This is a genomic window from Halorhabdus sp. SVX81, assembly GCF_029207715.1.
GTDB lineage: Archaea > Halobacteriota > Halobacteria > Halobacteriales > Haloarculaceae > Halorhabdus.
Map to the genome: position 1 here is coordinate 2529908 of NZ_CP104322.1, position 57671 is coordinate 2587578.

Consider the following 57671-nt stretch of genomic DNA (forward strand, 5'->3'; position numbering starts at 1 on the left):
AATCCCGGACGATCGCGTAGACGGGATCGAACTCGTGGGTTCCCCGGCGGGCAGTGACGGTGTACTCGACGGTCGTCGCCTCGCCGGGGCGAAGCGCCGTCCCGCGTCGGGGCGATCCCTCGGTCACTGAGAGACCCTCCGGGACGCCGTCGACGACCCGGAGGTCGGGTAGCGTCCGGTCGCCGTCGTTGCGAACCGTCGTCGTCACCGTGACCTCGTCCCCGGGATCGGGATGGCGGGGGTCGAGCGTCCGCTCGACGGTCAGCGTGGCGTCCGGTGGCGTCACGAACCGGGCGAACACCAGGACGCCGATCGGGACTGCCCCGGCGAGTACGACCCCGGAATCCTGGACGAACAGGCCGAGGCCGACCAACGCGACGCCAAGCGGGACCAGCGGTCGAAACCGCGCGGCGGTGACGACGTCGTACAGCTGACGGCCGCCGACCGTCCCCACCGCGAGATCGGCAGTCGAGTGTCGCTCCTCGGTGTCCCGGTTCTCTTCGAGGGCGAGACGTCCCTTGCCTTTCCCTTCGATGAGCTCGGACTCGCCTTCGAGCGTGGCGACTGTCCGCCTCACGAGGCGCTGGAAGTCCGAAGGGTCCTCGCGCAGGACGCCACGAACGCGCCCGGAAAGCCCCTCGGCGATCTCCGCGTCAGCGTTTCGCAAGAACGCCGAGGTCGGCCCGTCCCGTGGCCAGTCGCCGGCGTCGATCGCGGCCATCGCAGCCTCCGGGGTCGTCCCCCGTTGGCGAGCGAGGATTCTGGCCGCGAGTTCCCGAAGCCGATCGTGGATGTTGGCGCGATCCGGGAGATAGCCGGTTCCACTGCCGTCGAACTGCGCGAGCGTCCGGTCGAATGCGTTCCCCGGTGTCGGCGGTGTGGGCGTTCGCTCGACCGCCGGGGGTTCGACGTCGCTTGCCGTCCGCCAGTCGCGGTAGACCAGCAGCGCCATCACACCGGCGAGTACCCCGCCGCCCGCATACAACACTCCTGTCAGACCCGAGACACCACCCGCGGTAGTGGTCATGATCGCCACGCCCCCGCCGGCCAGCGACGTGAGCCCGATCACGACCGCGAACCTGCGCAGTCCATCGTTCACGAACCCTCACCTCCTTCAGCCGCCGCCTGCTCGGGACCGTGCGTGGCCTCGATACGTTCGAGCGCGGCGACGGCACGCTCTCGGCGCTCGTCGGTCAACGGCGCGTCACCGTACCGAACCTCCTCGAACGTCTCGGTGAGGACGCCGACGTCGTCGGGATCCATCCCCGCCTCGATCGCCGCCGTTTCGAACTGTCTCGGGGTCGACTCCTGGGAATCGCCGACACCCAGCAGCGTGACCATCGTCCCCCAGGCCCGATAGATCGCGTTGTCGGCCGCCCGCGGCGTTTCGGCGGCCTCGACGCGGTCGGCGGTGTCGCCGGCGACCTGTGCGAGGCTGGACAGTTCGGCGTCGACAGCGCCCGTCTCGCCACCCGCCTCGGCGGACAGGACCGACCTGAGCGCGTCGGACCGCCAGGCGAGGAAGGCGAGGACGGCCACGACACCCCCGACGATGATGATCGTCGTTGCCCCCCCGGCCGGAAGGACCAGCGGCGTCCCGGACCCCTCCCCGAACCCCGTCGTTCCCTGGGGGGTCGAGGGTGTTTGCGGCGTTAGCGACCTGTCCGGCGTCGGCGGCCCGCCGGTCGATAGATTGTTGAGCAACATGACAAGCAGCCAGAATCCGGCGGCGAACGCCGCTGTCCCGGCCGCAATGCCGACGAGCAGCTTGAAGCTTTCCCAGGGCTCGCTGGCGAACTGCACGAGCGTCGCCAGCAGTCCGATCAGGACCATCGCGGTCAGGACCGGGCGCAACAGCGTTTCGACCGCCTCGGGTTGGGTATCCCCGCCGTCCAGCGGGGGCTGTTCGAGCCCCACCCGGTCGCCGCCCTGCTCGGCGGTGAACAGCGGTCCGACCGCCACGGCGGCGAGGATCACGGCGAGGATAGCCAGCAGGGCGATCGCTCCCTGGGTGCGGTTCTCAGCCATCCTCCTTACGCACTCGCGTCCGCCTGGACTGTCGGGACCGGCGTGTCCTCGACGATCTCCCGGACGAGCTCGCGCTTTTCGATCTCCTGGACGGTGGCCTCGGGCGTGAGCACCAGCCGGTGTGCCAGGACCGGCTCGGCCATCCGGGTGACGTCGTCCGGAACGACGTAGTCCCGCCCCTCGATCACGGCGTAGGCCCGGCTGGCCTCCAGCAGGCGCTGGGTCCCACGCGGGGAGACACCGGTTCGAATGTGGTGGTGCGAGCGGGTCTCCCGCGTGAGGTCGAGCATGAACTCCCGGAGGTCCCCCTCGACGCTGACCGTCTCGGGGACGTCTCGGAGGGATTGGACTGTCCCGGATTCGAGTAATTTCTCGACCGACGGCGTCGCCGCGTCGCGGGCAAGTCGCCGATCCAGGATCGTCCGCTCGCCGCCGCGATCGGGATACCCGAGCTGGGTCTTGATCAGGAAGCGGTCCTTCTGTGCCTCGGGGAGTTCGAACGTGCCGCTCTCCTCGATCGGGTTCTGGGTCGCGATCACGAAGAAGGGGGCGGGCAGCGGGTGGGTGTCGCCCTCGATGGTGACCTGGCCCTCCTCCATGGCTTCCAGCAGCGCCGACTGGGTCTTCGGCGGCGCGCGGTTGAGTTCGTCCGCCAGCACGACGTTCGCAAAGAGTGGCCCCTGGCGGAACTCGAACTCCCGGTCGCGCTGGTTGAACACCTGGCTCCCCATGACGTCCGCCGGCAGGAGGTCCGGCGTGAGCTGGACGCGCGAGAACGACAGCCCCAGCACCGTCGCCGTCGAGCGCGCCGTCAGCGTCTTTCCCGTCCCCGGTACGTCCTCGATCAGCACGTGTCCCCCGGCGAGCAACCCGACGAGGAGGTCCTCGAAGAACGTCCGGTCGGCGACGACCGCCTCGTTCAACAGGTCGATTACCTCCCGACACTGCGTTGCCGCCGCGTCGATATCCATGTCGTGTGGTGACGGCTCGTCCACGTTTATAATTGTATAGGATTTTCTGCCGGAGAAAGGGGTGATGGGGCTGGATTGGGAGTGGCGTCGGGACTGTTCGGTTCTCGCGGTTCGATCATTGGACCGTGCAGTGTGTCAGAGAAGGGTTCGCACACACTCTATTCAAGATTTGACAAGACTCGCGTGCAAGATATAGGGCGCTTATCGGCTACCTCCAATCACCAAACAGATTGTATGCCCGAGAGATTCCGTTTCCAAGTTTGCTATGTGTCTGATTACTCTCAACGTCCCAACCCCGGTCTTCGAGTCGCTCAACAATCCCCTCACGATGCATTTCGCCCACCAGAATCAGTGCTTTGTCGTAATTATTCTCTGTTGTATATTCAACGATATTCTCGACCATAGCCTGATTTCTTTCGCTAGAGTTAGTAGGGTTAACTATCGAGAATATATGGACTAGCCCGGGAAGTGTGGGAAAGAATAGGAGATATAAATGCCACTCCCGATAGGGGAACCACGAAAAACACTTGTAAAATAGATTACCAACCACCTCGGGCTGAGTTAGGATAGCAATTGAACCGAATGCTGCGAAAAGTAACAAAGTCCATCGAAGCCAATCACTAGTAAACCCCCAGATCTCCCTATGTTTTGCGTCAATACGCTTATTTGAATCAATCTCAACTTCATCAACAGGGTCCTGTTGTGCTATCTTGAGCCCATCAAACACTTTGTGAAGGAATACACTTGCTGTTGTGAGGAATATCGCGCCAATGGCATAATATCCGAAGCCAAATTTGGAGTTTTGTAGGTTGTACACTGGCACCCTTCCTTCGACGAGAAGAGTATCCCAGTCCTCCAGATTCCTCTCGAGGAGAGCATTAACATCATCATTCGAAAGGTGGATCTCACCCTGAACGATGGCTGTTTTTTCTGAGTCAGTGGGTTCACACATCTGATGTTAACGTCATATTCCCATAGTGAATAACAAGATTTTCGCTACTGAACCCTGCCTCTGTATCTTGCATGACCTTCTGAAATCATACTCAGTCCAGACTGTTTCCCCACCCGTTTGCATTGCAAAATCCGTTGTGAGTGGTCCTATAACACGTTGAAGAAGGTTAGATCACGGCGCAACCGCGCCGACGTTCCCGTTCGATCCCCCAAAGGGAATGTCGATCTCGAGACCGTCGTACGCCAGTGTCGGTTGCTTCGCCTGCCCCGATCCGCCGCCGTCGAACTCAATGACGCCAATGTCCTCGAGTTCAGAGAGGTTTCGATGGACCTGTTTGTAGTCGCGCTCCACCAGCTCGGCGGCTTCGCTGATACTCGCCGGCTCGTGTTCGGAGATCGCTTCAAGCAGTTCCAGGTTCTTCGGACTCAGGAGCCGACTGAGTTCAGCGTACGAGCCGAAGTTCAGCACTGGCTGGGCGTCGTCGAGATTCTCACCCGCTTGGGCAGCTTTGATGCGGCTGCGCGTGCGCTGATCGAGGCGGTCGCGGTCGCCGACGGTGACTTTGAGCGTGGGCATGGTGTCTCTCCTGGAGGCGTCCTACGCCGACCAATCCCACGAGACGGGGGTTTGCTCTTCGACTTCCTGTTTGAAGCGGTCGTAGAGCGTCAGCATTCCCGGAAACTCGATGGTTTCGACGCCGTCCCGGGTATGCCGCTCGTGGCCTTTCGTCCGTTCGTGTGCGTTGTCGTAGCGGAGGATGGTGTCGCCGCCGACTTCCCCGAGGTGGAGGCTGTAGTCCCAGCCACTCGGGTACTTCTCAACCTCCGTTTGACGGATGGTCACGTCGACGACGTAGCCGCTTTCGACATCCTGCCAGTCTTCGACGGTCGTGTAGGACGCCATCCGTTACCCTATGTTATGTGGTCCATAGAAATAAGCCTATGGACTCGATAACATACGGATGTGGGCCTCTGTATTCACGGAGTACACAGTCCGACGCCCGTTTCCGTCCTGGTCGACCAGCTCGTAGCGCTCACGACTCTCGAAGATGTCCACGGTCTCGCCGATACTGAAGCCCGGAAACCAGAAACCCGGAAACCCGGAAACCACCCCCGGTCGCTTATCACGCTCGCCGCGAAATCGTCGCCTGATGATCGAGGACGCCCGCGTGCTCCGCGAGGAGTTCGTCCCGAACGACGTCGTCCACCGCGACGGCGAGGTCGACGCGCTCTCGGCCGTCCTCGAACCCGTCGTCGAGGGCGACCCGCCCGAGTCCGCGCTGCTCACCGGCCCCTCGGGGGCCGGCAAGACCACCATCGCGAAGTTCGTCGTCGGCCGCCTCCGGGAGACCGCCCTCGACGTCGAGTCGATCCACGTCAACTGCTGGCAATCGTACACCCGATTCAAAGCCCTCTATCGGATTCTCGAAGGGCTCGGCCGGACGATCGACGTCCACCGCCAGTCGACGCCCCACGACGAACTCCTCGACCGTCTGGAAGCCTACGACGGCCCGCCGGTGATCGTCACGCTCGACGAGGTCGACCAGCTCGAGGACGGCCATCTTATCTACGATCTCTATCGCCTCCCCACGTTCGCGGTCGTCCTGATCACCAACGACGAGGAAGAGCTGCTGGCCGGCCTCGACGAGCGCGTCCGGTCGCGGCTTCACACCGCCGAGACGATCCATTTCGATCGCTACGACATCGACGAGCTGACCGACATCATGGCCGACCGCGTCGACCACGGGCTTTCCGCTGATGCCGTCGACTTCGACCAGCTTCGCTGGATCGCCGACGCCGCCGCCGGCGACGCCCGGGTCGGGTTGAGCATCCTCCGGAGTGCCGCACGGCGGGCTGACCGCGACGGGGCCGACGCTGTCCGTGACGAACACGTCGAGGCCGCGATCCCCGAAGCCCGCCGGGAAGTCCGGTCGCGGGCCCTCGACGCACTCCACAAGGAGCAACGGAAAGTATTCGAAATCCTCCAGGAGAGCGACGGGCTCCCGCCGCGGGAGGTCTACGATCGGTACGTCGCGGCGGTCGAGGATCCCCGGACGAAACGGACGGTCCGGTCGTGGCTCCAGAAACTCGAACAGTACAACCTGGTCGAGGCCGACGGGAGTGGCCCGACCCGGACGTATCGCGTCATCGCCGAGGAGTAGCTGTGCGTTCGTCCACCTTCGGGGAGCGATGGAACCCATGGCCGAGTGGTGACGACCCGACAGTCAGGGTCGAACCCACGTCACGGAACTGATAGTCGGATGAAAACTTATGCAGGCATCGAACGAACTCCCGGATCATGCGCCGGCGTACCTTCCTCGGGACGGTCGTCGCCGCCGGGCTGGCCGGGTGTACGGCCCCCGCGAGCGACGAGACGCCTGGGGCAACGACGACCGTCGCGGGGCCGACGGTGGCGACCCCGCCCGAGCCAGACCCGGAGCGCGATCCGCTCCAGGCGGAGGGCTCGCAGATCGTGACGGCCGCGGCCACCGACCGCGTCTACGCGCTGGGCGCGGGCGGTGGGGGCGGTGACGAGGAGTGGTTGTGGGACAGCTTCCAGTTCGTCTCGGAACCGGACGCCGACGGCCCCGCGCTCGTCGAGGGGACACTCACCAATAATGGCGACTTCGAGCACGTAATCGCCTTCGAGAAGCTCTCGCCGTTCGGTGGGAACGGCTGGTTCCGGCCGGACGGCTATCTGGACGTGTCGATCCCGGGCAGGGACCGAAACCTCGTGCAACTGCTGGAACCGACCGCAGCACACGACTTCGTCGACGGGGAACCGTCGTTCCACCGCGACGGGGAAGGCGTCTGGCGGGTCCGGGAGCGCACCGATCGTGACACGCCGGACTACCTGCGACTCGCCCCGGGCCAGACCATCTACGGGCAGTGGGCGCTCGTCGCCGACACCGTCGAGTTCGACGGCCGAGTGCCCGTCCCCGGGCGATACAGTACCGCCGACACCTCCGAAGTCCACCTGTCGATCGGCATCTGGGACCGGACCGCGCCCGGGCCGAGCGAGGAATCCATCCACGCGGGCCGGGACGTCCCGCCGCCGCCTCCCACCCGCGAAGACGTGACTAAGAGGGTCTGGTATCACGAGGCCGGTCCCGAGACGCCGGTTTTCCTCCACCCGGAGACGGAGGCGGGAACCCTCCCGCTACGGGTTGACTTCACGCTCGTCAATCACACCGTCGAGCAGGCGTTCGGGCTCAACCCGTACAACTGGGGACTGTACAAATTGCACGATGACACGTGGTATCATATCGCACTCCAGAACATTCCGCTGCCAGGGGGATCGCTCCAGCCCGGGAGCATCGCTCGGAAAACACATACACTGTTCAACGGGCGGCGGCTCGGCGGTCCGCCCGGATTCGACGACACGGACGACAGCTACCGGCGGACGGTTCCGTACCTCGGGCCGGGGCTGTACGCCTACGCGCGTGACCTCATGTTCGAGGACACGTACCGCTGCTACGCGGCGCTACTCGAACTCGACGGCGACCCAGTCGCGGTGACGCCGGCCGCGGATCTGTCCATCGAACGCGGCGGTGACACCATCGAGGCGGTCCATCCCGAGGTCGACACCAGCCGGCGGAACCACCGGCTCACCGTCGAGCGCGCCCCAGAGGCCGAGACCGACGAGCGAGTCCTCCCGGAACAGATCATGACCGTCGATTACGCGACGGGGCTCCGGAACGCCATCGGCCTGCTCGAGCCCGGCGTCGGGACCGTGCGCCTCGAAACCCCGACGTACGAGGTCAGTATAGCGGGAGACATCGCGGATCGCTCGCCCGTGATCCTCGAATCGCCCGACGGGCCGGTCACGATCCGGGTCGGGATCGAGGACCTCTGGGAGTGAGTGCCATGTGACGCTTCCGGAAACCAATATGGCGACCCGGCATCCGGAACCGACCCGGAAACGACGCCGATAGCGGTGCAGTCCCCCGGTTTCACCCTGTTTTCGGCCGATCCGGAAACCATGAAACGACACACCAGCCGGTTTGACGGTCCCGGCGGATCGTTGTCGTATGGAACACGACGCGATCACCGGACGGATGGGAGCGGACAGCCGGCGAGGCGGATCGTCGATCGGGGACCCGCGATGGCCGGTTTCGAGTAGCGAGGACCTCCCGGGCCAGCGTGCACGGCAGCGATCCAGTGGCGAGATCGACGACGCGGCGACCGCCGTGGACGTTGACGACGGCCTCGCCCTCCCGGAACTGCCGAGGCTCGAAGACGACCTCTATCTGCTGGAACCCGACGCGGGAACCGCGCGATCGCGACGCGACGCCGTCGTCGGCCCGCTTCACGCGCTCGCACTCGATACCGCGCTCTCGGCGGGCGGCGACGTTGTCTGGGTCGACGCGGGGGGCCACGCCACGACGCACGCCTTCGCCCGCGTCGCCCCGGCCGAGCGTGCGCTCGATCGCGTCCACGTCGCCCGCGCGTTCACGACCCACCAGCACTACACCCTGGTCGAGCAACTCGGCCGGTGGCTGGCCGACGACAGCGATGGCGATTCGCCCTTCGGCGCGCCGGCGACGGACCGCCCCGCAATTGTCGTCGCCCCGGCACTCGACGCGCTCTACCGCAAGGGAGAACTCCGGGACGGTGACGCTCGACGCCTCCTCACGCGCTCGCTGGCGACCCTCGCCGCGATCGCCCGCGAACACCACATCCCGGTCATCCTGACGCGGTCCAGGGCCGACAGCGACACCGACCCGATCGAGGCGGCTGCCACGACGATCGCCCTCGAAGAAACCCAGTTCGGCCCCCGATTCGAGTGCGACGACCTCGACTTCGAGACGCTGGTCTACCGCGTTGAGGAGGGGGTCCACCAGACGACGATCACCTACTGGGCGGAGATCCTCCGGGCTCGGCACCCGGCCGTCGCGTCCGGCGGCTCCGTCGGGGCGAGTGGATCCGGATCGACCGCATCGACGCCAACCATCGGGCCGGCGGAAATCAGGTGACAACGATGGGACGGACCAACCCCACGTTCCGGGATGTGCTCCGGTCGGTCGAGGGCCGCTGGGCCCCCTTCCGGCGGGCGCTGCGCTACGAGGACCAGCAGCGCTTCGATCGCCTCCTCGGGCACGCCCGAACGCACGCCGACGCGGCGGGCAATTTGAACCACCATTCCCCGATCGTGCCGGTCCTGCTCGCGATCTCGCTCGCCCAGGAACGGCGGATCGACGACCTCGGAGCGCGACTCGACGAACTCGAAGGGGAGATCGGCGAGCAGGCGGATCGCGTCGACGACCTCGAAGCCCAAATCGACGATTTCGGGCACCAATACGACGAAATCTCGGCGGAGAATGAGACATCTCCACACGAAAGAACAGGGTGAGGTTTCGGGCGATGGTCTTCACGATCGACTTCCTCGGCGACGGCGACCCGCTCGTGTGGTCCCTCGACGGCACCGTCGATCAACCGGCGTGGTCGGCGTCGCGCGCGGCCGCGTATCGCCCGACGGTGTACGCGGTCGCGGCGCGTGGGATGACCGAACGCGACCCCGACCCCGAGGCCTGCATCGCCGATTTGGCCGATCTCCGGACGGATCTCGGGATGCATCCGGCTGTCGTAGACCTTGGCTTCGAGTGGAAGTCGCCAGGGTTTCGCTTTGCCGATCAGCCCGTCCTCCGGATCGATGTCGACCGGGTCGATACAGTCCGGGCGGTCGCCCGCTTCGTCGAGGATCGCGGCCCACCCGGTCGGGTTCCCTTCCGGGCGTTCGACGTGGACTTCTCGCCGGAGTTCCGGTACTGTCTGGAAACCGGGATCGACCCGACGCCTGGGCGGCCCCCGCGCGTGCTTCGGCTGGACCTGCCCCGGACGGCGGCGGCTGCGGGCGATCTCACCGAATTGGCGATCGGCGCGCGGACGACGGCCCCGACGGCCCCGACGGTCACTGCCGAGCCCACGTCGGCGGCGACGCAGCCGGCCGGCGACACCGTCGAGGAGACGCTTTCGACGCTCCGGCGGCGGCTGGCGGTCGAGGATCCGGACGTGCTCTGGGTCGAACGGAGCGATATCCTCCCGCTGCTCGACGAGGCGGCCACCGAGCACGGCGTCGACCTCGGCCTCCAGCGCGTCCCGAGCCGTGAATCGCGGGACGAAATCCCGGCCGTCCAGCAACTCGCGGGGGCGTCGACCTTCGAGTCCTACGGGCGACGGATGCACTCCCCGGCGCGGTACAACGTCCCCGGCCGGGTCGTGATCGACCGTTCGAACACGTTCTTCCTCGGCGAGACGAACCTCGCGGGGGCACTCGACCTCGTTGCCCGGTCGGGCAAGCCGCTGCAGGAACTGTCCTGGGCGTCGATAGGCAATGTGCTCACGGCGATCCAGATCCGGGCCGTCCGAAAGCGGGATGTCCTCGTCCAGTGGCGGGCCTGGCGACCGGAGCGGTTCAAGACCGCCCGGACGCTCCACGACGCCGATCGGGGCGGAACCACGCTCTCACCGATCGTCGGCGTTCACGACACCGTCCACGAACTCGACTTCGCGTCGATGTACCCCAACATCATCTGCGAACACAATCTCTCGCCCGAGACGGTCCGGTGTGGGTGTCACGATGGCGACGATGTGCCCGAGTTGGGCTATTCCGTCTGTGATTGCGAGGGCTATCTCCCCGACGTCCTCGAGCCGATCATCGACGACCGTGCCGCGATGAAACGCCGGCTGGCCGAGGACGACCTCTCGGCCGCCGAGCGACGCGCACTCTCCGGGCAAGTGGACGCCCTGAAGTGGATCCTCGTCTCGTGTTTCGGGTATCAGGGGTTCAGCAACGCCAAGTTCGGCCGGATCGAGGTCCACGAGGCGATCAACGCCCACGCACGCGACGTCCTCCTCTCGGCCAAAGAACGCCTGGAAGCCGGCGGCTGGTCGGTCCTGCACGGCATCGTCGACTCGATCTGGGTGACGCCCCGCGAGGGGGCGACCCAGGAGCCACTCGACCCTATCGCTGCGGAAATCACCGACGATGTCGGGATCGCCCTGGAGCACGAGGGGGCCTTCGACTGGGTGGCGTTCTGCCCCCGACGCGACGGCGAGGGCGGGGCGCTGACGAAGTACTTCGGCAGTCGGCGCGATCCGGACGGGGACGACCCCTTCAAGGTTCGCGGGCTCGCCTGCCGGCAGCGCTCGACCCCGGCGTGGGTCGCGGGGCTTCAGCGGTCGCTCATCGAGACGTTCGACGGGACGCGCGATCCGAGCGCGGTGATCGACACGCTCGCGGCCCACCTCGCAACTCTTGCGGCCGGCGATGTCCCGACGACGGACCTGCTCGTCCGGAATCGCGCTTCGAAGGATGTCGACGCCTACACGCACCGGACCCGCACCGTCGCCGTGCTGGAGCGCGGTGAGGCAATGGGGCTGGACTACGCGCCGGGTCAAGACGTGGTCTACGTCGTCCGCGACGACGACAGAGATGGGATGGACCGAGTGCGGCTGGCGTCGGAGATCGACGACGAGAGCGACTACGACGCAGGCTACTACCGCGAGGCGGCGATCAGGGCCGCGGTCGGCGTCCTCGGCCCGCTGGACTGGACGGACGCGGACGTCCGGGACGCACTCGCCGGCGAGCGGGACGCGACGCTGTCGGCGTTTGATACGGTCGATTGCGGTCGTGGTGCCGATTCGTCTCGCTATTAGGGATCCGACGGCAGATCCTCACACCTCGACCGTCTCGCCGTTCGAGGGTGCCGTCGCGTCGTAGCCGTCGGCCGAGAGTTCCGCGGCGAACTGCTCGCATCTGTCGCCGTGATTGACGAGGAGTTGCGTCTCGCGGTAGGCATCGAGGAACGCGTCGAGGCCCGCACGATCGGCGTGCGCGGAGAAGTCATAGGACTCGACCTGCGCGGCGACGGGCATCCGCTGGCCGTCGATTTCGGCGCTGCCCGTCTCCAGCAGGTCCCGGCCCGGCGTCCCCTCGACCTGATACCCCGTGAGCGCGATCTTGTTGACCGGCCGATCGCGGATCTCGGGAATGTACGACATCGCCGGGCCGCCCGAGAGCATCCCGCTGGTGGTGACGATCGCCGTGTTCTGTGCCGCGATGCGCTTGCGCTGGCCGTCGCGGCCGTCGACGAACCGGGCGTGTGATTTCGCCCGCTGGAGAGCGTCGGAATCCCGGACGAAGTCGGGATGGTGACGGAGCATCTTCGTCACCTGCTTTCCCATCCCGTCGACGTAGCAGGGGATGTCGTGGGCTTCACAGATCATGAGCAGCTCCTGGGTCCGACCGATGGCGAAGGCGGGGATCACGACGGTGCCGCCCTCCCACAGCGCCGTCTTGACGCTCTCGGCGAAGCGCTCCTCGAGGGTCGCCCGATCCTCGTGGGAGACGTCCGAATAGGTGCTCTCGGTGAGCACCACGTCCGCGTCCGGGCGGGCCGTGGTTCCTGCGACCAGCCGTTGGTTGTCAGTGTGAAAGTCGCCGGTGTACAGCAGTCGCGTCTCGCCGTCGTCGACGAGGACGTGGGCGCTGCCGGGGATGTGGCCGGCGTTGAAGAAGGTGACCTCGTGGCCGGCCGCCTCGAAGGATTCGCGATAGCCGTGGGTCTCGCTGACCTGCGTGACGCGCCTGACGTCGACTTCCGTGAACGGGCAGTCGTAGGTGCCGCCGTGGAGCTTCAGGGTGTCCCGGGCGAGCGTCAGCGCGAGTTCCCGGGTCGGCGGCGTCCAGTGGATCGGCGGGCGTCGGCTCCCCGAGAGCAGCGACGGGATCGAGCCGACGTGATCGAGGTGGCCGTGGGAGGCGACGACGGCCTCGGGCTCGACGGTGCCGACCGGAAACTGCGGCGGGGTCTCGGTCTTCATCCCGTAATCCAGCAGCAGCGACTCGTTGACGAGGATCGCACTCCGGCCCACCTCGCCAGCGCCGCCCAGAAACCGGAGCTTCATTCGCGTCGTCGTTGTGCGTCGCCGGGTTTGGGTCCGTCGCTTCAGGTTGCATCCGCCGGCCCGCGCCGCGGCCCGGTGGCTTCGCTACGCTCGCCGTCCGGCTAGGCGTCGTCGGCTCGAGAGACCGTTGGCGGGTCGAGGACGAGCGCGCCGGCGGCGGCGAACAGGGCGAGGCCGCCGCCGAGCAGGAACGTCTGGTTCCACCCCAGGGTGACGACGGCCGCGCCGGTGACGGTCCCGCCGAAGACGCCGCCCCAGATCTTCGCGGAGTACAGCAGCGCGTAGTTGGCACTCGAGTGTTTCTCGCCGTAGAAGTCCGCGACGGCGCTGGGAAACAGCGTGTACTGCGGGCTCGAGAAGAAGACGCTGAAGACGACCGCGCCGACGAACGCCGCGCCGATCCCGCTCCGGCCGAAGCCGACCACCGCGAACAGCCCGATCCCGGCCAGGGCGAACGTGCCCGTCATCGTCGCCGTCCGGCCGACGCGGTCGCTGATCCCGCCGACGGTTAGTCGGCCCACTGCGCTGGCGACCGGGAGCAGCGTCGCGGCCGCGGTGGCGATCGTCGCGGCGAGGCCGAGCGTCCCCGCGTAGGAGACGACCTTCTCGATCAGCATGAGTTCGGCGCTGGCGACGGCGACGAACATCGCGTACATGAGCCAGAACTGCCGGGTCCGGAGCATCTCCCGCCAGGAGAACTGCCGGCCGGTGTGGTTCACGTCCGATCCTTCGTCCCCCGAGCGCCACGCCGCGGGGGGATCCCGGAGGACCAGCGCGCCGACGAAGACGACGGCGAAGATGAGCACGCCGACGTGCTGGAGGACGTCGACGTAGGCCGTGACCGGGCTCCCGGGCCCCGCGTTCGCCCGGACGTACGGGACGAGGGCGGCGCTCCCGCCGGCGAAGGCCATCGTGCCGACGCCAGCCGTGAGGCCCCGGCGGTCCGGGAACCACTTCAGCGCGGTGTTGACTGCGACGGTGTAGACGATGCCGACGCCGAAAGCACCTAGCGAATAGGCGAGATAGATCCCCCAGACCGTCTCCGCGACCGACAGCGCGAGGTAGCCGCCGCCGGCGAGGACGGCCGCGAGGATGCCGAGCGCTCGCGGGCCGTGGCGGTCGCGCCACCAGCCGACGGGGAACTGGCTGCCGGCCTGGATCACGACGTACAGCGTAAAGACCGTCGAGAGGGCGGCGCTGTCGATCCCCAGGTTGGTCGCGACGGGCTCTCTGAGACTGCTCCAGACGTACTGGTAGGGCCCGACGACGGCCATCATGGCCGCGGCCGCGAGTACCAGCCACCACCGCGAGAACCCGAGCGCTTCCCGGGCGCGGGCGGCGTGATCGACCCCTTCGCTCATTGCCGTCCCCCTCGATCGATTCCCGCCATGGCTTCGGACGTTCGGAGGCATGCGCCCCGATCCGATTATACCTGTCGTCACGCCAGTCGGCGACGGGGCGCCTGGTCGAGGCAGCGATCGCCCTCGCCTACTCTGTCAGCCCGTCACGACAACAATACACCGCGAAAAACGGGCGCTCGAGTGGTCCTCTCCGATGTCGCTGTATCAGTTCCCGCCGCGTTCGCTGCGAGCGTCGATCTGATCGCCTTCGAGGGCTTCGAGCAACTCGGAGTACCGGTCCCGGATCGTGACTTCGCTGACGTCGGCCGTCTCGGCGACTTCCTGCTGGGTGATGCGGTCGCCGGTCAGCAGTCCGGCGGCGTAGATCGCGCCGGCAGCAAGGCCGGTCGGGTTCTTCCCGCTGTGTTCGCCCGTCTTTTTGAGTTCCGAGAGTAGTTCCCGTGCCTGTCGTTCGAGTTCATCGCCCAGTTCGAGGTCGGACGTGAACCGTGGCAGGTACTCCGCCGGATCGGCCGGGGCGATCCCGAGTTCGAGTTGGCGGGCAAGATACCGATAGGCGCGGGAATACTTCTGGCGGCGGACGCGACTGATGGGCTCGAACTCGTCGAGACTCCGGGGCGTCCCGGCCTGGCGGGCGGCGGCATACAGCGACGCCGTCGCCATCCCCTCGATCGACCGACCGGGCAGGAGATTCTCGTCCAAGGCCCGGCGATAGATCACGCTCGCGGTTTCCCGAACGTTCTCCGGGAGGCCAAGCGCACTGGCCATCCGGTCGATTTCGCCAAGCGCTTGCTTGAGATTGCGATCCCGGGAGTCCGTCGCACGAAAGCGCTCGTCCCAGACCCGAAGCCGACTCATCTTCTCGCGCTGGGACGACGAGAGCGTGCGGCCGCTTGCGTCCTTGTCCGCCCAGCCGATGCTCGTCGAGAGCCCCTCGTCGTGGAGGAGCTTCGTCGTCGGCGACCCGACCCGGCTCCGTTCGTCCTTCTCGGCGGGGGTAAACGCCCGCCACTCCGGCCCATGATCGATCGCGTCACTCTCGACGACGACACCACACTGCTCGCAGACACGCTCGCCACGCCCGTCGTCGGTTGTGACTGTCCCGCCACACTCCGGACAGGTCTCGACCCGGCCGGACTGCTTGCTTTCGGCGTTCCGCTCGGTTGCGCGGTGCTCGGATACCGTTCGTACCGAATTGGTTCCTGACATGATGGTACTGCCGCCTGCCTCGTGTGCCCGTACGTAGTCGACGGGTGCATTTAGATGTTACGTCTATTTTTTACTCCAGTAGAAACAACGTGGATACTCCCATCGTACTATTCGATACGTTATCCCGGCTTCTCGGCCAGGTTGGCGGGTATATCGCGTTTCAGCCGGTCGTCCGGGTCGTCACGTATGTTACGATTACCGTAGAAACGTCCAAAGGATTATTCAGACGGAGGACCAATCGTTTCCAACCGACGGGGCGTTCACACCACAATGACAGGGGAACTATCTGATTCGACTGCGGAGGATCGATCCGTCGTCGAGGAGGTCGTCGAGTTGCTCGAAACGCTTGATTTTACCGAGTATGAGGCACGCTGTTTCGTCGGGCTGGAGCGTCTCTGCCAGGGGACGGCAAAGGAGGTCAGCGAGGTCGCCGACGTCCCGCGCGCTCGTGTCTATGACTGTATGGACGGGCTCAAAGAGCGGGGGCTGGTCGATGTTCAGCAGGGGACCCCCCGGGAGTTCCGGGCCGTCGATCCCGACGAGGCGGTATCGATGCTCGACCGCCGTCTGTCGACGGTACTCGATCGGATCGGCACGCTGCTCCCCCGACTCCAGTCGCCGGCGGCCGACGAGGAGGACGGCGACGTCTGGGTCATGGAGGGCGACGCGGAGGTCAGCGAGCGCATGGAAGGCCTGCTCGACGACGCGACCGACGAGGTCTTGCTCGCCATCGCGGTCGAGGAGTTGCTGACCGACGAGTTGCTCACGGCGCTGCGGGCGGCCAGCGATCGCGGTGTCGACATCGTGATCGGTTCACCCGCCGAGCCCGTTCGCGAGCGGCTTCGCACGGCCCTGCCCGACGCCCGCGTGCTGGAAACCTGGACGTGGTGGGACTCCCACCCGATCCAGCCCGGTGCCGTCAGCGCGATCCTCATGGTCGACGGCGCTCAGTTGCTCGTCAGTGCCGACATCCAGACGTCGCTGCCCGGCGTCCGCAAACACCGCGCAGTCTGGACCGACGGCGATACCGCCCCGCTCGTTGGCATGATGCGCCCACTGCTCGCCGACGCGATCCAGCGCGGCGGAGAACGAGCGGAAGCGACGTCGTGACGGCTTCGGACACCGCCCCCGGTCGGGCCGTCAGTACTGTGTAGCGGGCTCGCAACTCAAAATTGACACCATCGGTCCTGTCTCGAACTTTGCCAGGCGCACGGGATAGATACCGACTGTATCTGTCCTAAACGTAGCTATACCAATCCAGATTCAGATGTTTGGCGTTGTAGATGATTTTCGTGTCGTCTTCGACCGGCGTGCCTCCACAGGTCAGTCGAACGTTGCCCTCTTTTTTCTCCTGCTCTGTGATGATTTCTTGATCGGGCATTTCGATTTCCCCATCGAGTACCCGTGCCCCACAGACCGCACATTTCCCCTCTCGGCAGTAAAACGGCCAGTGGTATCCCTCGTCTTCGGCCGCATCGAGAATGAACTCGCCCTCCTCGACCTCCAGGACGCCGTAATCCTCGTCGTCGAGGTCGGCAGCGGCAGCCTTCTCGAAAATGTTCTCGTCCTCGATGTCCCAGCCGTTCTCGTCGACCACGTCGAAATTGAGGTATTCTACTTTAGGCATCTTCTAGCAATTCAATATCATGGAGTATAGTACTTTATCAATCGATTTATCCCCTCTTCGGGCGGTAATCACCAATATCCTACTCTTCTTCGGAAGCGGCTGATAGAAGCCGAATCGAGCGAGCCAACGGCAGGGAGAGACGCTTTCGGGGGTTTCGGAAGTACTACGACCGGCTTCGGCGTGAGGGCGGAGTGTACGTGTTTGTGGCGTATCGGCCCCACGAGATAGCCGATTCGAATACACGTGCGGTAACTTATCATAAATCGGCAATACTTTTTCTTTAGACTGTATACTGAAATGTGAGGAGGTGAATGCAACAATGCCCAGTTCAAGTGGTCAGGAAGACAAAATGGAACTCGATTTTCTAATGGATAGATACAGTCAGCTTGTCGAGGAACAATTGACAACAAACGAGATAATACACACAACCTTCTATATTAGTATTGTCGTTTTCGGGGCCTTGGTTGGAGTACTCCCACAAAGCTCTACATTTTTGACTAGGGGTATCCTTTCAATCTTTGCCTCAGGGGTCTTTTTGGCCATGTTTCTTTGGACAAGGACATACTTAAATAGCCGAAAGGAAATATCCAATCATCTAGAAGATATAATAAATGAGTTTGAAAACGTGAATTTTGATTTCGAAACGGTTGATTCTCCGGATCAGTTTTTCTCGGCTCCAGCAGACTACCGCGAGGATTCTTGGGAGCAAAACTGGACAAAAGAACGACTGCTTCTGTTGTATTATCTCGGTCTTTCCATCGCCTCACTATCTATCCCGATTCTTGAACTCATTTATTTAAATATATCCACACTCATCGCTATTATTCAATGATACTGGTAGTGCCGTAGTCCATTTCAAGATTAGATGTATCTCTAAATTTGTACGACCTGCAGGGGGTCCGCTCTGGCTCGATTTTCGCAACTGCAGGCGGTGTGTTTTAGGGAAGTAGCCTTAATGACTCCTCAAGAACCGATCTCCCGGAGTGTTGTTCTCGCGACGGTGATCGCCTTGGTCTCCCCGGCGCAGCGATCGGCACATGGGCGTCCTGTGATTGGTTCCGGACTGCTCTCTCGGCATCTGCGTTGATCGAAGTCTGTGCAGAACGACTCACCGGGCATCCCTCCGGTTACGGCAGTCGACCGACGTGATGGGTCCGACGGTGATTTTTGTTGACCGCCGATTTCGCACCCCCGTTCCCAAAAATGCGTTCTTGCCGATATTGGCAGATTGAGTGCCCCTTACTCTGGATTTGGGCGGCCACAGAACGCCTAATAGTTGACTGGGCCCGCTCGGATTGTGAACCACGCCCTGACGTGCTCGCTTCGCTGTGCGCGTCAGGTCTCATTCAAATCCTTGCTTTTCCAGTAGCGGGCGCTCGCGAGTTTGCTCACGCCACGCACATGGGTCCGCTCGGATTTGAACCGGAGGAAGACATTCCTGCTCGGACCTCCGGTCCTGCGCGGGCTGTGACTTCCAGGGCTCAAATCCTCGGTGGTGATACAGCGGCCGCTCACTGTCGTTCGCGGCACGCTGTATGGGCCCGCTCGGATTTGAACCAAGGACGAAGCGGTTATGAGCCGCTCTCTCTAACCAGACTGAGATACGGGCCCTCATCCCCGCTTTTTCCGTCCGCGAACTAAACTGTACCGTCTCCGAATACCGCGACCCGTCCCTTCCATCTATCCGCCGTCGCCCAACCGCCACACGCCTCGACACCGCCCGTCACCCGCCGCCGCGATGTCGAACCCCAGCGACTCGTAAAACGGCCGCACATCGGTATCGAACTCGGCGACGAGTCGTTCCCGCTCCTGCATCGCTCGCTCGGCGAGCGCGGTCCCGATCCCCTGATCCCGACGTCGCCGGCGCACGGCCACGTTCACGATTTCCTCGCCGTCGAGTACCACCGCACCGACGACTGGCGAACCGTCCCGATCCTCGTCCGGTACAGCAACGAAGACATCCCCACGCTCGATGGCTGTCTGTACCTGGTCGTGGTCAGTCGCTAGGTCGGCCCCGTCGAGGACGTTCAAGACACCGACGAGATCGCCATCCTGGGCGGTGCGAATCGCCATCAGCCACCCTTGATCAGCCGGACGACGCGGACGTGTTCGGCCTCGACTGGCTGGTCCTCCGGGACCGGCCGTCCGTCGACGAGCACCGACACCTCGTGTGGACTCACGTCGAAGTCCGCGAGCAACTCGCCGTAGGTCGTCCCCGGCTCGATGTCGAACTCGCGCGTGGCCTCGTCGACCAGCTCCACCGTGACCTCCATATCCGTTCGTTCGCGTGCGTGACCATGAGCGCTTCGGGGTTCGTTACTGTCTCTGAGCCGGACGGCCCGTTCACACGTAGCGAGCCTCCGCTTCGTTCGGTCTCGCATCACGCGACCTCGCAGCCACGGTTCGCTCAGCTCTCCGTTCGCATTTGTCGAGGTTTCACTCACGACGGTCGGTCGACCTCGCATGCTTTATCCCACCCGGGACCCATCCATCGTCTATGAGCGAGGCCGAGTCAACCCGGGCGGGTCGGCAGGAAGTCTGGATCGAGAAGTACCGCCCACAAACCCTCGAAGACATCGCGGGCCACGAGGCCATCGTCGAGCGACTGGGCAGCTACGTCTCACGCAACGATCTCAGCCACATGCTGTTCGCCGGGCCGGCCGGCGTCGGCAAGACGACCGCTGCGACCGCCATCGCACGGGAACTCTACGGCGAGGACTGGGAGGAGAACTTCCTCGAACTCAACGCGAGCGACGAACGCGGGATCGACGTCGTCCGCGACCGGGTCAAGAGCTTCGCGCGTACTTCTTTTGGCGGCTATGACTACCGAATTATATTCCTCGATGAGGCCGACGCACTGTGCGTGCCGCCTGGAACTGAGGTTGTTACGGGATATCCGTCAAAACCGGAGGTAAAAAATATCGAAGACGTGGCGGAAGACGGAGAGCCGATTCCATCCGTCGATTTCGAGACCAACGAGATCCAATCCGACAAGGGACACCGTGTCGATTCGGGCATCGCAGATTTCTTTGAACTCGAACTTGCGGACGGACGGACCGTCCAGGCGAGCCTCTCGCATCCGTTTTTCGTGGTCGATGAAGGTGGGAAACTCGTCGAGAAAGAGCTACAGGAACTGGAGCCGGGTGACGAGATCGCGGACTTCAAAGACGACATCGGCGTTTCGCGGTGTGAATCCTGTAGCGACTGGACCGCGGGACGGTTCTGTTCGGTTTCCTGCAAGGACGAGGGACACAGCCGCGAGATGCAAGGGACCAACAATCCGATGTACGGAACGGAGTGGTCCGACGAGCGGCGCGAGAAAATCGTTGAGAAGCTCTCCGACGGGAGACTTGAAGGTGAAGACAACCCGAACTACGGGGGCGATTTCCACGGTGTCTCCGTCTGGGAAATGGACGAAGAAAGCATCGAACGCTTCTGTGACAATCTTAGCGAGAAACGATCCGGGACTTCGTGGGACGAGTGGGTCGTTGACGCCGACCCCGAAGCGGTGAAAGAAAGGATCGGTCGGTCGAGCGCGCAGTGGTGGGCGAATCTGGACGAGGACAGGAAAGACGAAATCGTCCAAAAAGCGACCGAGGCGTGTGAGTACCCGGTCTGTGACATCACCGGCGATAACAACCCGATGCGTGACCCCGAGGTCGCACAGAAGGTTTCGGAAGCGTTGCAGGGGCACGAACCAACCGGCGGGAACATCAGACACAGCGACGAACTCGGCCATCTCGTCCGATCCGACTGGGAGTACGAGGTCGCGAAGGCGTTGCAGGATGCAGGCGTCGAATACGAGTACGAACCGGAGTTTGAACTCTCCGAATCAGTGTTCCATCCCGATTTCCTTATCGGCGATACCGTCGTGGAGGTCAAAGGCTCCGCCAAGTTGTGGGGCCAGACCGAGAAGGTGAAGGAATTCCTGGAAACGTACGGTGAGGAGTACACGTTTGTCGTCGTCGGGGACGGCGAACTTCCGCATCACGAACACTACGAGAGAGACGAGTTCGAACCTGCTCTCGTGACCGACGGTGGACTGGAAGCCGTGGAAACGATCACGGTTCGAAATATCGAATACAGCCATCGTGGGAAGGCGTACAACATCAGCATGGAGGGGACGCCGAACTTCATGCTCGCCAATGGGATTTTGACCCACAATACTAGCGACGCCCAGTCAGCGCTTCGCCGGACGATGGAGCAGTTCTCGAACAACGTCCGCTTTATCCTCTCGTGTAACTACTCCAGTCAGATCATCGATCCGATCCAGTCTCGATGTGCCGTCTTCCGCTTTTCGCCGCTCGCCGACGAGGCCGTCGAGGCCCAGATCCGCCAGATCGCCCAAGAGGAAGTCATCGACGTTACCGAGGACGGGATCGAGGCGCTGGTCTACGTCGCCGGCGGCGACATGCGAAAAGCGATCAACGGGCTCCAGGCTGCGTCGATGTCCGGCGATACAGTCAACGAGGAAGCGGTCTTCGAGATTACGTCGACAGCCCGGCCCGAAGACATCCGCGAGATGGTCGACCTCGCGCTCGACGGCGACTTCACTGCTGCCCGGTCGCGTCTCGACACCCTGTTGACCGAGGAAGGGATCGCCGGCGGCGACATCATCGACCAGCTGCACCGCACCGTCTGGGAGTTCGACCTCTCGGATGCGGCGGCCGTCCGCGTCCTCGATCGTGTCGGTGAAGCCGACTATCGGATCACCGAGGGCGCGAGCGAACGAATCCAGCTTGAGGCCTTGCTCGCGTCACTCGCGCTCGACGGCCGTGACTGACAGAAATATAAAAAATTGGTGCGGAAAAATTGCGGTGAGACGCGGCGACAGGCGGCGGTTTCATCCGGTATTCTTCCATCCGATAGTTTTTTCATAACAGAAACTGACATGTACAGTCGATGTCCGCCTTCGACATCAGGTCCCCCTCCGTCTCCGACGACGGTCTCGGTATTGTCCTCCATCCCGGGCCGTACAAACGGCTCGTGTACCACGTGCTGGGCTTTCCGCTCGGCATCCTTTCGTTTCTCGGCGTCGTGATCGGTGTCTCGCTCGGACTCACTCTCTCGATTCTGTTCGTCGGCATCGCAATCCTCGCCGGGACGGTCGTCCTCTTGCGTGTCTTCGCGATAGTCGAGGCACGCCTGGCCGCGACATTCCTCGACGAGACGATCCAGTCCCCTCGGCAGCTGGATACCTCCCCGTCGGAGCCCATTTCCCACGTTCGGAATGCGTGTACCGATGAGCAGACCTGGCGCGCGTGTGCCTTTGCGCTGGTTCGGCTGCCAGTCGGCGTGATCCAGTTCACCGTCGCCGTGACGCTCACAGCCCTTTCGCTCGCGCTGGTGACCGCACCGTTGCACTACGATGGTGTTCAACTCTTCCAGTTCGGGCCCTGGTGGCACCTGGGATCGCTCTCGGAGGCACTGCTTGCCGTTCCAGTCGGCGTGTTGCTCTGGGCGTTCTCGTTGCACGTCTTCGATCTGCTCGGCACGGCCATGGAGCGGTTCACACGCACCTTGTTGACGCCTGTCGAGTAGCCAGACCGACGCTTGCGTGTGTCTCAGACGTCTTCGATCACCGCGTCCCCGAAACCGCCAGGTACGAAACAATGACGCGGCTGGAGCGTCCGTTTTCGGCCCACGGACACCGTTAGCTGCCCGAACAGCCCCTTCGGAACTGATTTAGGGCCGGACGGGCCACAATACAGGCAACGAATGAGTGATCTCGAGGAGGAATACCGGCTCGAATACTTCGAGGAGCACGGGTTCCATCGCAAGGAGTGTGTGGAGTGTGGGGATCACTTCTGGACGCTCGACGACGCGCGGGAGACCTGTGGCGAACCTCCCTGTGACGAGTATAGCTTCATCGACGATCCAGGATTCGACGAGGCATTCGAACTCGGCGAGATGCGCGAGCAATTTCTCTCCTTTTTCGAGGAGCACGACCACGAGCGCATCGATCCCTATCCCGTCGCGGCCAACCGCTGGCGGGAGGACGTCCTCCTGACCCAGGCGTCGATCTACGACTTCCAGCCACACGTCACCAGCGGCGCGTCACCGCCGCCGGCGAACCCCCTCGCCGTGAGCCAGCCCTGCATCCGGATGCAGGACATCGACAACGTCGGCGTCACCGGCCGACACACCATGGCCTTCGAGATGATGGGCCATCACGCGTTCAACGCCGACGAGGGCACTGACTACGCCTACGAGGGCGAGGTCTACTGGAAGGACGAATGCGTCGAGTACTGTATGGATCTGCTCGCCGAGGTCGGTGCCGACCGCGAGGCTGTGACGCTGATCGAGGACCCCTGGGTCGGCGGCGGCAACGCCGGACCCGCCTTCGAGGTGATCTACGAGGGCGCGGAACTCGCGACGCTCGTGTTCATGCAGTTCGAGCGCGACCCGGACGGCGATTTCGAGATGAAGGACGGCAACACCTACAGCCGGATGGATCGCCGGGTCATCGACACCGGCTACGGGCTCGAACGCTGGACCTGGATGTCACAGGGCACGCCGACGGTCTACGAGGCCGTCTACCCCGACATGATCGACTTTCTCACGGACAACGCGGGGATCGAACACACCGCCGAGGAGGAGGAGATCGTCCACAAAGCGGCGAAGCTCTCCGGTCGGATGGACATCGACGAGGCCGAGGACGTCGAGGCCGCCCGCGACGACATCGCCGCGGAGATCGGCGTCGCGACCGACCGCCTCCGCGAACTCGTCGAACCCCTCGAATCCATCTACGCGATCGCCGACCACAGCCGGACGCTCGCGTACATGCTCGGCGACGGGATCGTCCCGAGCAACGTCGGGACGGGCTATCTCGCGCGGATGGTCCTCCGGCGCACCAAACGCCTGGTCGACGAGGTCGGCGTCGACGCGCCGATGGACGAACTCGTCGACATGCAGGCCGAGCGGTTGGACTACGACAACCGCGATACGATCCGTGACATCGTCCGCACGGAAGTCGAGAAGTACCGCGAGACGCTCGACCGTGGCCACCGACGCGTCGAACAGCTGGCCGAGGAGTACGCCGACTCCGGCGAGCCGATCCCGGCCGCGGAACTCGTCGAACTCTACGACAGTCACGGCATCCAGGCCGAGACGGTCGAGGAGATCGCCGCCGATCGTGGTGTCGATGTCGACGCCCCGGAGGACTTCTACTCGCTGGTCGCCGAGCGCCACGAGGACGCCGAGGGCCCCGGGTCGACCGAGGAGACCGACCGGGACGATCGACTGCTCGAGCTCCCGGACACCGAGAAGCTCTACTACGACGACCAGACCCGGACCGAGTTCGAAGCCGTCGTCCTCGACGTCATCGAGCGCGCCGAGGGCTACGATGTGGTGCTCGATCAGACGATGTTCTACCCGGAAGGTGGGGGCCAACCGCCGGATCACGGTACGCTCTCGACGGACGACGGGACGGTCGACGTGACCGATGTCCAGATCCGTGATGGCGTTGTCCTCCACCGAACTGACGCCGATCCGGGCACGGGCGAGTTCGTCCGCGGACAGATCGACGGCCGGCGGCGACGCCGACTCATGGCCCACCACACAGCGACCCATATCGTCGTCCACGCTGCCCGGCAGGTTCTCGGCGACCACATCCGCCAGGCCGGTGCACAGAAAGGGACCGACTCGGCACGCATCGACGTCCGTCACTACGAACCGGTCTCCCGCGAGGAGGTCAAGGAGATCGAGCGGGTCGCCAACGATATCGTCACCGACAACGCCGCAGTCACCCAGGAGTGGCCTGACCGCCACGAGGCCGAAGCCGAGTACGGCTTTGACCTCTACCAGGGCGGGATCCCGGCCGGCGAACAGATCCGGCTCATCCACGTCGAAGACGATGTCCAGGCCTGTGGCGGAACTCACGTTTCCCGGACCGGCGAAGTCGGGGCGATCAAGATCCACTCGACCGAGCGCATCCAGGACGGCGTCGTCAGGCTGACGTACGCCGCCGGCGAGGCTGCCATCGAGGCAACCCAGGAGACCGAGGACGCCCTCTACGCGGCGGCCGAGGCGTTCGATGTCGATCCGTGGGACGTCCCGGAGACGGCCGAACGCTTCTTTACCGAGTGGAAAGCGCGCGGTAAGGAGATCGAGCAGTTACAGGCGGAACTCGCCGAAGTACGCGCGTCGGGTGATAGCGGGGGCGAGGAAGTCGACGTTGGCGGAACGACGGCGGTGATCCAGCGGGTCGATGGCGGGATGGACGAACTGCGGGCAACGGCCAATGCGATCGCCGAATCGGGGTCGGTCGCGGTCGTCGGTTCGGGTGTGGACGGCGCACAGTTCGTCGTGGCTGCCCCCGAGGGTACCGGCGTCAACGCCGGCGCGGTCGTGAGCGAACTCGCCGACCGCGTCGGTGGAGGCGGCGGCGGTCCGCCGGACTTCGCACAGGGTGGCGGCCCCGACGCCGAGGCGCTCGACGACGCACTCGAGGCGGCCCCGGCCGTGCTACGACAGGTTATAAACTAACTCCATCGACAGACGGCTTCCGCGCGGCGTCCATCACCTCGCGTTCCGATTGCTGACTCCGTGTGGCCGGTGTAGCGCGGGGGTTTATTCACGCTGAGTAAATTGTCTCCCCCCTTTACAAGTACCGGCCAACAATGACCGAGTGGGTCGGCACGCCGGCCCAATCCCCCCACAATGTCAGAGGCACCATGACTCCATCCCCCGGAGTTGCAGTTCACAGACGGTGCTTTCACCCCCCGATTTTCACCCCTTTTTGATTCAGTCAAAAGCGCCGCCACTACGTGCGTATCGCGATCGTGAAACTAGATGTACTTATCTGAACCCGACCAACTGAAAGTCACCGTATTCGCTGTCACGGGCAATGAGGAGGACGTGACCACTCGCGATGACAGGATCCGACGCGATCGCTGGAAGCGAATGTCGGGCGATCTCCTGCCCGGATTCGAGGTCGTATAGCCCGAGGCTCGGACCGATCTCCGAATCGTCCTGCGCCACGTAGACGACGTCGTCCGCGATCACGGGCGTTGCCGTCCGGGACGTTTCGACTGACCACAGCTGCTCACCGGTTGCTGCCACCCGCGCGACAATCTGGAACCCGTCAGGACCCAGTTGCTCGCCCACCAGGAGGGTCTCGTCGCCGACACTCATCGTTTGTGGCCAGTAGGGTCGGGTCGTTTCGTCGCCGGTTCGCTCCCACAGGACACTCCCATCAGTTGGATCGTACGCGCCAATGGCACCGCTTTGATCACCGGATCGTGTCCAGCCGACGAAGATGCGGTCCGAACCGACCACGAGGGATTCTGCTCTCGTCGGACCCGATCGTTGCCAAATGAACTCGTCCGCTTGCAGGTCGTACGAGTGGATTTCACTCCCGCCGAAGTAGAGTCGGCCGTGTCCGGCGGCAGCCACGCTGACGAAGTCGTCAAAGGTCGGTGTCGTCTTCGAGCAGACATTGCCCTCCTTACCGAGTGCCGTCAGGACTGCATCGTTCGGGGATCCGTCGGCTTCAACGCTATAGCGAATCCCGTAGAGACGATTATCGGACGGAATGGGTCTGCTCGCTTCGCTTTTGGACTTATCTAGTCCCGATAGCGTCGTGTTCCACTGTTTGGTCCCATCGGTCGGGTCGAATCCTGAAAGACTCCCGTTTCCGTCGTCAAGAAGCAGTCGGCCCCCTGTGAGATATGCCGAATCGAAGGGTCCCTGGTCAGGGGACAATGCTACCTGCCATCCCGGTTCCCCCGTGAAAAGATCGTACGTGACGAGCATCCGAGTCGAAGAGTCACTGCCATCTTCTCTCGTCCAGACGACCAGAATCCGGTTCCCGGCGACGACTGGCCCAGGACCGGCGTGACTGGCGTCTCGCTCCGGGAGCGGTTGCCGCCACCGTTCCGTGAGTGGTCGATCCGGGGCGGCAGCGTCGATCGCTCGGTTGGTGTTGCCGATGTCGTGGTTCGCCATCGGCCAGTCAGTCGGCGCTGGATCGAACGAGACCGGATGACACGGATCTGGCTCGGTAGCCAACGTACTACAGCCGGCGAGCCCGACTACAGCCCCCGTGGCGGCAGTCAGAAACGCCCGACGAGACGACGAAAAATCGCGCATACTGACCGTAGAAACCTCACGACGATATGTTTTTTGATAACGAATAGTTTCGTATATTTGAGGTCGCGGTTCGCCCGTCACTTCCGCCACGGAATCTATCTGACTGCAGTTTAGTACGTGGATTCGAGATATCCGAGAATCTCTTTTACCAGTCCCGGCTCGAAGGTCCAGTACCCGCGGTATTCGTTCGGCCCGACCTCTTCGGCGACGAGGGCAGCCATGCGATCCTCGTCGCCGTCGCCATCGTGGACGACGAACCACGAGTCCCGGAGCTCCGGGGTGTCGCCGGCGTGGACGGTCAACTCGTCGGCGAATGCCGGTGGGTCCCAGTCGTCGACGCCGTAGACGTGGGTCTCAACGGCCGACGTAGCGAGCGTTTCGTATGCCGCCGCAGTCCCACGTTCGTCGCGCAACCGTGAGAGCCGCTGGAACGACGAGTGGAGGACGCCGCCGTCCGTTTCGAGCGCCAGCGATTCGATGTGCCTGGAGATATGGATCAGCAGAAATTTCTGTTTGTCCGCGACGGTGAAGGTCACGTCCGAGAGGTGCGCGACGACCTCCGGCGTCTCGACGTCTTCGAGGGGGACGGTTCCGGTCACGTAGAGATCCGAGTTGACCAGCAACAGCGTCTCGCTGATCTCGCCCAGCTGTGAGATCGCCAGCGAGCCGGATTGTTGGTCCCGCAGGAGGACGACGTCGCCCGGTGCCTCGGGGTCCTGGCTTTCGGTAATCGAGACGCTATCGTCCTCGAACATCCCTTCGAGCATTCGATAGAGCGGATCGACTGACTCGCGATTGAGGACTGTCACCGTCTTCTCCCGGTCCTCGACGGCGTCGATAAACGAAGAGATCCCCATTGGCACCCGGTTGGGTAGCCGGGGATATAGCTTCGGTGGTCGCCGCAACGATTCGGCTGCGATCGGTAGCCATTTCTCCGACCGCAAGCACTGCTGGAACATGCCGACAGTCGATACCGATGGCGTGAGCCTCCGATACGACACTACTGGCTCCGGCCCGGCCGTCGTCTTCGTCAACGACGTCGGCTTTGGCGCGTGGCTCTGGAGCTACCAGCACACCGCCGTCGCCGGCCCCTACGAGGCAACCGTCTGGGATCTTCGGGGAACCGGCGACGCCGACGCGCCCGAGGGCCCGTACACGCTCCCGTCGCTCGTCGCCGATCTCGCGGCAGTCGTCACCGCCGTCGATTCGCGGCGTGTCCACCTCGTCGGTGCCGGATTGGGAGGCGTCATCGCTCTCGAATACGCCCGCCACCACGACCGGGTGGCGAGCCTCACGATCCTCGGGACGGCTCCAGGGGACGCTGTTGACGAGGACGCGCTGTCGGCCATGGCCGCCCCGACGGACGATCCTGACGCGCTGGAGAAGTCGCTCGAAACGGCGTTCGCTCCCGGCGTCCCGGAGGCCCACCCGGACGTCATCGCCCGGATCGCCGAGTGGCGAGCGGCAGACGACGCCGAACCGGCCCGGTGGCGCGACCAGCAGGCGGCGTGGCTCGGGGCGTCTCTCGATGATCTCTACGAGATCACGACGCCGACGCTCGTGATGAGCGGCACTGCGGACGCTGTGGTCGATCCCGACGCGACGGCGGCGCTCGCCGATCGTCTCCCGCGCGGCGAGCATCGTCGCGTCGAAGGTGGCCACCTCTTTTTCGTCAGCGAGAGTGCGACCGTCTCCGACGAACTACTCGCGTGGCTCGACGAACACGCGGAGCGGGAACGATAGCGAGTGCTACCGGTGGGTTGGCAGGCAATCAGGTGAGACTTCGAACCCTGCCGGCGATGGGGCCGCCCCCGTCACTCGATCCCTTCGACATCGAGATCGTCCTGGACGGTTTCGAGCCACTCACCGTCGGCCAACTCCGCCATCTGCTCGCGAAAGTGTTCCTCACAGACCCCCACTGTGATGTCCCCCTTTTCAACCGCCACGTCCGCTTCCCGTTCGCAGTAGTGACACTGCATATCCCGAACCTATGAATCCAGAGACATTCAAGCCACCGTTATCGTCTGACGAACGGCTGACGGTCGGCGCTGTCCCGGTGAGCAGCGGACCCCGATCACGTCCCGGACACCACTGCGTCCAGGGCCGTGCAGACGCGTTCGTAGCCCGCCCGTCCAAGCCCCGCCGCCCCGAGTGTTTCCCCGTGGGCGTCGCTTCCGCCCGTCGCGAGGAGGTCGTGAGTGGCGATCGCGTCGTCGACCGGCGTTCGATCGACCGCCCTCTCGTAAGGATACTCCCGTTCGATCGCATCGAGACTCCCAGCGTGCGCCAGCGCGGCGTCCGGATCGTCGTACCGGAGCGGGTGGGCAAGGCCGATTAGCGCCGCTGCTTCCTCGAGCAGCGCCCGCCCGCGCTCGACGGTGGGGAGGTCGCGGGCGACGTAACAGGGTTGGTCCGTGCCGATGAGCTGATCGAAGGCGTCCTGGACGGTGTAGTGGTCGTGACTGTCGGCGACTGCCTGCGCGATGTGCGGCCGGCCGACACCCGGGTGCACGTCGAGATCCAGGTTGACGCCGAGGCGATCCTCGACGCAGTCGATGATCTTCCGGGCGCGCTCGATACGGTCGCGCTGCAGGCGCTCGGTTTCCGCACGAAGCGCCGGCGTCGGATCGATGCCGTATCCGAGGAGATCGAGTCGCTGATCGCCGGTCGTCACCCGGAGTTCGATCCCGGCGATCACCGTTACGCCGTCGCGTTCGACGACCGGCGCGTCGACGGGTGGAAGGCGGTCGTGATCCGTCACGGCGACTGCCCTGAGGTCGGCTTCTCGGGCGGCTTCGGGCACTTTCTCGGGTGGAAGTGTCCCATCGGATCGCGTCGTGTGGACGTGGAGGTCAGCGACGATCATCGCTGGTGGGTGGCCCCCTTGTCGCTCGCTCGGAACACGTCCTGCCGTCTGGCATATTGAAACGTTGGTCCCCGTCGCACCTATCGTTTGGGTTTGCGCGGGTAGTGGTCGAGATTCATTCCGTCCGGCAATGTGCCGAGAACCGGCCACTACTCCGAGCGCAAATCGCGGACGTTCATGTACTCCCTGAGGGGATCGACATCGAAGTCCGAATCGGCGACGACCAGCTCGGCTCCCGTCGAGCGTGCCGTCGCAGCGATCATCATATCCCGGGGAGACAGTTGTACCCCGTCTGCCATCATCTCCTGTTGCAATCGCACCGCCTCTATCGCGACAGTCTCGGAGAACTCTATGGCCTGCACGCGGCCGAAGTCCTGGCGTCGCTGGTAGATATCGGTCGGGCCGGGCGCGTGGACCTCGCCGACGAGGACTTCGAAGACGCAGATACTCGAGGTGAGAAGCGTATCTTGATCGTCAACGAACGCGACTACGTCGTCGACATCGCCCAAGTAGTCGATGATGACGGACGTATCGAGAAAACTCATCGGTGAGGCTCGAAACTCTTCCGGGACTGTTTGAGAACTTCTCGAGCGGCGTCTACCTGGTCTTCGTCCCAGACGCCAGGATTCATCGTATCGCTTTCGCGGGCGAGTCGCGAGAGCAACTCATCGTACGTTTCGTCTTCCTGCTTGAGCCGGTTGAGGAGTTCTTTTGTGTTGTCGGACACGCGGATTGTGCTTCCCATATGTATAATTCAATTATACAGGGTTGTAGGTGTTTCGCCGATCACTCAACCGGCAGAAAAACGATGGCTCAGGTGCCCTGGTCGAACTAACTCTCGAAGCCGTCGCCGACATCGGCCGGCCAGGTCGGGCTCTCCGACGCCGAGAAAGACGCGATCGACTTCTCGGAGGGAAACGCTTCGGTCCCCACGCCTAGACGGTGGAGAGCAATATTTTTGAAGAGGAGCTGACGACTGGGATCAGTTGAGCGTACGCGCGAGCGAAGCGAGACGCGACCGGGGGGAGCGTCTCGGAAACGCGAACGGTGGAACCGTGAGCGAAGCGAGCGCGTTTCACTGCGAGCGAGCCGTCGGCTCGCGAGCAGGACGTTTTTCGCCCACGTTTTTACAAGGAGTGGTGCGCCGCAGGCGCACCCGACGCCGTAAAAAGGTGGTATGGGACCGCTCGGATGTTGAACCAGAGGAAGACATGCTCACTCGCTTCGCTCGTTGCGCGTGACTTCCAGGGTTCAAATCCTCGCTATTGCATGCTTCGCTCGTCACGTCCGTTCCTCGCAGAAGCATGGGACCGCTCGGATTTGAACCGAGGTCAACGGCACCCAAGGCCGCAAGGATACCAAGCTACCCCACGGTCCCGTACCCACAATTACGACGACGCGAGGTAAAGCGTTTCGTTCGTAATATTGCTAGAGTCGAGACCACCGGAGACAGCGTGAAAGCCTCACCCACACCAGCTGCCCGACCAGGAGACACGGGAGGGACTGAAATGGGCGAGCCTCCCGACTCGAACGGTCCGGGGCTTTCACGCGGTTTCTACCGACAGTCTCCCCGTTCAATCCCTCTTTCGATCTCACTGGCCAGAAAGCACATACGACGTCACGTAGAAGTACAGATATGGTAACAGGTATCGAAGTCGCGGCGCTGGTGGTCGTCCTCGGCGTCGTCTTTGGCGCGTACTGGATCGTCAAGGCAATCAAGCCGTTCGTCTGGAACGCGGTGATCGGCCTCGTCGTTTTCCTCGTCGCCGAGATGGCACTCGGACTGGAAGTGGCGATATCGCCGCTGGTGCTGTTGATCGTCGCCATCGGGGGCTTGCCCGGCGCAATCGTTGTGATCCTGCTGTCGGTGCTGGAGGTCGCGTTCGTCCCCGCCGTGATCATCGCGGCATTCTGACCCTGTCAGTACTGGAGTGATCGACCACAGGCGACTCTTCGCGACGATCTCCCTCTCCGCGAGCAGTGCTCAATAGGCGTCCATAGCCATCGGGAGCGATCCGATGAGAGACGAAGCCATCTATAGAGAAACGACTTTATATCGTATTAAATAGTCTATGGAGAGTTCTAAAGCCGTTTCACGGAAAGGCTTTTGTCCCTGACGGAGCGGAAAACAGATGGATATGTCACGACGACCTGAATCGTCGGGAACGGCGGGAGGACGCCAAGTCGCCGCGTTGGTTGTGATGGCGATGGCACTGATGGCCGTTGGCGCGGCCGTGGGTCCGGGCGGTGTCACAGCGGCAGCCGCCCCGACTACCGAGCCGGCCGACCTCAACGAGTCGGTCGATCCCGGCGACGGGACCAACCTGACGATCATCCAGTACAACGACGTCCAGACGGCGATGGCCGATAGCGAGGCGATGGGGACGCTCGTCGGCGCGATCAACGACCGCAAGGCCGCACTCGACAATCCGACGCTCGTGGTCGGCGGCGGCGACGAGATCAGCCCGAGTTCACTCTCGGCGGTCTCGCAGTGGCGCGTCCCGGTCGACGTCTTGAACGTCCTGAACCCGGCCGCGGAGGTCGTCGGCAACCACGACCTCGACTACGGGTTCGAACCGGTCTCGAACGTCAGCGACACCTCCCAGTTCCCGTGGCTCGTCGCCAACATCCGCGCCGCGGACGGCGGGAACGTTCCCGGCACGCAGAACTACACGACCGTCACACGCGACGGCGTGAAAATCGGCATCCTCGGCCTCGTCGACGACGCCGTCAAGCCGAAGACGGCCGTCGACTTCGAGGAAGAAGGCTACGAAGTCACTGACTTCTCGAACGCCGGCAGCCAGGTCGCCGAGACCTTGGAGAAAGAGGAGAACGTCGACGTCGTCGTGGCGCTCACCCACACCGGCATTCCCGAGTCACGCGAACTCGCCAACGAGACGGACAACATCGACGTGATCGTCTCCGGTGACGACGAGGTCACCTACGGGCCGGAAGTCACGTCAGGATCGGTCATCGTGGAGGCGGGCGGTGAGGCCGGCCACCTCGGCGAGGTCAACCTCTCCGTCAGCGAGAACGGCGTCGGCTTCACTGACGGCCGTCTCCACGACCTCGGTGAGGGCAACTGGACGGTCAACGAGTCGGCCCGGAGTGTCGTCGAAGCGGGCTTCGCCGAGCAACTCTCGCGGGTCGCCGGCGAGACCACCCAAGCACTGGATTCGACGAGCGCGAACTACGCCGACGATACGGGCTGGGGGCGGATCATCGGCGACGCGTTCCTCGAACAGACCGGCGGCGACGTCGCGGTGACCAACGCGGGTGGCATTCGCGGGAACTTCGTGATCGAGGACGGGAACATCACTTACGACGATGTCTACACCTCCCTGCCGTTCGGCAACACGCTCGTGACCAAGGAGATGACGGGCCGACAGCTCCTCGACCTTCTGGACAGCCAGGTCACGCCCCCGAGTGATGACTACGGCAGCCAGCCCCAGCTACAGGTCGGCGGCGTGACCTACGAGTTCATTGACCGGCCTGGCGCATCCTCGGCGATCGGCGATGTCTACGTCGACGGCGACCCGATCGCGATGGACGACACTTACGACGTCACGGTCAACTCCTACATGGCCGGCTGGGACGACCTCGCCGACCTGCCGACGGTCGACGAGGATTACACCCTCTATGGCACCGCGGTCGTGCACTACATCGAGGAACGCGGGACGATCACGCCGCCCGAGGAGGACCGGATCCGGCGGGTCACCCGATCCCTCGAGGCCCCCTCGATCGCGGCCGAGGGCGAAATGACGACCCTCACCTACGACGTCCCTGACGCGGTCGAGTCGATCAACGCGTCGACGTTCACGGTCATGAACGAGGACTCCGAGACGGTCGCCGTCGCGGACGCGACGCTGGCCGACGGCCAGCTTACCGTCACGGTCGAGACGGCTGCCTTAGAGAGCCTCTCGGCGTCGAGTGACGCCGTTACAGTCTACGGCCACTACGCCGACAGCGAGGTCGACGCGGTCCGCAACGGCCACGACGATTCGGTGCTCAGCGCCGACGCGACGCTCGCGGTTGAGGCCGGCCCCGCACTCGGCCCTGACGTCTCCGAAGACCACGACGGCGACGGCCTGGCCGAGGACGTCGACGGCGACGGGACGGTCGACGTCACCGACGTCCGGACGCTGTTGAACAACCGTAACAGCCCGGCCGTCCAGAGCAACGTCGACACCTTCGACTTCGACGACGACGGGGCGGTCGACGCCGGCGACGTCCTCGCGCTGTTCCGGTCGATCTACTGAGGCTCGAAGACAGGACCCACTACCACATTCGGTGCTGCAGGCAGTTTGAGTCGCCCCGTCGATCCGGCATCCGGTACCTCGACGTGGCGTTCTTCGGTCTCTTTGCTATTCACGATGCTTCATCGACTGGCTACATTCTGACCTGCTCATCTCGAGCGCTCGTAACAGGTAGCGGACTGAGTTGTCTGTGGATCCCATCAATCCATCGTCACGTGTTGACAATCCGCTTCCATTCGGATTCCGGGCGAGCCGTCGGTCCCGTTCTCGACCCATAGCTCGATGCCCGCGCGATTCGGGTCATCGCAGGGCAACTCGGGTTGCTCAAAGCCGGGCCAGTCACGTTCGAACCGGGTTCCGTCGACGGACACGGTGACTGTCTCGGGGTCGGTCGATGCCTCGAACGGGGCGTCCTCGTCGGCTTCGTTGGCATCCGAGAGACGGTAGTCTTTCGCGAAGAGTACGTCCCCACTCCCGTTTTTGACCGTCACGCTGACGTCGTGGCTCTCCTCGCGTTCACCTAGATAGACGGTCACCCAGTGAGCAGGAGTCGAAGCGGATCCCTGCGTTATACAGCCACCGACGATGGCAAGCGCCGCACTCGAACTACCCAGGAAGGCTCGTCGAGTAATGGAGGGCATCAGACTGATGCAGAGAAGGGATTTGGGTAATAGTTACTATGAATGCTATATAGGTATGTATACGTCCCAGCGTCGTCGGTTACTGATCCCGTGAACCCACCCGCCGTTACGTTGTTTGACATCCCCAATCGACGTTACAGCCCCCAGAAGAGGGCAATTCCGAGCGTCGTGACGACGGCGAAGATCGCTTGCAGGGGCGCTCCCGCCCGCACGTAGTCCATGAACTCGTAGCCGCCGGGCCCGTAGACGAAGAGGTTCGTCTGGTAGCCGATGGGTGTCATGAACGCCGTCGAGGCGGCGAAGGTCACCGAGAGCACGAACGAGAAGGGATTGGCTCCGAGCGCGACGGCCGCCTCGACGGCGACGGGGATCATCAACACCACGCTCGCATTGTTCGAGATGACGTTCGTCAGCAGCGCCGTCACGACGTAGATCAGCCCGAGGACGACGATCGGCGGGAGCGAGGGGGCAACGGCGACGATCCCGTCAGCGAGCAGTGCCGCGCCGCCGGTGACCTCCAGGGCGATCCCCAGCGGAATCACGCCGGCGAGCAGGAAAATGACGTCCCACTCGACGGCGTCGTACATCTCGGCGGGTTTCAGACAGCCGGTGAGGACCATCCCGAGCGCGCCAGCCAGCGCCGCCACGGCGATGTTGATCGGGGTCAGTGCCGCCAGGCCGACGACGGCGGCGACGATCCCGATCGCGACGGGGATCCGCGACTCGCGGTAGTCGGGTCGGTCGACCTCCTGAGCGACGATGAAGTTGCGGTTGTTGTTGAGGCGGTCGATGCTGTCGGTCGCCCCCTGGACGAGCAGGGTGTCGCCGACCCGGAGTCGCGTTCGATCCATCCGGTCGCGGATGACGGCCCCGCCGCGGCGCAGGGCGAGCACGGTCGTGTCGTAGCGTTGCCGGAAGTTCGCGCTCGCGAGCGTCTCGCCGACCAGGAACGATCCGGGGGCGACAACGACCTCGACCAGGTTGTGGCCTTCCTCGGGGGCCTCCAATTCGGTGTCAGTGACGGCCACGTCGCCCAGCAGGTCGAACCCGTCGACGTCCATGAGCTCCACGAGGGTGTCCCGATCGGTCCGGAGCGCGAAGACGTCGCCGGCCTGGATCACCTTCTGGCCCAGTGGCTCCAGAAAGACCGCGTCCTCCCGGATCAACTGGACAACGTCGACATCGAAGTCCGTGCCCTCGAGGGCCTCACCGACGCGCTGGCCGACGACCGGCGAATCATCGCGGACGACGACCTCGGTCAGGTATTCGGCCATGTCGTACTCGCTGGTGAGGTCCTCGGCGGGTTTGATCCGGGCTGGGACGAGTTGTCGCCCGATCGTCATGAGATACACCAGCCCGACGGCCATCATGATCACGCCGAGGTGGGTAAACTCGAACATCGAGAAGGCGTGAAGCTCCGGAATGCCGAGATCGCGGCCCAGCCGGGCCGAGAGGTCGCTGGCGAGGATGTTCGTCGAGGTGCCGATCAGCGTGAGCGTCCCGCCGAACATCGAGGCATACGACAGCGGCAGGAGGAGTTTCGAGGGCGAGGTCTTGCCTTTCTCGGCGAGGTCGGTCACCATCGGCAGGAGGATGGCGACCGCGGCGGTGTTGTTGATGAACCCCGAGATCGGGCTGACGATCCCGACGGTCGCGCCGAGTTGCCGGGTCTCGTCCTCGCCGGTGAACGCCCCGACTTTCCGGCCGAGGATCTGGATCACGCCGGTCCGTCGCACGCCGGCGCTGAGGATGAACATCGCCAGGACGGTGATCGTCGCGACGCTGGCGAACCCCGAGAGGCCGCGCTCGACGGCCGTCACCTCGCTGCCCGGCGCGCGCAGGACGTAGACGGCCGACTCGAGGACGCCCCACTCGACCAGCATCGTCGAGACGGGTTCGACGACCAGCAGTGCGATCATGATCCCGATGGCCGTGACGTCGACCGGGACGGCCTCCGTGGCGAACAGTACCAGTGCCGCGAGGATGATCGCGAAGACGATCACCATCCCGGGGTCCAGCCCACCTAGCACGTCCGTCACACAGTCGCCTGTGGACAAAAAGCCACCTCTGTCCCACCTGCCTTCGACCAGACACTGCTTGCTATCCGGTCGTCTCCATCGCCAGCACGCCGCCGGGAATCGTGTTCGCAATCAGGAACTTTATGTCGATGTGGCGAGGCGACACACGCATGGCAGTCCCCGACACCGCAGAGACGGTCCGGGCGGTCATCGACGAGATCCGCTCGGCGGTCATCGCCGACCCGACGGTCCTCGAAGAGGTCACCGCCGCCATTCTCGCCCGCGGCCACGTCCTCCTCGAAGACGTCCCCGGGACGGGAAAGACACTGACCGCACGCTCCTTCGCGACGGCGCTGGGCCTGGAGTTTTCCCGGATCCAGTTCACGCCGGACCTGATGCCCGCCGACATCACCGGGTCGTACATCTTCGAAGAGGGGGCCGAGGAGTTCCACTTCACCCCCGGCCCGGTGTTCGCGAACGTCGTCCTCGCCGACGAGATCAACCGCGCGCCGCCGAAGACCCAGTCGGCGCTGCTGGAGGCGATGGCGGAAGGCCAGGTGACGGTCGACGGTGAAACTCACGCCCTCCCGGAGCCCTTCGTCGTCATCGCAACCCAGAACCCCGTCGAACAGGAGGGGACCTTCGAACTCCCCGAGGCCCAGCGCGATCGCTTCATGATCAAGACCTCGCTGGGCTACCCCGACGCCGATGGAACCCGCGAGTTGATCGACCGCCGCGCGGATCGCGACCACCCGGACCCGACGGTCGATCGTGTCGTGGATCGAGCGGCCGTCCTCGACTTCCAGGAGGAAGCCGGGACGATCACCGTCGAGGATCCGGTTCGGGACTACATCGCCGACCTCTGTCGGGCGACCCGCGAGGACGGCCGCGTCGAGGTCGGCGTCTCCCCGCGCGGCGTCCAGCGGCTGTTCGAGGCCGCTCGCGCCCGGGCCGTTCTCGACGGTCGCGAGTTCGTCGTTCCCGACGACGTCAGCCGGATCGCCCGCCCCGTGCTCGCCCATCGGCTCGTCCTGACGCCGGAGGCCAGTGTCGAAGGCGTCTCCCGACGGTCCATCGTCGAGTCGGTCCTCGGGACGGTCTCGGTGCCGGCGATGGACGAGCCCGCAGCCGAACAGTAGCCGGCGTTCGAGTAGCGCTGTTCCTCAGCCGAACAGTAACCAGCTTCCGAGCAGTACTGCGCCCAGTCCGAGGACGACGGCCAGCATCGCCGGGGCCGAGAGGACAGGTGCGAACAGCGTCGCGGCGACGAACCCGAGGGCCGCGACTACGAACCCCGCGACGGCGATCGCTCCACTCCAGCCAACGCGGACGAACTGCGGGAGAGGTCTGGCCCCGTCGCGACCGACTTCCCAGCCGAGGATTCGACCGTACTTGCCGACGTCGGTGACGAACGCGGCCGTGGCGAACAGGGTCAGCGCCGCGGTCGCTTCGAGTGCGGCCGCCACGCTGAACCCGCGTTCGAGTTCGACGCCCGCACCGGTCACGATCCCGCCGATCCCCAGCGCGATCGCGACGGCGATCGTCGCCGCGGCTGAGAGCGCTGCGCCCCTCGCGTCGTCGGTGCGTTCGACACCGTAGGCCCACGCGAAGCTGCCGCCGACACCCAGGACCAGGGCAGTACCCACCAGAACGGAGAGCATCTCCCCCGTCGCGACGCCGAACGAGACTGCGAGGGCGACGAAGCCGCCGACGCCGAGGAGCGCGCCCGCGAGCATCGGCACGGCGAGGTTCGGCTGCGTGCTCGCCCGCGACCATATCTCCCTGACGACCGCTCCGACGGCCGCGAGCGCGGTCCCGGTCGCGATCGTGACGGCGAGGGGCACGCGAACGACCGCGCTCCCGGCGAGGGCCCCAACGACGTCGGCCATCCCGGGGACGTACCGACTCACGGACGCCCCGCCGGCGAGGACCACCGTGGCGATTGCGAGTCCGACGACGGCCCCTCTCCTGATCGTCCGATACCGCCCGAAGGTCTCCGGGCGAGTGAGCGCAGCGGGCGGGATCGCGAACGCACTCGCCGCGACTGCGAGTGCGGCGAGGACGATCGAAACTCTGAGCCCGAGGCTGCCCGTCCCGCCGAGCCACACCAGCTCCGACACCGCCGCCCCGACGCCGCCGGCCGTCTCGACGGCGAGTACCACCGCCGCCCAGACCGTCGCGGCGACCGCACCGTACATCGCTGCCACTCCCCCGCGTCCGACTGATTGTGGCGTGAGCCCGTCGACGGTGAGCAGCCCGACCCCAGCGCCGATCACGATCGCGACCAGGGCCAGGACACCGGCCATCGGGTCCGCCCCCGTCACGCCGACGCCGACCAGTCCGACACTACCCCCGGCGATCGCGACGTACAGGCCTGTCGTAAGCCCGATCCGCCAGTACGAGCGCGTGAGTCCGGCCATTCCGACGACCAGCCCGATGCCGAGCACTGCCCCTGGAATCGCGAGGGGGGCGTGGATCCCAAGCGACAGCACGCCGGCGATCGCGGCGATCACGACCGCCGCGCCGATCGGCTCCGGTATCCGTGGATCCAGGGTGGCTGTCGTGTGCTCACCGTCCCGATCGTGTCGCGCCGTCATCGTGTTCTCACCCCACTGATCGCGTTCTGCAGGACGACTCCGAGCGGTCGCGTCCGGTCCCAGTCGACGACGCGGGCCCCCGCAGACCGGGCACGGGCGAGTCGGGTTCGGCGGACGACCGCCTCGAACCGGCGCTCGAGCCCCTCGCCGTCGACCGGGTCCGGCGAGACGACGCGAACGGTGTATCCCCGGGTTCGGAGACGCTCGACCAGTTCGACCGGTCTGTCGTCGACGAACGACGAGAACAGGTAGAGCTGTGCTTCACCGGGCAGCGAGGGTTCGATCTCCCCGAACGGGTCCGTGGCCACGCCGAAGTGCCAGAAGCGACTGTTGGTGAGACGCTCGCTCGATCGTGCCGACTCGAGCAACGTCGCGGCGGCTTCCCGGGTCCCCGAGTTGGTTCCCGGCGGGACGGCGGCGTGGTCGTCGTCGGCGACGGCGACGACCCCGGTCGGGTGGCCAGCCTCGACGAGCGTCTCGACGGTTCGCTCTGCGGCGTCGGTCGACAGTTCGGCGGCGGCAAGTCGGTCCCGGGACGCCCCGCGGAACTGGTTGTGCCGTGCGTCGACGAGACAGACGATCCGGGTCGCCCGCTCGGCGCGATACTCGACGGTCGTCAACTCTCGCGTCCGGCCGTAGCGACGCCAGTCGATCGAGCCCACGGCGTCGCCCGGCTCGTAGTCCCGCACGGCGTAGAACTCGACGCCGCTGCCCCCGTCGTCGGTCGGTACCGTGCCGGCGAAGTCGTTGGCCCCATCACGCAGCGGCACCGACTCGATGGGTGGCTCACAACTGAGTGCGTCCGCCCCGGTCGCCGCGACGTCCCAGGTCTCGACGACGGTCCCGGTGAGGTCCCGCGTCCGTGCGGTCACCGGGTCGAAGGTGTGCTCGCCGCGCTGGAGTTCCAGGTCGTACTCGAGGGTCACGGCCTCGCCGGCGTCGAGACTCACGCAGACCCGTGGCGTCCCCTCGATGACCGGGAGTTCCGTCGGGACGCCGTCGACGACCCGAAGGTCGACGATCGGTTCCGAACCGGCGTTCTCGACGGTCGTCCGGACGGCGACGACGTCGCCCGGATCGCCAGCGAGCGGCTCGTCGCTGCTCGCCGTCGAGTCACTGTCTCCGCCGGAACCGTCGACGGCGACCTCCCGAGTGGCCCGAACCGTCGCGTCCTCCTCGGTGCCGACAACGCTCGCGGCGGCGTACCAGAGCGGCACCGTCGCGGCGACGAGCAGGAACGGACTCCCGGCGACGAACCCGATCCCGGCGACGAGTAGCGTCGCCGCGAACGCCGACTCGGAGCGCCCGACCCGATCGACCGTGCGCCCGGTCATCGCGCCCCCTCCTGAACGGCTGCATTCGTGCGGTCTGTGCCGCTCTCCGCCGTGGTCCCCGCCGTCTCGGCGGCCCGCTCTGGGCCTGACGCTGTCTCCGTCTGCTCGGCGGAGGGCTCCGCGTCGGACGCTGTCTCCGCCGTCTCGCCGGGCGTCGTCGCGCCGATCGCCTCGATCGCCGCGAGCGTGCGTCGAACCCGGCGGGTGTAAGCTGCGCCCGGGTCGATCGCGCCGCGGAGTCGTTCGGCGAGGGGCGGCGAAACTGTCGGCGAGAGAAACGCGGCCGCGACAGGGTCGTCGGTCCACTCGCCCGTCCGGATCGCGTCCCGAGCGGCTTCCCGTCCGAGGCCGTTGTTCGCGACCAGCGTCCGGATCGCCCCGTCGTGCAATCGGCTCCGGACGTCCGTTTCGGCCTCGTCGCGTTGACAGCGATACCGGTCGGTCGCCGCCTGCTCGATCGGATTCCCGGCGGAGACGTCTCGAACCGACCGAATGCTGCCACGTTCCGGCGGCTCACCGTCGACCAGCGGGTCGGGTCGGGTTTCCTCAGTCACTGCTCCTTTCAGCCCCCACCAGGCCGTCACCAGAACGATGGCCGTCCCGATCAGCGGCAACAACACTGCCAGGCCGTGTAACACGCCCAGCAGCGTGCCCGAGACGGCGACGAAACTCCCGACGAGTAGCGTCAGGACGGCCGCGGTCCCACCGACGAGGACGACGCCGACGCCGACGCGCTCCGGGTTCTCGGGACGGAAGCGACCTACTGTGTCGATCAGTGACTTGAGAGCGCTCATTCTCCGCTCACCCCTGTCGAGCCGTCCTCCGCTCCCGGTGGGTCCTCCTCGTCGTCCTCGAAGGTGATCAGGTCGCCAGCCGCCGCCCGAGCGCTGGCGACGCGATCGGGTGAGGGCTCTCGCCCGCCGTACTCGACCTCACGCACGATCGCGAGGAGTCGCCGGACGCTGTCGGCGGGGAACCCGTCTCTGATGGCCCGGCGAGCGACTCTCCCGGGCGTTACCGTCTCGCGGCGACTCAGGTCGAGCCGGTCGACGAACCCGTGCCAGGCCGCCCGAATCTCCTCTCTCGGGGTGAGCGAGACGGCGGGCTCGTCCGTGTCTGTGGGCTCTTCGACGACATCGTCGGCTTCCTCGCTATCGTCGCCGTTGAGCCACTCGACGAGCCGATTGGGGCCCAAACGCGATGTGCTGGAGCCGTTCGGCGAGCCGCTGACGGCGTCTCGAAGCGAGCCGAACGACGGCAGTGACACCGCGATCCCACCCAGCGACGGCATCGAGATCGCGGTTCCGATGGCGGGCAAGCGCCACCCACCGAGTCCGGACAACGACGGACGGCCGATCGACGCGACGGACTTCGGCCAGTCGGCGAGCGAACGGCGCAGGCGACCGATCGCGCCGGAGAGCCCTTCGAGGACGCCGGCGAGTCCGACGAAGACGGCGACGACGCCTTTGGCACGGCGTCGCTGCCGGAGCGCGGCGAGTTTGAGGTACGTCAGGACGCCGCCGATGACGAGTCCGGGGACGATCACGACCACGGCCGCCAGCCGGAAGTACAGGTTGCCGACCGTCGTCGTCGCCGATTCCGTCCCGACTGTCGCCCTCACGGTCGCCGAATCGTCGACCGGCAACCAGACCATCGCTCTGCCGTCGCCCCCAGTCGTGGCGACTGACTCACCGCTGATCTCGACGCGTGCGTCACTGACAGGTGCGCCGTCGGCCGAGACGACGACGTGTGCGGGGAATCCGGGGAACAGCATGGGTGTGGCGAAAGAGACTGTCGGCTCGGGGACGTCTACGACCCGCTCGGCGGTGACTGGCCCCCGCTCGACGCCGATCTCGACTGGCCCTGCCGAGGGCGGCAACGGGACCGTCGCGTCTCCCTCGCTGTCCGTCGAGCCGACCCGCTCGCCGTCGACCGTTACGACCGCGCCGGGGACTGGCTCCGTCTCGACGCTGGCGGTGATCGACAGCGTCCCGTTCGGCGCGGCCGCGGACTGCTCGTAGATCGTCGCGTTCGTCTCGATGTCGACCGTCCGACTCGTCTCTTCGCCCTGGATCCCGATCGTCATCTCCTCGGCATAGGGGACGCGGACGTCGAGGTTTTCGAACGACTCGATGTCGCCGACCACCTCGCCGTCGACGGTGATCGTGTTCGTCTCGAAGGGGTCGGGACTCTCGGTCCGGACGGTCAGGCGAGTCCCCGGCACCGGCGACCCGGAGACCTGGATATCGCGTTCGGTGTCCGCCTCGTCGTCGCTCGGCTGTTGCTCGGTACTGGTATCGTCTGGCTGTGCGGCTGGATCGGTCGTGTTCCGCTCGCCCGAATCCCACTGCCCGGCGACGACGTCCCCGCCGTCGGTCCCGGGCGGGTCGAGCCGCGGATCGGCAGCCGGGAGCGCGCTCGCGACCACGATCAGGCAGACGACGGCTCCCAGCGCGAACAGCGCGCGGCGGGCGTCCGTCATCGCTTTCCCTCCCGTTCGGCCGTTCCACCATCTCGTTCGGCCGCCGCGGCCAGTTGCTGCAACCGGCGGATCCGTTCGCCGACCGGCGGGTGGGTGTGTCCCGTTGCGCCGCTGCGTTGCTCACCCGCCGTTTCGACCCCCGGCGTTTCGCCGTCGAGCCACGCCCGCAAGCGGTCGCGACGCTCGTGGTCGCCCGGCGGTCGGGCGGGGGTCGGGACCGATCGAACCACCCGACTGTCGATCAGCGGCGACGGCACGATCGACAGCGCTTGCATCGTGGTCGTCCGCAGGTCCTTCTCGGGCGTGTGGTGACCCGATTCCGTCAGCGAGGAGAGCGCGGTCGCCAGCGCCAGCGGCCGGCCGGTGATGTGGGCAGCCGCGGCGTCGGCGGCGTACTCCCGGGCGTGCGAGAGCGTTCGGGTCGCCCAGTCGGCGACGGTCGGGAAGAGCCAGAGGATCGGCGCGACGAAGACGTACGTCAGCGCGACCAGCGGAAGGAACCAGTAGAGGGCGACCTTCCCACGGACGGAGACGTCACCGGGCGACTGGATCGCCCGGCGTGCGAGTCGCGCCGCCCGATAGGCACGCTCGGCGATCTCCAGAAACAGCGTCGTGACGGTCATCAGCGTCACGTCCCGGTTTCCGACGTGTGCCACCTCGTGGGCAAGGACGGCCGCGAGTTCGTCGGCGTCGAGTCGCTCGATCAATCCGGTGGTCACGACGATCGTCGCGTCGGTGAACCGGCCGACCGTATAACAGCTCGGTTCGTCGTCGTCGACGACCCGGACGCCGGGTTCGGGGATGTCCGCTGTCATCGCCAGCCGGCGGACGATCCCCGCGACAGCATGATCCGCGTCTTCGCGCCCGCGCTGCGTGTGTGCGAGGACGCGCTTGTAACCGTAGTACAGCTGTGCGCCGAGGAAGCCGGCGACGAGGACGGCGACTGTCTGCCAGGAGACGGGAAGCTGGAGGAGGTCGAAACTCACAGTCCCGTGACGTGCGAAGACGATCGTCCCGGCGACGACCCCAGGCAACAGCACGCCGTAGGCCCAGAGGATCGCAACCACGAACAGGACGTTCAGCCCGACGAGGACCCCGAGGACGGCACAGATCCGTGTTCGGTTTCGCATGGAGGGGAGTGTCCGGTGGTTGCCGTGTCGGTAGCAAAAGCTTTTATGTCTGGTTGTTGGGCCAACATGTGCTCTCTCGATCCCGGACGCACCGACTTACAGCTCTTCGTCGGCGAACTCGACTTCCGCGACGATGTCGAACGGATCTTTGCCCTTCCGGATGCCATCGAGCAACAGGAACGCCCGGTCGGGCGAGAGGAAGTGCCGCGCCACGGCCCGGCCCAGTTGCGTCGGCTCCAGCCCGTCGATGAACTCGAACTCCAGGAGCTTCCCGAGGGCGTGTTTCGTCGGCACTTCCCCGAGCATCCGGTCGTTGAGGCGTTTGGCGGCACTCCCCCCGACCACGATGTTCGCCAGCGTCTCCTCGACGGCCGCGCTCTCGTCGTACAGGCTCCTCACGGGTTCCATCTCGCCTTTCAGCAGCTTGAACGCGACCTCGTCCTCGGTCATCTCCTGGCTGTTGTGATAGACGCCATCGGGTTCGACCAGCAGGTACACCGTGCCCTTGTCGTGGTAATCGGGCCGGCCAGCCCGGCCGAGCATCTGGGAGAACTCCTGGACGGTGAGCCACTCGATCCCCATCGCCAGGGAGTCGAAGATGACTTGCGAGGCCGGGAAGTCGACACCCGCTGCCAGCGCTGCCGTTGTCACGACCGCGGACAGTTCCTGATCGGCGAACATGGTCTCGACCTCGCCGCGGCGCTTGTTGTCCAGGCCGGCGTGGTAGGGGGCCGAGGAGTACTCCAGCCGGCGGGATATCTCGTGACACCGCCGCCGGGAGTTGGTAAAGATGATCGTCTGGCCCCGGTATCCCTTCGAGGATTTCGTGTCGAAGGCCCGCTTGACGAGCTTGTTCTCGATGTCGACCTTCTCGTAGTCGTCGGCGAAGGTGACGTGACGCTCGATCGGAACGGGGCGCTCCTCGAACTCGATGAGTTTCGCGGAGAGTGACTCGGCAAGCGACCCCGGGTTGCCCACGGTCGCCGAAAGGTAGATCCACTGGGTGTCGCCCGACTGGGCGCTCGCACTCGAGCCGCCCCCGCCGGAGCGGTTCGAGCGGGCCGCCGTCGCTCCGCCTTCCTCGCAGTAGTACTTCAGCCGCGAGATGAAGCCGTCGAGGCGATGGCCACGCTCGCCCTCGCCGAGGGTGTGGACCTCGTCGATGACGACCGTCCCGATGTCGCCGAGGTCGTGACCCACGCGCAGCGCGTGGTCGATCCCCTCGTAGGTACCGACGATGATGTCGGCGCTGGGATCGAACCCACCGCCGTCCCCGCGGATTCGGCTCGATCCAACCCGGAGACTCACGTCGACGATGTCGCCGTACTCTGCCTGGAAGTCCTGGTACTTCTGGTTTGCCAGCGCCACCAGCGGGACCAGAAACAGCATCTTCCCTTTCCCGTTGAGCACGCGGTCGATGCCGGCCATCTCGCCGATCAGCGTCTTCCCCGTTGCGGTCGCCGAGACCACGAGTTGGTCCTGGCCTTCGAGAACGCCGTTCTCGACGGCGAGGCTCTGGACGGGCAGGAGTTCGTCGAACTGCCCCTCGAGTTTCCCCTGCATGCCCGGGTGCAACGACAGCGAGTCCGTCGGTACCAGATCGATGTCCTCGACCGTGGCGCTGATCTCGTCGAACTTCGTGAGTTCCGGGTCGAGCTCGCCCGACAGCAGGTTGACGATGCGTTCGAGGTCCTGGACGTCCAATAAGAGTTCTTCAAGTCGATCGCGGGCCGTCCCCGTCACGTCGCCGTGGTAGGCGAGCTCGCGTTCGAGTTCCGTGATCGCACACGACGGGCAGATGTCCTCGCCGTCGGCGTCGATCGCCGTCTCGCTCGTGATCGGCGAGTATTTGCCAGCCGACGCGCAAAAGCGGCAGGTCCGGACGACCTTGGCGTCCAGCTGGTAGGCGTCGAGTAGCTCGCGGACGACGCGGCGACCGCGGGCCGAGGTCTGCTCGGAGACGCGAATCCGCCCCGCTCGGCGGGCGAGTTCCACGAACTGGTCGGGGCTGCGAAGGTCCTCCTGGCTGCCCCGCTCGACCCGGAGTCGGGCCGGCCGTGGGCCTGCTTCGGTCTCTTTGACCTCCAGGCGACCGCCGAGGACGCGCTCGCCGTCGCGCTGGACGACCACCTGGAAGTCCTCGCCGTTCTCGTGGAGGAACAGCGTATCGACCTGCGTGACCTGCTGGGACACACTCTACGTAGGGCAACGGCGGTACTTGAGTCGCTCGGAGACGCTTTCGGTTATGACACCGCGGTCCAGCCTTCGCTGCTCACTGGTACCGGCCGCGCCCTTCGATTTCCCGGAGGCGATCCAGAACGGCGTCACCCCGCCCGCTCGCGTCGCGATAGACGTCCTCGGCGGCCTCCTGGAGCGTTTCAGCATCGTCGGCCGTCCCGGCGAGCGACTGGCCGAAGACGTGGAGGTCCATCGCGTGATCCTCGGCGTGGCCGGTGTAGTAGCCCAGGCCGAAGTCGATGAGGTGAGTGCGATCTTCTGAAACTCTGACATTTCGCGTCGTCGGATCGCCGTGGACGAACCCCGCGTCGTGGATCGTCGCCAGGTGTCGCCCGACGTCCCGGACCCGATCGAGTGTCAGGGCCTCACGGAGATCCCGCTCGCCCACGCGCTCGAAGACCAGGACGCCTTCCTGCGGGTCGACGTCGTGGACGACCGGCGTCGGGACGCCGACGCGGCGCGCTTCGCTTGTGAGTCGGGCTTCTTCGCGCGTTCGCTCGGTCCGGAGGCGCTCGTCGAGCGTCGGATGGCGGTAGGTCCGTGGCTGGCGCTCCTTCCTGACGCGGCCGTCCTCGACAGTGACGGTCGCTTCGGCCCCCTGGACGGCATCGTCGTCCTTCGAGCGAGTCCACGACCCGACGGCCTCGCCGGATCGCCAGGTCACGTCAACCTCGTCGGGCCGGAAGTCCGGCCGGACCCGGGAGTCCTCGACGGCGATCGTATCGCCCGCGTCGTACATCTTCGCGCCGAGGACGGCGATCATCCCCGCGTTGTCACGCAGGAATCGGGGTTCGGGCGCGTAAAAATCAGCCCCGCGCTGGTCGCACATCGCTCCGAGCATCTCCCGGAGGCGATCGTTCTGCCCGACACCCCCGCCCAGGACGAGTTCGTCGGCGTCCGAAAGCGAGAGGGCCCGCTCTGCGACTTCCGTCAACATCGCGAAGATGTTCTCCTGCAGTGAGTAACAGACGTCTTCGACGGCCGCCCCATCGTCAATCGCTTGCTTGGCGGCGCTCATGATTCCCGAGAAGGAGAAGTCCATCCCCTTGACGACGTACGGCAGGTCGATGTACTCGCCGTCTTTTGCCCGCTTTTCGACCTTCGGCCCGCCGGGGTGGGACCACCCGAGGTGACGTGTGAACTTGTCGATGGCGTTGCCGACGCCCGTGTCCATCGTCTCCCCGAGGACGCGATACCGGCCGTTGCGATACCCCAGAATGTGGGCGTTCGCGCCGGAGGCGTTCAGACACACCGGCGCGGAAAAGCCCGACCGGTGGCGACCGATCTCCAGATGGGCGACCATGTGGTTGACGCCGACCAGGGGCACGTCCAGCCGTTGGGCCAGCGCCCGCGCGGCCGTCGCGACGATCCGCAGACAGGGACCGAGGCCCGGCCCCCGGGAGAAGGCGACCGCGTCGACCGGCGATTCGTCGGAGTCTTTGCCCGCCTCGGCGGCCTGCTCGCGGGCGATGTCGAGCGCCCGCTCGACGACCTGCGGGATGGCCTCGCGCATGTGTTCGGCCGCCTCTTGTGGGTGAATCCCACCGCTGTCGGGTTCGTAGGCGTCCGTCTCGATGGTGACGTCGTCGGCCTCAACGTCGTAGACGGCCGCGCTCGCGGCCCAGGCGGTTCCCTCGATGCCGAGAATTCGGTCCGCGGACGCGACGTCATCAGTTCCAGTCGGTGCCATTCAGTCTATCCGGATTCTGTGGCCGACGGAAAAGACGACTTCGATCCGGTCGGGATTCGTTGTGGGCCCCGGCCTCACTGGGTGACGTATCCGCCGTCGATGACGAGCGATTCGCCCGTGACGAAGGAGGCTTCCTCCGAACACAGCCAGACGGCCGCGTCGCCGATCTCCGGCGGTTCGCCCAGCCGGCCGATCGGCGTGGCGGCGATCGTCTGCTCGATCATCTCCTGGTCGGTGGCCTCGACCATCGGTGTCTCGATAACCCCCGGACAGATGGCGTTGACGCGGACCCCTGCTTCGCTGTACTCGACCGCAGCGGTCTTGGTCAGGCCGATCACGCCGTGTTTGCTTGCGACGTACGGCGTGAGATTCGGGAACCCGACCTGGCCCGCGATCGAGGACATGTTGACGATTGCCCCGCCGCCGTCTTCGAGCATCGCGTCGATCTCGGCCTGCATCCCGAGGAAGACTCCCTTCAAGTTGACGTCGATGACTTGCTCCCAGTTCTCGAGGGGTTGGTCAGCGGTGCCGGCGTTCTCGCCTTCGATCCCGGCGTTGTTGACGGCGAAGTCCAAGCCGCCGTAGGTGTCGACCGTCGTTTCGACCATCGCCTCCACTTCAGCGGGATCGCTGACGTCCACCTCGACGAACGTCGCCTCCCCACCGTCCTCGACGATCTCGGCGACCGTTCCCTCACCGTCCTCGACGTTGACGTCCGCGACGACGACACTCGCTCCTTCGTCGGCGAACCGCCTGGCCGTTGCCGCACCGATACCGGTACTTCCGCCCGTCACGATCGCGACGCCGTCCTGTAGCTCTGACATGCTCTCCGACGAATACTTGGCGGGACACACGCAAAGAACAGTGATCGGTTTCTCACGGTGTGAGAATAGCAGGCACAGCGTCCGCTGGCGGTCAAAAACCCGAGGGGAACAGCTTCTGCATACAAAGAAGTGTCTCGACGGTGAGTTCGGCCGGGTCGTTCAGGCGACGTGCGTCAGTTCCACTCGGTGTAGCTACACCGGCCGCAGTGCGTGCGGTCGCCGTGGTCGGCCAGGAACGCGTCGCCACACCGCGGGCACATCTCTCGGTCGGTCGTGCCGTCGTCGCCGTAGAGTTCGTGGCGCGCCATCTCAGGCCTCCTCTGCCTCGGACTCGCCGTCCTCAGCCACTATCTTGTTGCGTTCGAGCATGTGGTCCTGTTCGACCTCACGCGCGTACTCCGGGTCGTCGTACACCTTCGCGTAGCCGACGGTCTTTCGCATGCCGAAGGTCGTATCGAGTTCGTGCACGACGACTTCTGCGGCGTCCTTGTTGAGCATCGCGGCCAGTGAATCCCGGATAGAGAGCCGCGACGGCGTCGCCTCCTCGTGGGCGACCTCGAATCGGACGTCGGTCCGATGCAACATCGGATTGTCCTCCTCTTCGATGATGTCGATGTCCATGGTTCGTTGTTCATATGTCCCCTACAAGCGTGTATAAGGATTTCGAAGAGGTCGGTACGGCCCCTCGCCCGGGCGAGGGTCACGCTTCGGCGGCCAGTTCGGCGAGCAAATGCGAGAGGTGCAACCGGTCGTCGGTCCCTTCCGCGAGGTCGAGGTCGATCTCTCCGGCTACCCGATGCAGCCGTGCCAGCCGATCACCGGAGTACCGCGAGCGACCGACCCGGAGGAGTACCTCCAGCACCTCGACGCCGCTGTGACCCTCGTCGACGAGCAAGTCGTCGAGCGTCGACCGTGCGTCGGTCACGTCGCCCGCTTCGGCGGCGGAAAGCATCGTCTCGACGGCCTCGTCAGTCCGGACCTCGCCCAGCGCCTCGTAGGCCGCGTTCATGGTGATCTCGCCCGCCTCCTCGTAGGTGGTCTGGGCACCCAGGATCGCTTTCCGAAGGTCGCCGCCGGCGTACCCTGCGACGTATTCCAGCCCCTCGTCGTCGTAGTCGGCGTCCTCGGCCTCGACGATCCGGCGGAGGACGGCCTCGGTCTCGTCGTGGGTCGGCGCGCGGACCGTCACGGGGAAACACCGTGACCGGATCGGCGGGATCAGCGTCGAGGATTGGCGGGTGGCGATGGCGAACTGCGTCGCCTCGTAGTACTGCTCCATGACCCGCCGCAGCGCCTGCTGGAAGTCCTCGCGCATCCGCTCGGCGTTGTCCAGCAGGATCGTCTTGTACGACCCCGAAACCGGCGTGTAACTCGCGGCCTCCTTGAGAACGTGATTGATCAGGTCGGCCTTCGAGGATTCCCGGCGGCGTTTGGGCGTGATAAACCGCTCGAATCGGGGGTCCTCGGCGAGTTCTTTCTTGGTCAGATCGAAGAAGTCCGCGACGTTGATCACGACCAGATCGGCCTCGACGTCGGCGTGGGCCTCACGGGCGAACGCCCGGACTGCGGCGGTCTTGCCAGCGCCGGCGGGGCCGTGAACCAGCAGGTTCATCGGATCGTCGAGTGCCCCCCGGAGCTGGTCACGTACTTCGGGCTGTGGCAACTCGTCGATCGTCGGCGCGTGTCGCTCGGTCCACAGCGGCCCGTCCATTAGCGTCCCGTAGGCAACCCCTGGTCAAGTATTCCGCGATCGATCCGGGTGGTCACCGGTCGCCCCTCGCGGCGTCCGCAACGCTCACCTAATTCGAGGCGGAGGCCCCACCCTCAAGGAGTCGTTCGAGAATCGAAGATTCTCGTGATCCCGAAAATCGGAGATTTTCGGACGACGCCGGGCTTCCGGCCCCGGCGGAAGCACAAGCGAGTAGGGTGGGGAGGACAGCGCGGAACGAAGTTCCGCGGGCCGTGCGAGCGGGCAAAGCCCGCGCGCAGAAGCCGACACGGTACTGACCAGCCGCCAGACTGTTGCCTGCTTACTCCCAACCATTAAGTAACTACAAGCACATATATGAAAATATCGTGGAGTACCGTCGAACCGCCGTTATCAAACTCGACACGCCCGAAGGCGCAGATAAACACCTACGGGAGACTATTGAGCAATTCAAATACTGTTCCAACACCGCGAGTGAGTGGTGCTGGCACGGCGACGACGGCTACCACGTTACATCCAAAGCCAAGGCCGAAGATGCACTGTACGACCGGCTCCGTGAGGACACGGAGTTGACCGCGAATCTCGTCCAGAAAGGGATTCATCAGGCCGTCGAAGCCATCAAGAGCGGCGTCGAACGGCTCAAAAACGGCCAAGATACGTCCCGTCCGACGTTCTCGGTAGACACCGCTATCTACGACAAGCGAAGCGCCACGTTCCACCGTGACCACGTTTCCCTATCGACACCGGACGGGCGCATCGAGTGCGATTATATTCTCCCTGAGAATCCCGAGACACCGCCGACGAAGTACGTCGCCAACGAGGACTTCGAGTTTCGGCGGGCGACACTTCATCGATGTGACGGCGACTGGTATCTTCATGCGTCGATGCTCAAAGAGGACGACGACACCGACACCACTACCGGGCACAGAACAGTCCTCGGTGTGGACCTCGGTGTGAACCAACTCGCGGTTACTTCGACCGGACGGTTCTGGTCGGCAGACGAGTTCAACCACTGGAAACGAGAGTACGAGAAACGGCGTGGCGACCTTCAGAAGTGTGGGACACGGGCGGCACACGACGCAATAGCAGGCGTCGAGCGCAAAGAGGACGGACGCTTCGAGATATTCCTGCATCGTGTCGCCAACGAAATCGTCACCGAAGCCCTCACTCACGACTGTTCGCATATCGTGTTTGAGGACTTGACAGACATTCGTGAGAATGTTCCAGAAGCGTCGTGGCACCATCTGTGGGCGTTCCGTCGCCTCTACGAGTATGTCGAATACAAAGCCAAAGAACACGGTGTCGAAGCCGTCCAAGTGGACCCACGGAACACGTCGAAGCGATGTTCGACCTGTGGGTTTACCCACGACGACAACCGCAACGGCGAGGACTTCGAGTGTCTGGATTGCGGTTACCAGAACCACGCCGACTACAACGCTTCCAAGAATATTGGCCTACAGTATCTCCGGCGTCGGCAAAACGCAGACGACGGAGGCGCACCCGTAGACGTGCGCTTGAATCGCGGGACGTTGAACGTGAGTGGAGAGTACGACCTTCCCGCCTCATCCGAGGCGTAGAACGGGAGTCCACGCGAAAGCCCTACCCTCAACGAGCGAGCGGGGCGATTGCCCCCGAGCGAAGTAGGGTAGGGTAGTTTACTCGTAGCGGAGGGCCTCGATCGGATCGACGCGTGCGGCCCGCCAGGCCGGGTACAGCCCGGCGATGACGCCGATCGAGATTCCCATCGCGATGGCAATGACGACCCAGTCGACGGGGATCGTGAACCCGACCTCGGCGTAGGCCGAGCCGGCGTAGCCGACGCCGAGACCCAGCGGGATGCCGATCACGGCCCCCAGCGAACCCAGCAGGACGGACTCGGCCAGAAACAGCCCGAGGATCTCCCGGTTGGTCGCGCCCATCGACTTCATGATCCCGATCTCCTTCGTGCGCTCGGTCACGCTGACGAGCATGATGTTGGCGATGCCAAAGGCACCGACGATCAGCGCCAGCACGCCGATCCCGGTGATAAGTCGGGTGATGTCCTGCAGGACGGCCTGGATACCACCGACGACGTCTTCCGTGGACTGGACGGTCACCTGGCCGTCCTCGCCCGCGAGCTGTCGGGCGTCGGACTCGGTCTGAATGTAGGCCTCGACCGCGTCACGCACTTCCGAGACACGGCCAGCGTCTGCCACGATCGTCACCTGGGAGTACGCGCGCTGGTCGACGCCGACCGCCGGTGACGCCTGGGTGGTCCGGTAATGGGGATCGACGGGGACGTAAAACTCCGGGCCGGGCGCTGAGAGTTCCGAGAACCCACCGCGTGCCCCAGCCGTGATGCCGACGACTGTGAACGACGACTTCGTCTCGCGAGCGACCTCGATCCGGTCCCCGACGGTCACATTCGAGTCGAACTGCGCGGCCGCGATCTCGTTGAGCACGATCTCGTTCGTCCCGGACTCGAATGCCCGGCCCTCGACGATCTCACCGTCGAGGGCGGCGGCGGTGGTCGCCGTCAGACTCCCGGGCGTGACCGTCTGGTTCGCGTAGGTCAGCGACGAGATGGGTACTGATCCCCGTGGGAGCACCGCTCGCGTGCCGTCGATCGCCCGCAACTGTTCGAGGTCGTGCGTCGTGACGACCGGGGTCGTCAGCCCCACGTCGGCCCCGGGCGGCCCACCGCCCGAGAGGAACCCGCCACCGGAGACGATGTAGACCTCACTCGCCGACGTTGATTGGAACTCGCCGACGACGTCGGTCTGGACGCTCGCGCCGAAACTCGCGAACGCGATCACCGTCGCGATGCCGATGACGATCCCGACGACCGTCAACGCCGACCGGAGCCGATGGCCGGCGATCGCTCGCACTGCCATCCGAACCCCCTCTCGCCAGTCCATTAGTCGTCACCTCCCAGGTGCTCGGTCCGCTCGCGGACGCCGTCTCTGACGTGGATGATCCGGTCGGCGTGTTCGGCGATCCGACGCTCGTGGGTCACCAGCAGAATCGTGTTGCCCCGATCGTGGGCGTCCGCGAACAGCGACATGATCTCGTCGCCGGTCTCGGTGTCGACGTTCCCGGTCGGCTCGTCGGCCAAGAGGAGCGCGGGGTCGGCTGCCAGGGCGCGGGCGATGGCAACTCGCTGGCGTTGGCCGCCACTGAGTTCCTGTGGCAAGTGATCGAGTCGGTCCCCGAGTCCGACGCGTTCGAGGAGGGTGCGGGCGCGTTCGGCCCGCTCGCGTCGGTCCCATTCGGCGAAGACGAGGGGGAGTGCGACGTTTTCGCTGGCGGTCAGTCGTGGCATCAGGTTGAACGTCTGGAAGATGAACCCGATTTCCGTGCCGCGGAGTCGTGCTCGCCCGCTTTCGGAGAGTTCCGAAACAGCAGTCCCGTTGACGGTGACGGTCCCCGAGGTGGGCGTATCAAGTGCGCCGATGAGATTCAACAGCGTGCTCTTTCCGGAGCCGCTGGGTCCCATAACTGCTGTGTACGAGCCGTCCGGCAGCGTCAGATCGACCCCGTCGAGTGCGGTCACTGTCCCGCCAAGAGAGTACTCCTTGCGGACGTCCGCGAGTGACACGACCGACTGGCGGTCCGCCGCTTCGTCCATATCTACATTCACGTTCTGGACACGTTTGAACGTTCTATCCGGTTCCCCTATCGCCCCTGTCCCGCCGTTTAAGTTGCTCAGGCTCCTGTAAACACTCGATGGATTCTACACGTCGGGGTGCGATCCGCCTCGTCGGGTTCGCCGCCCTCGTCGTCGGCGTCCTCGGCATCGCGGCCGCTGCCGGGTTCGTGGTCGCCGACGGTCCGACCGGCGAGGCCGTTCTATCGGATGTCGAGGAACAGTACCGGACGGCCGACTCGGTAGTCGTCGACGCGACAGTAACTGTCAACGGTGAAAACACTACCGGACAGTTCTCCGTCGAGTCAGTCGCTACGGCCGAGGGACGGATGCGCGTCAACGTCTCTGACGGGGGCGGGTACCTTCTTGCCGGTTACGACGGCAACACGTCGTGGCTATCGAGTTCCGAACTCGCCTCGCCGCTCGTCGTCCGGGGCAGTTCCGCACTTGGCAATGTCTCGTTCAGTCGTTCAAACGGCACTGCCTCGATGGCTGGGCTGGACGCGTTTCTCTCCGAGACAGACGCCGACCTGACGTGGGACGAGGGCCTCGACAACGAGTCAGTCGAACGGGTCCGCGACGCGGTCAACGAGAGTGACCTCCCAGCTGCATGGAACGAGAGTGCGGTTCAGGACGCGTGGAGTGACGCTGAGCTCCCTGCTGAGTGGAACGAGAGTACGGTTTCCGAAGCGTGGAACGAGAGCGAACTCTCTGCGGACTGGAACGAGAGTGCGATTCCTGAGAAGTGGAACGACAGCGAGTTCGCGGTTGGAAACTGGAGCCACGCGTCGATGGATCACAACTGGAGTACGGAAAATATCTCGCTCGATCCGGCCGAGTGGTCCGTCTCGACAGTCCTCGCTGAGACGAATCTGACCGCCGAACGGATCGAAACGACGACCGTAGACGGCCAGGAAGTCCACGTCGTGGCAGTCTCGGCTCCCGAGCGCGATGGGGAACTCACGCTGTGGGTCCGGACCGACGACGCGGCCGTCGTCAAGCAGCAACTGACGACGCCCCGCGGCACCGTCACTGTCGAAATGGAGACTCGATTCGACGTGTCGCCGGCCGACAGCACGTTCGAGCCACCGATGGCGTCGACCGAACTCGGGAGCGAGATACGCGTCGACTCGCTGGCGGCGCTTCGGGCGAGTGCCAGCGATCCCCTCGCTGTCCCCAGTGAGGACTGGCAGTTCGAACAGGGAAGCGCCCTCGAACGCCCCGTCTCCGTGACCATCGGCGAGTACACCGCCGATGGAGCCGCGATCACCGTCCTCCAGTCCGACTCGGCTGTCCTCCAGGAGTTCGGTGCTGACGGTCGAAGGAACTTGGCCGGCGATCGGTCCGTAACTCTCTCCGAACTCTCGGGTGCGCAGGCCGACATCCCAGGGCTTGGGGCGGACGAGTTGACTGTCGCCCAGTGGTCCGAGAACGGCCAGACTGTCGTCGTCGCCGGCGATCTCGACGAATCTGCGCTCCTCGAAGCCGTCGAGACCGTCGCGTTCGAATGAGGTCCCTGGCACCACTCCGCTGATGCTGTGGCTACTTCGGATCGAACCCCCGCAATGATGCCCACACCCCGACACTGTTTAGGCTCGCGTCTCGATTGACGGTCATGGATCGAATCGTCTCGGTGGCCCCGAGCGCCACGTCGATCGTCCAGGCGCTCGACGCCGGCGATCGGCTGGTCGGGGCTACCGCCCACTGCGAGGTCGCGGACGTCCCTCGCCTCGGCGGCTGGCTGAACCCGGATCTCGACCGGATCGCCGATCTTGACCCCGACCTGGTGCTCACGAACGATCAGCTTCAGGCTGACCTGCGGGATGCGTTGCGCGATGACGGGTTCAGAGTCGCCCACGCGGAACCGGCCACGCTCGATGACGTCCTGTCGAGCTTCCGGACGATCGGCGATGCGATCGGGCTCCCGGAGCGCGGCGAGCGCCTCGAAGAACGGGCCCGCGATCGCATCGACCGGATTCGAAACGTCACACTCGACGGTAAGGACCGACCGGTGGTCTACTGTGAGGAATGGGGCGATCCGCCGATGGCAGCCGGCAACTGGGTGCCCGAGGCCGTCCGCGTCGCGGGCGGTCGCTACCCGTTCGTCGAGCCTGGCGATCGCTCCCGAAAGATCGATCGCCCGGCCGTCGAAGCAGCCGATCCTGATTTCGCGGTCGTCCATCACTGCGGGGCCGGCGAGCCATCGACGCGGGCGCTGGTCGAACGCGAGTGGGACCTCGACGCCGAGGTCTGTGCGATCGACGATTCGTTGCTCAATCAGCCGAGTCCACGGCTCCTCGATGGGATTGAACGGTTAGCGTCGATCGTCTCCGCTGTCGATCCCGCTGTAGAAGAACCTTCGGTCGCAGCCGGTCAGTGAAGTCACTCGCTGACCTGGTGGTGATTTCCGGGGTTGTGATTCAGTCACGACCTCGCCGATGATAGTTGGATTCCCCCGTGCATGCGATCCACTGCTTTTGGCGGTATCGCACTGTTTACACCTTCAGTTGGCTATGGAATTCGAAATGAAATGATTTATATGGGTGGATGTGTCTTACTAGTGTGCTGAGAAAAGCACAATGAGTCGACACGACGGCGGAGATACACCGAACGAACGGCGCGGCGAATCGAACGAACACGAACTGCTCGGACAGGTTGATCGTCGGAGCTATTTGAAAGGGGCAGCGGCGACCGTGGCGACAGGACTCGGCGTCGGATCCATCGCGAGTCCGGCCGCTGCGATCACCGAGAACCAGACCGGGACTCACGACGGGTACTTCTACTCGTTCTGGACGAACGACCAGGGCTCGGTCGAAATGACGCTTGAGTCCGGTGGTAGTTACAGTGTCGACTGGTCGGACACGGGTAACTTCGTCTGCGGCAAGGGCTGGCAGACCGGCTCGGACCGGGACATCGAGTATACTGCGAACTACAACCCGCAGGGCAACTCCTACCTGTGTCTCTACGGGTGGACGACGGATCCGCTGGTGGAGTACTACATCATCGAGGATTACGGCAGCTACAAGCCCGGAGACCAGTCCCAGGGGACCCACACCACTGACGGCTCCACGTACGAGATGTACACGTCCGAGCGAGTCGAGAAACCCTCGATC

Annotated in this window: 51 protein-coding genes and 2 tRNA genes (2 of these 53 running past the window's edge); 18 read left to right on the forward strand and 35 right to left on the reverse strand. The window is 64.9% G+C overall.

Annotation, left to right across the window (positions count from 1 at the left end):
- The 6 genes from SVXhr_RS12705 to SVXhr_RS12730 all read right to left on the reverse strand — a co-directional run.
- Nucleotides 1-1099: the 5' portion of a DUF58 domain-containing protein gene (locus tag SVXhr_RS12705; RefSeq protein ID WP_275737623.1), read on the reverse strand. The gene continues 860 nt to the left of window position 1, outside the view; only the first 1099 of its 1959 coding nucleotides appear in the window; the start codon lies at nt 1097-1099; its stop codon lies beyond the left edge, outside the window.
- A complete protein-coding gene (locus tag SVXhr_RS12710; protein WP_275737625.1) occupies nt 1096-2028 on the reverse strand; it encodes a DUF4129 domain-containing protein in 933 nt (310 codons plus the stop codon). Before SVXhr_RS12710 ends, SVXhr_RS12705 begins: the two co-directional genes overlap by 4 nt.
- A gap of 5 nt (nt 2029-2033) precedes the next feature.
- Nucleotides 2034-2999 carry a MoxR family ATPase gene (locus tag SVXhr_RS12715; RefSeq protein WP_275740948.1) on the reverse strand — a complete coding sequence of 322 codons (966 nt, stop codon included), beginning with the start codon at nt 2997-2999 and terminating at the stop codon, nt 2034-2036.
- Between the two features lie 208 nt (nt 3000-3207).
- Complete coding sequence (locus SVXhr_RS12720; protein ID WP_275737627.1) at nt 3208-3951, reverse strand: hypothetical protein; 744 nt, start codon at nt 3949-3951, stop codon at nt 3208-3210.
- 171 nt (nt 3952-4122) lie between these two features.
- Nucleotides 4123-4527 carry a transcriptional regulator gene (locus SVXhr_RS12725; RefSeq protein WP_275737629.1) on the reverse strand — a complete coding sequence of 135 codons (405 nt, stop codon included), beginning with the start codon at nt 4525-4527 and terminating at the stop codon, nt 4123-4125.
- 21 nt (nt 4528-4548) lie between these two features.
- Complete coding sequence (locus SVXhr_RS12730) at nt 4549-4854, reverse strand: DUF6516 family protein (protein ID WP_275737631.1); 306 nt, start codon at nt 4852-4854, stop codon at nt 4549-4551.
- A gap of 247 nt (nt 4855-5101) precedes the next feature.
- On the opposite strand from SVXhr_RS12730, the gene SVXhr_RS12735 reads away from it, so the two are divergent.
- From SVXhr_RS12735 to SVXhr_RS12755, 5 genes are all read left to right on the forward strand, one after another.
- The gene (locus SVXhr_RS12735; protein ID WP_275737633.1) at nt 5102-6112 is read left to right on the forward strand and encodes a Cdc6/Cdc18 family protein; all 1011 of its coding nucleotides are present in this window, start codon (nt 5102-5104) and stop codon (nt 6110-6112) included.
- Nucleotides 6113-6249: 137 nt separating this feature from the next.
- Nucleotides 6250-7812, forward strand: a complete 1563-nt coding sequence (locus SVXhr_RS12740) for a hypothetical protein (protein ID WP_275737634.1) — start codon at nt 6250-6252, stop codon at nt 7810-7812.
- A 169-nt stretch (nt 7813-7981) separates the two neighbouring features.
- Nucleotides 7982-8926 carry a hypothetical protein gene (locus SVXhr_RS12745; RefSeq protein WP_275737636.1) on the forward strand — a complete coding sequence of 315 codons (945 nt, stop codon included), beginning with the start codon at nt 7982-7984 and terminating at the stop codon, nt 8924-8926.
- Nucleotides 8927-8931: 5 nt separating this feature from the next.
- On the forward strand, nt 8932-9303 hold the full coding sequence (locus SVXhr_RS12750) for a hypothetical protein (RefSeq protein WP_275737638.1): 372 nt from the start codon (nt 8932-8934) through the stop codon (nt 9301-9303).
- 11 nt (nt 9304-9314) lie between these two features.
- Complete coding sequence (locus tag SVXhr_RS12755; RefSeq protein WP_275737640.1) at nt 9315-11609, forward strand: type B DNA-directed DNA polymerase; 2295 nt, start codon at nt 9315-9317, stop codon at nt 11607-11609.
- Between the two features lie 18 nt (nt 11610-11627).
- Here SVXhr_RS12755 and SVXhr_RS12760 read toward each other — a convergent pair whose 3' ends face one another.
- The 3 genes from SVXhr_RS12760 to SVXhr_RS12770 all read right to left on the reverse strand — a co-directional run bounded on the left by SVXhr_RS12760 (nt 11628) and on the right by SVXhr_RS12770 (nt 15430).
- On the reverse strand, nt 11628-12860 hold the full coding sequence (locus SVXhr_RS12760; protein ID WP_275737641.1) for an MBL fold metallo-hydrolase: 1233 nt from the start codon (nt 12858-12860) through the stop codon (nt 11628-11630).
- A 101-nt stretch (nt 12861-12961) separates the two neighbouring features.
- Nucleotides 12962-14221 carry an OFA family MFS transporter gene (locus SVXhr_RS12765; protein WP_275737642.1) on the reverse strand — a complete coding sequence of 420 codons (1260 nt, stop codon included), beginning with the start codon at nt 14219-14221 and terminating at the stop codon, nt 12962-12964.
- A gap of 204 nt (nt 14222-14425) precedes the next feature.
- Nucleotides 14426-15430: a TFIIB-type zinc ribbon-containing protein gene (locus tag SVXhr_RS12770; RefSeq protein ID WP_275737643.1), complete on the reverse strand. Its 1005-nt coding sequence runs from the start codon at nt 15428-15430 to the stop codon at nt 14426-14428.
- A 270-nt stretch (nt 15431-15700) separates the two neighbouring features.
- On the opposite strand from SVXhr_RS12770, the gene SVXhr_RS12775 reads away from it, so the two are divergent.
- Nucleotides 15701-16540 carry a helix-turn-helix domain-containing protein gene (locus tag SVXhr_RS12775; RefSeq protein WP_275737644.1) on the forward strand — a complete coding sequence of 280 codons (840 nt, stop codon included), beginning with the start codon at nt 15701-15703 and terminating at the stop codon, nt 16538-16540.
- Between the two features lie 127 nt (nt 16541-16667).
- Here SVXhr_RS12775 and fer read toward each other — a convergent pair whose 3' ends face one another.
- Nucleotides 16668-17057 (reverse strand): ferredoxin Fer, encoded by a 390-nt coding sequence (fer, locus tag SVXhr_RS12780; RefSeq protein ID WP_275737645.1) that lies wholly within the window; start codon nt 17055-17057, stop codon nt 16668-16670.
- Nucleotides 17058-17364: 307 nt separating this feature from the next.
- On the opposite strand from fer, the gene SVXhr_RS12785 reads away from it, so the two are divergent.
- Nucleotides 17365-17889, forward strand: coding sequence for a hypothetical protein (locus SVXhr_RS12785; protein ID WP_275737647.1), 525 nt, complete (start codon nt 17365-17367; stop codon nt 17887-17889).
- 704 nt (nt 17890-18593) lie between these two features.
- Here SVXhr_RS12785 and SVXhr_RS12790 read toward each other — a convergent pair.
- The 3 genes from SVXhr_RS12790 to SVXhr_RS12800 form a co-directional block, all read right to left on the reverse strand.
- Nucleotides 18594-18668 (reverse strand) — tRNA-Ile (locus SVXhr_RS12790).
- A 69-nt stretch (nt 18669-18737) separates the two neighbouring features.
- Nucleotides 18738-19130: a GNAT family N-acetyltransferase gene (locus tag SVXhr_RS12795; RefSeq protein WP_275737649.1), complete on the reverse strand. Its 393-nt coding sequence runs from the start codon at nt 19128-19130 to the stop codon at nt 18738-18740.
- Complete coding sequence (locus SVXhr_RS12800; RefSeq protein ID WP_275737650.1) at nt 19130-19330, reverse strand: ubiquitin-like small modifier protein 2; 201 nt, start codon at nt 19328-19330, stop codon at nt 19130-19132. Before SVXhr_RS12800 ends, SVXhr_RS12795 begins: the two co-directional genes overlap by 1 nt.
- Before the next feature lie 224 nt (nt 19331-19554).
- Here SVXhr_RS12800 and SVXhr_RS14655 point away from each other — a divergent pair, with 224 nt between their 5' ends.
- From SVXhr_RS14655 to alaS, 3 genes are all read left to right on the forward strand, one after another.
- Nucleotides 19555-21840, forward strand: a complete 2286-nt coding sequence (locus SVXhr_RS14655) for a replication factor C small subunit (RefSeq protein WP_345799493.1) — start codon at nt 19555-19557, stop codon at nt 21838-21840.
- A 119-nt stretch (nt 21841-21959) separates the two neighbouring features.
- On the forward strand, nt 21960-22598 hold the full coding sequence (locus SVXhr_RS12820; protein WP_275737651.1) for a sensor domain-containing protein: 639 nt from the start codon (nt 21960-21962) through the stop codon (nt 22596-22598).
- 177 nt (nt 22599-22775) lie between these two features.
- Nucleotides 22776-25544, forward strand: coding sequence for an alanine--tRNA ligase (gene alaS / locus SVXhr_RS12825; protein ID WP_275737652.1), 2769 nt, complete (start codon nt 22776-22778; stop codon nt 25542-25544).
- 312 nt (nt 25545-25856) lie between these two features.
- Here the strand turns inward: alaS and SVXhr_RS12830 are convergent, their stop codons facing one another.
- Complete coding sequence (locus tag SVXhr_RS12830) at nt 25857-27005, reverse strand: PQQ-binding-like beta-propeller repeat protein (RefSeq protein ID WP_275737654.1); 1149 nt, start codon at nt 27003-27005, stop codon at nt 25857-25859.
- Between the two features lie 254 nt (nt 27006-27259).
- On the reverse strand, nt 27260-28006 hold the full coding sequence (locus tag SVXhr_RS12835) for a DICT sensory domain-containing protein (RefSeq protein ID WP_275737656.1): 747 nt from the start codon (nt 28004-28006) through the stop codon (nt 27260-27262).
- A gap of 100 nt (nt 28007-28106) precedes the next feature.
- On the opposite strand from SVXhr_RS12835, the gene SVXhr_RS12840 reads away from it, so the two are divergent.
- Nucleotides 28107-28892 (forward strand): alpha/beta hydrolase, encoded by a 786-nt coding sequence (locus SVXhr_RS12840; protein ID WP_275737658.1) that lies wholly within the window; start codon nt 28107-28109, stop codon nt 28890-28892.
- Nucleotides 28893-28963: 71 nt separating this feature from the next.
- On the opposite strand, the gene SVXhr_RS12845 is transcribed toward SVXhr_RS12840, so the two are convergent.
- From SVXhr_RS12845 to SVXhr_RS12865, 5 genes are all read right to left on the reverse strand, one after another.
- Nucleotides 28964-29128, reverse strand: a complete 165-nt coding sequence (locus SVXhr_RS12845; RefSeq protein WP_275737660.1) for a DUF6757 family protein — start codon at nt 29126-29128, stop codon at nt 28964-28966.
- Nucleotides 29129-29223: 95 nt separating this feature from the next.
- A complete protein-coding gene (locus tag SVXhr_RS12850; RefSeq protein ID WP_275737662.1) occupies nt 29224-30015 on the reverse strand; it encodes a PHP domain-containing protein in 792 nt (263 codons plus the stop codon).
- A 149-nt stretch (nt 30016-30164) separates the two neighbouring features.
- On the reverse strand, nt 30165-30560 hold the full coding sequence (locus SVXhr_RS12855) for a PIN domain-containing protein (protein ID WP_275737665.1): 396 nt from the start codon (nt 30558-30560) through the stop codon (nt 30165-30167).
- Nucleotides 30557-30760 carry an antitoxin VapB family protein gene (locus SVXhr_RS12860; RefSeq protein WP_008524316.1) on the reverse strand — a complete coding sequence of 68 codons (204 nt, stop codon included), beginning with the start codon at nt 30758-30760 and terminating at the stop codon, nt 30557-30559. Before SVXhr_RS12860 ends, SVXhr_RS12855 begins: the two co-directional genes overlap by 4 nt.
- Nucleotides 30761-31320: 560 nt before the next feature.
- Nucleotides 31321-31393, reverse strand: a tRNA-Pro gene (locus SVXhr_RS12865).
- Between the two features lie 258 nt (nt 31394-31651).
- Here SVXhr_RS12865 and SVXhr_RS12870 point away from each other — a divergent pair.
- Together SVXhr_RS12870 and SVXhr_RS12875 are read left to right on the forward strand one after the other, a co-directional pair.
- Nucleotides 31652-31930 carry a pro-sigmaK processing inhibitor BofA family protein gene (locus SVXhr_RS12870; RefSeq protein ID WP_275737669.1) on the forward strand — a complete coding sequence of 93 codons (279 nt, stop codon included), beginning with the start codon at nt 31652-31654 and terminating at the stop codon, nt 31928-31930.
- 223 nt (nt 31931-32153) lie between these two features.
- Nucleotides 32154-34274 carry a bifunctional UDP-sugar hydrolase/5'-nucleotidase gene (locus SVXhr_RS12875; protein WP_275737671.1) on the forward strand — a complete coding sequence of 707 codons (2121 nt, stop codon included), beginning with the start codon at nt 32154-32156 and terminating at the stop codon, nt 34272-34274.
- A 197-nt stretch (nt 34275-34471) separates the two neighbouring features.
- On the opposite strand, the gene SVXhr_RS12880 is transcribed toward SVXhr_RS12875, so the two are convergent.
- Both SVXhr_RS12880 and SVXhr_RS12885 read right to left on the reverse strand, forming a co-directional pair.
- Nucleotides 34472-34912, reverse strand: coding sequence for a hypothetical protein (locus tag SVXhr_RS12880; protein ID WP_275737672.1), 441 nt, complete (start codon nt 34910-34912; stop codon nt 34472-34474).
- Nucleotides 34913-35046: 134 nt separating this feature from the next.
- Nucleotides 35047-36918 (reverse strand): SLC13 family permease, encoded by a 1872-nt coding sequence (locus SVXhr_RS12885; protein WP_345799515.1) that lies wholly within the window; start codon nt 36916-36918, stop codon nt 35047-35049.
- Between the two features lie 182 nt (nt 36919-37100).
- Here SVXhr_RS12885 and SVXhr_RS12890 point away from each other — a divergent pair, with 182 nt between their 5' ends.
- Nucleotides 37101-38069: a MoxR family ATPase gene (locus SVXhr_RS12890; RefSeq protein ID WP_275737674.1), complete on the forward strand. Its 969-nt coding sequence runs from the start codon at nt 37101-37103 to the stop codon at nt 38067-38069.
- A 24-nt stretch (nt 38070-38093) separates the two neighbouring features.
- On the opposite strand, the gene SVXhr_RS12895 is transcribed toward SVXhr_RS12890, so the two are convergent.
- From SVXhr_RS12895 to SVXhr_RS12945, 11 genes are all read right to left on the reverse strand, one after another.
- Complete coding sequence (locus tag SVXhr_RS12895) at nt 38094-39527, reverse strand: hypothetical protein (RefSeq protein WP_275737675.1); 1434 nt, start codon at nt 39525-39527, stop codon at nt 38094-38096.
- Entirely contained in the window at nt 39524-40861 is a 1338-nt protein-coding gene (locus SVXhr_RS12900) for a DUF58 domain-containing protein (RefSeq protein WP_275737676.1), read from the reverse strand. Before SVXhr_RS12900 ends, SVXhr_RS12895 begins: the two co-directional genes overlap by 4 nt.
- Nucleotides 40858-41655: a hypothetical protein gene (locus SVXhr_RS12905; RefSeq protein ID WP_275737677.1), complete on the reverse strand. Its 798-nt coding sequence runs from the start codon at nt 41653-41655 to the stop codon at nt 40858-40860. The genes SVXhr_RS12900 and SVXhr_RS12905 overlap by 4 nt, the downstream gene beginning before the upstream one ends.
- Entirely contained in the window at nt 41652-43343 is a 1692-nt protein-coding gene (locus tag SVXhr_RS12910; protein WP_275737678.1) for a DUF4129 domain-containing protein, read from the reverse strand. The genes SVXhr_RS12905 and SVXhr_RS12910 overlap by 4 nt, the downstream gene beginning before the upstream one ends.
- The gene (locus SVXhr_RS12915; RefSeq protein ID WP_275737679.1) at nt 43340-44473 is read right to left on the reverse strand and encodes a M48 family metalloprotease; all 1134 of its coding nucleotides are present in this window, start codon (nt 44471-44473) and stop codon (nt 43340-43342) included. Before SVXhr_RS12915 ends, SVXhr_RS12910 begins: the two co-directional genes overlap by 4 nt.
- Before the next feature lie 96 nt (nt 44474-44569).
- Complete coding sequence (locus SVXhr_RS12920) at nt 44570-46666, reverse strand: DEAD/DEAH box helicase (protein ID WP_275737680.1); 2097 nt, start codon at nt 46664-46666, stop codon at nt 44570-44572.
- A 79-nt stretch (nt 46667-46745) separates the two neighbouring features.
- Entirely contained in the window at nt 46746-48401 is a 1656-nt protein-coding gene (locus tag SVXhr_RS12925; RefSeq protein ID WP_275737682.1) for a bifunctional N(6)-L-threonylcarbamoyladenine synthase/serine/threonine protein kinase, read from the reverse strand.
- Between the two features lie 74 nt (nt 48402-48475).
- Nucleotides 48476-49225 carry a glucose 1-dehydrogenase gene (locus tag SVXhr_RS12930; RefSeq protein WP_275737684.1) on the reverse strand — a complete coding sequence of 250 codons (750 nt, stop codon included), beginning with the start codon at nt 49223-49225 and terminating at the stop codon, nt 48476-48478.
- A gap of 173 nt (nt 49226-49398) precedes the next feature.
- Nucleotides 49399-49533 (reverse strand): 30S ribosomal protein S27ae, encoded by a 135-nt coding sequence (locus tag SVXhr_RS12935; protein ID WP_275737686.1) that lies wholly within the window; start codon nt 49531-49533, stop codon nt 49399-49401.
- Between the two features lies 1 nt (nt 49534).
- Entirely contained in the window at nt 49535-49846 is a 312-nt protein-coding gene (locus tag SVXhr_RS12940; protein WP_275737688.1) for a 30S ribosomal protein S24e, read from the reverse strand.
- A 79-nt stretch (nt 49847-49925) separates the two neighbouring features.
- Nucleotides 49926-50936 carry an AAA family ATPase gene (locus SVXhr_RS12945; RefSeq protein ID WP_275737690.1) on the reverse strand — a complete coding sequence of 337 codons (1011 nt, stop codon included), beginning with the start codon at nt 50934-50936 and terminating at the stop codon, nt 49926-49928.
- Between the two features lie 365 nt (nt 50937-51301).
- On the opposite strand from SVXhr_RS12945, the gene SVXhr_RS12950 reads away from it, so the two are divergent.
- Nucleotides 51302-52510 (forward strand): transposase, encoded by a 1209-nt coding sequence (locus SVXhr_RS12950; RefSeq protein ID WP_275737692.1) that lies wholly within the window; start codon nt 51302-51304, stop codon nt 52508-52510.
- A gap of 78 nt (nt 52511-52588) precedes the next feature.
- Here the strand turns inward: SVXhr_RS12950 and SVXhr_RS12955 are convergent, their stop codons facing one another.
- A complete protein-coding gene (locus SVXhr_RS12955) occupies nt 52589-53830 on the reverse strand; it encodes an ABC transporter permease (protein WP_275737694.1) in 1242 nt (413 codons plus the stop codon).
- On the reverse strand, nt 53830-54540 hold the full coding sequence (locus SVXhr_RS12960; RefSeq protein WP_275737696.1) for an ABC transporter ATP-binding protein: 711 nt from the start codon (nt 54538-54540) through the stop codon (nt 53830-53832). Before SVXhr_RS12960 ends, SVXhr_RS12955 begins: the two co-directional genes overlap by 1 nt.
- Nucleotides 54541-54638: 98 nt before the next feature.
- Here SVXhr_RS12960 and SVXhr_RS12965 point away from each other — a divergent pair, with 98 nt between their 5' ends.
- From SVXhr_RS12965 to SVXhr_RS12975, 3 genes are all read left to right on the forward strand, one after another.
- Nucleotides 54639-56069, forward strand: a complete 1431-nt coding sequence (locus tag SVXhr_RS12965) for a hypothetical protein (protein ID WP_275737698.1) — start codon at nt 54639-54641, stop codon at nt 56067-56069.
- 104 nt (nt 56070-56173) lie between these two features.
- Nucleotides 56174-56938 carry a helical backbone metal receptor gene (locus SVXhr_RS12970; RefSeq protein WP_275737700.1) on the forward strand — a complete coding sequence of 255 codons (765 nt, stop codon included), beginning with the start codon at nt 56174-56176 and terminating at the stop codon, nt 56936-56938.
- Nucleotides 56939-57137: 199 nt separating this feature from the next.
- Nucleotides 57138-57671, forward strand: the 5' portion of a protein-coding gene (locus SVXhr_RS12975; protein ID WP_275737702.1) for a glycoside hydrolase family 11 protein. 1080 nt of this gene lie beyond the right edge of the window; only the first 534 of its 1614 coding nucleotides appear in the window; its start codon is at nt 57138-57140; its stop codon lies beyond the right edge, outside the window.

Coding starts and splice junctions, on each gene's coding strand:
- SVXhr_RS12765 (WP_275737642.1), bottom strand. CDS start 14,221: ATGAGCGAAGGGGTCGATCACGCCGCCCGCGCCCGGGAAGCGCTCGGG.
- SVXhr_RS12945 (WP_275737690.1), bottom strand. CDS start 50,936: ATGGACGGGCCGCTGTGGACCGAGCGACACGCGCCGACGATCGACGAG.
- fer (WP_275737645.1), bottom strand. CDS start 17,057: ATGCCTAAAGTAGAATACCTCAATTTCGACGTGGTCGACGAGAACGGC.
- SVXhr_RS12910 (WP_275737678.1), bottom strand. CDS start 43,343: ATGACGGACGCCCGCCGCGCGCTGTTCGCGCTGGGAGCCGTCGTCTGC.
- SVXhr_RS12710 (WP_275737625.1), bottom strand. CDS start 2,028: ATGGCTGAGAACCGCACCCAGGGAGCGATCGCCCTGCTGGCTATCCTC.
- SVXhr_RS12875 (WP_275737671.1), top strand. CDS start 32,154: ATGTCACGACGACCTGAATCGTCGGGAACGGCGGGAGGACGCCAAGTC.
- SVXhr_RS12725 (WP_275737629.1), bottom strand. CDS start 4,527: ATGCCCACGCTCAAAGTCACCGTCGGCGACCGCGACCGCCTCGATCAG.
- SVXhr_RS12855 (WP_275737665.1), bottom strand. CDS start 30,560: ATGAGTTTTCTCGATACGTCCGTCATCATCGACTACTTGGGCGATGTC.
- SVXhr_RS12795 (WP_275737649.1), bottom strand. CDS start 19,130: ATGGCGATTCGCACCGCCCAGGATGGCGATCTCGTCGGTGTCTTGAAC.
- SVXhr_RS12840 (WP_275737658.1), top strand. CDS start 28,107: ATGCCGACAGTCGATACCGATGGCGTGAGCCTCCGATACGACACTACT.
- SVXhr_RS12935 (WP_275737686.1), bottom strand. CDS start 49,533: ATGGCGCGCCACGAACTCTACGGCGACGACGGCACGACCGACCGAGAG.
- SVXhr_RS12915 (WP_275737679.1), bottom strand. CDS start 44,473: ATGCGAAACCGAACACGGATCTGTGCCGTCCTCGGGGTCCTCGTCGGG.
- SVXhr_RS14655 (WP_345799493.1), top strand. CDS start 19,555: ATGAGCGAGGCCGAGTCAACCCGGGCGGGTCGGCAGGAAGTCTGGATC.
- SVXhr_RS12720 (WP_275737627.1), bottom strand. CDS start 3,951: ATGTGTGAACCCACTGACTCAGAAAAAACAGCCATCGTTCAGGGTGAG.
- SVXhr_RS12845 (WP_275737660.1), bottom strand. CDS start 29,128: ATGCAGTGTCACTACTGCGAACGGGAAGCGGACGTGGCGGTTGAAAAG.
- SVXhr_RS12895 (WP_275737675.1), bottom strand. CDS start 39,527: ATGACGGCGCGACACGATCGGGACGGTGAGCACACGACAGCCACCCTG.
- SVXhr_RS12940 (WP_275737688.1), bottom strand. CDS start 49,846: ATGGACATCGACATCATCGAAGAGGAGGACAATCCGATGTTGCATCGG.
- SVXhr_RS12970 (WP_275737700.1), top strand. CDS start 56,174: ATGGATCGAATCGTCTCGGTGGCCCCGAGCGCCACGTCGATCGTCCAG.
- SVXhr_RS12870 (WP_275737669.1), top strand. CDS start 31,652: ATGGTAACAGGTATCGAAGTCGCGGCGCTGGTGGTCGTCCTCGGCGTC.
- SVXhr_RS12820 (WP_275737651.1), top strand. CDS start 21,960: ATGTCCGCCTTCGACATCAGGTCCCCCTCCGTCTCCGACGACGGTCTC.
- SVXhr_RS12735 (WP_275737633.1), top strand. CDS start 5,102: ATGATCGAGGACGCCCGCGTGCTCCGCGAGGAGTTCGTCCCGAACGAC.
- SVXhr_RS12900 (WP_275737676.1), bottom strand. CDS start 40,861: ATGACCGGGCGCACGGTCGATCGGGTCGGGCGCTCCGAGTCGGCGTTC.
- SVXhr_RS12740 (WP_275737634.1), top strand. CDS start 6,250: ATGCGCCGGCGTACCTTCCTCGGGACGGTCGTCGCCGCCGGGCTGGCC.
- SVXhr_RS12760 (WP_275737641.1), bottom strand. CDS start 12,860: ATGAAGCTCCGGTTTCTGGGCGGCGCTGGCGAGGTGGGCCGGAGTGCG.
- SVXhr_RS12860 (WP_008524316.1), bottom strand. CDS start 30,760: ATGGGAAGCACAATCCGCGTGTCCGACAACACAAAAGAACTCCTCAAC.
- SVXhr_RS12755 (WP_275737640.1), top strand. CDS start 9,315: ATGGTCTTCACGATCGACTTCCTCGGCGACGGCGACCCGCTCGTGTGG.
- SVXhr_RS12925 (WP_275737682.1), bottom strand. CDS start 48,401: ATGGCACCGACTGGAACTGATGACGTCGCGTCCGCGGACCGAATTCTC.
- SVXhr_RS12830 (WP_275737654.1), bottom strand. CDS start 27,005: ATGGCGAACCACGACATCGGCAACACCAACCGAGCGATCGACGCTGCC.
- SVXhr_RS12965 (WP_275737698.1), top strand. CDS start 54,639: ATGGATTCTACACGTCGGGGTGCGATCCGCCTCGTCGGGTTCGCCGCC.
- SVXhr_RS12960 (WP_275737696.1), bottom strand. CDS start 54,540: ATGGACGAAGCGGCGGACCGCCAGTCGGTCGTGTCACTCGCGGACGTC.
- SVXhr_RS12775 (WP_275737644.1), top strand. CDS start 15,701: ATGACAGGGGAACTATCTGATTCGACTGCGGAGGATCGATCCGTCGTC.
- SVXhr_RS12715 (WP_275740948.1), bottom strand. CDS start 2,999: ATGGATATCGACGCGGCGGCAACGCAGTGTCGGGAGGTAATCGACCTG.
- SVXhr_RS12850 (WP_275737662.1), bottom strand. CDS start 30,015: ATGATCGTCGCTGACCTCCACGTCCACACGACGCGATCCGATGGGACA.
- SVXhr_RS12750 (WP_275737638.1), top strand. CDS start 8,932: ATGGGACGGACCAACCCCACGTTCCGGGATGTGCTCCGGTCGGTCGAG.
- SVXhr_RS12905 (WP_275737677.1), bottom strand. CDS start 41,655: ATGAGCGCTCTCAAGTCACTGATCGACACAGTAGGTCGCTTCCGTCCC.
- SVXhr_RS12930 (WP_275737684.1), bottom strand. CDS start 49,225: ATGTCAGAGCTACAGGACGGCGTCGCGATCGTGACGGGCGGAAGTACC.
- SVXhr_RS12745 (WP_275737636.1), top strand. CDS start 7,982: ATGGAACACGACGCGATCACCGGACGGATGGGAGCGGACAGCCGGCGA.
- SVXhr_RS12890 (WP_275737674.1), top strand. CDS start 37,101: ATGGCAGTCCCCGACACCGCAGAGACGGTCCGGGCGGTCATCGACGAG.
- SVXhr_RS12835 (WP_275737656.1), bottom strand. CDS start 28,006: ATGGGGATCTCTTCGTTTATCGACGCCGTCGAGGACCGGGAGAAGACG.
- SVXhr_RS12800 (WP_275737650.1), bottom strand. CDS start 19,330: ATGGAGGTCACGGTGGAGCTGGTCGACGAGGCCACGCGCGAGTTCGAC.
- alaS (WP_275737652.1), top strand. CDS start 22,776: ATGAGTGATCTCGAGGAGGAATACCGGCTCGAATACTTCGAGGAGCAC.
- SVXhr_RS12770 (WP_275737643.1), bottom strand. CDS start 15,430: ATGTCAGGAACCAATTCGGTACGAACGGTATCCGAGCACCGCGCAACC.
- SVXhr_RS12880 (WP_275737672.1), bottom strand. CDS start 34,912: ATGCCCTCCATTACTCGACGAGCCTTCCTGGGTAGTTCGAGTGCGGCG.
- SVXhr_RS12885 (WP_345799515.1), bottom strand. CDS start 36,918: ATGGTGATCGTCTTCGCGATCATCCTCGCGGCACTGGTACTGTTCGCC.
- SVXhr_RS12955 (WP_275737694.1), bottom strand. CDS start 53,830: ATGGACTGGCGAGAGGGGGTTCGGATGGCAGTGCGAGCGATCGCCGGC.
- SVXhr_RS12730 (WP_275737631.1), bottom strand. CDS start 4,854: ATGGCGTCCTACACGACCGTCGAAGACTGGCAGGATGTCGAAAGCGGC.